Source organism: Cyclobacterium xiamenense (genome assembly GCF_009467825.1).
In the GTDB taxonomy this organism is placed as follows: domain Bacteria; phylum Bacteroidota; class Bacteroidia; order Cytophagales; family Cyclobacteriaceae; genus Cyclobacterium; species Cyclobacterium xiamenense.
Genome location: NZ_WIOK01000033.1, coordinates 1 through 54,496, shown reverse-complemented (window position 1 = coordinate 54,496; position 54,496 = coordinate 1). Strand labels below are relative to the sequence as shown.

The following is a 54,496-nucleotide window of genomic DNA, read 5'->3' as shown; positions in this document are numbered from 1 at the left end:
GGATCTTGATGACCTGCTCTTCGCTAAATTTGCTCTTTTTCATAATCACTAAGTTAAAAATTCTAGTTTTAACCTGTTCAAAAAAAGCAGCCTGGTACCATATCAAAAAGCCTGGTCAGTAGCTTTGATACGATTACGATTAATATAAGATCAGGGAACAAATTAAAGATAGTAAGCAGTTTTGCCGAGTACAATAATTTGAGTTACCCATGTAGGTACAAACATATGGGCTTTGAAGAATTGAGAGAGCTGATAAAGAATCAAAACTTGTTCGATTCTATTCAAATTACTTGGAAAACGCAACTAAATACAGTTACTTTGAGTTTATGTCTAAGAAGGAAAAACTGGTCGCCAGGTTTTTGGGCATGCCATCCGACTTTCATTATGAGGAGATGGTGAAACTGCTTGGATACTTTGGTTTTGAGGAAGTAAAGAAAGGTAAGACCTCCGGTTCGAGGGTGAAATTCGAGAACGGTGAAGGGGTTCCTGTCATGCTCCACAAGCCCCATCCAAGCGGGATTATGAAGCAATACCAAATGAAACAGGTCAGAGAATTATTGGAGTTATGAAATTGAGCCTGCACGGGGCAGTCGGGCATGACGCAAACAGCCTACGGAGGGATGATTATAATGGTGAGATTCCTCGTCCGACTGGTGTCATCCGGGCGGGCATATGTCCTTTAAAAAGCAAATTAAAATCATATGAAATATCTGGAATACAAAGGTTATACGGGCAGCATTGAGTATAGTCCCCAGGATAGTCTGCTCTATGGAAAAGTGTTGGGAATCAGGGGTCTGATCTCCTACGAAGGAGAGACAGGAAAACATCTGGAAGAGGATTTTAGAGAAGCCGTTGATGCTTATCTGGCTGATTGTAAGGAAGGGGGAAAACCCCCTGAGAAGCCGTTTAAAGGAAGTTTCAATGTGAGGATACCGCCATCGTTGCACCAACGGGCTGCATTGCTGGCCATGGAGGCCAAGACCTCCCTGAACAACTTTGTGGCCGAAGCGATTCGGTATAGGGTCGACAAAGAACCTGCCTGATTATTTTTTTACAGGAAAGGGATCCGTTCCGAAAAGACACTCGACGTAAGGGAAACTGTCACAGGTTAAGCGGCGTTCCTCATCGTCATCCGGCAAAAAGCCACGCCAGCCCTCAGGTAAGCTTCGTAGCTCAGCCCACCTGCCGTCCTTCGGGTCTTCGCTGTGCTCCGAGGCTGTCATGTCTTTTGTGCTCCCTCTTCTTTCTCATGGCTGTCCCCGTGTCTCCGTGCAGATGCTTTCCGCCACGGCGGATCGCTTCGCCAGTCACTGCCGGGATCTACCCACCGCTTAAACCGCCCCACTCCCTTGCTTTTTGCCCATACCCGCCTAATTCAAGGCTTTCTTTTTTCGACTGAAATTTTTCAACCGAAAAAAACTATCTTTATGGTTGTCCAATGGGGCGAAACGTTCTTTTTAAATGTTGTGAGGAGGTTGGAAAAGCTCAGGAAATTGTTGTGCAGGGGTGTACCGATACCTCTACAACGGGAACGAGATCATAAGGGATCTTAATCTGGAAATATACGACTTCAAATCAAGGTTTTACGATCCTGCAATTGGGCGGTTTATAAGCATAGACGTGCTGGCCGACCACCCAAGGCAGATAGGGATGTCCCCATACCAGTTCAGTTGGAACAATCCTATCAGGTACAATGATCCAGATGGTAAATGTCCCAGCTGCTGGCCTATGCTTTACGCCGCATATCAAGGGATGAAAGCAAAATATTCAGGTATTTTAAGTCAAGCCAACACTCCATCACAAAGATTGATTTCGGGAACGTCTGGTAATACCCCTTTAAATATCGGGATGAATGAAACCACGAGGTCAGCCATTAAGATTGCAGGGGTTGCTTCCGATATCAATGCAGTGACCGAAGTCGGAAAAACCTTTGCAAAGGAAGCAACAATGGATGTGGGAAATGTTCTTGATAAAGGTGGAGAGGCAGTATCAGATCTAGGAATCTTGCTTGCGATACCGACAGAAGGGGCTTCTATGGTTCTTGTACCTATTGGTGAAGGAGCTTCCATACTTGGTAAATCCATGAAGGCGGGAGTTCATTTGAGCAACAGAAATGTCCCAGGGGCAGTCCAAGAAGGTGTTAACCTCGCTGTAGGTGCAATTACTAATTCGGCTGCAGGTGTATAATACTCCCCAAAAACTAGACCGGAGGTTAAGTTAAAAAAAACGATTAAATTTAACCTTATGAGCAAGCAAACAAGACGTAAATTTTCATCTGAATTCAAGGCCAAAGTGGCACTTGAAGCGGTCAAAGGTCAGCATACATTGGCAGAACTGTCTAAGAAGTTCGATATCAGTCCCGTGGTTATTTCTAAGTGGAAAGGGGAGTTTTTGGACAATATGTCCACGGTATTCGACAAAGACCACCCAAAGAAAAAGGACGATGATCCTGTATTGGACCAGCTCTATGCGAAGATAGGGGAATTGAAGGTAGAGAATGACTTTCTAAAAAAAAGTTGCAAGAAACTGGGGATATGAAAGCGCGGTGTAGCCTTGTTTTGCCCGATTCCAAGTCACTGTCTGTTAGACAGCAATGTAAACTACTGGAAGTGCCTCGTAGCAGCCTGTATTACAAACCAAAGGGAGAAAACGAACTGAACCTGAAACTAATGGGTATAATGGACCGACACCTTACCGACCACCCCACCGAAGGAGTAGTGTCGATGGTGTACCTGTTGACCGGACTGGGCTTTGTTGTCGGTCCGAAGCGCATCCGTAGGCTTTTCAGGCTGATGGGAAGAGAGACGCTCTATCGGAGGAAGAACCTCACCAGATCGGGCCTGAGAGAATATATCAGGCCTTATCTTCTCAGGAATCTGGAAATAGAGCGTCCCAATCAGGTATGGGTGACCGACATCACCTATATCCCCATGCGGAAAGGATTCATGTATCTGACGGCAGTCATGGATGTGTACAGCAGAAAGATACTCTCCTGGGGCCTATCCAACAGCCAGGATGCCAAATGGTGTAAAGAGGTACTCGAAGAGGCAATAACAGCTTACGGCAAACCTGAGATAATCAATTCCGACCAGGGAGGCCAGTACAGCTCAGGCCTCTGGATCAATTATGTTGAACGCCTGGGCATCAGGGTCTCCATGGACGGCAAAGGAAGGGCTCTGGACAATATCTACATTGAAAGGTTCTGGAAGTCTATCAAGTATGATTACATCTACCTGAACCCCTGTGACGATGGTTTTGAACTGGCAGAGGGAATCGGTAAGCACATGGTGTATTATAATCATAAGATCCATCATACTACCAAAAAGAGACCCGAACAAATGTACGGGGACACGATAGGTGTCGCCGCATAAAATTAAAATTAGTTGTCTTTATTCCCAAGGGTACCCTTGGGAATAAAGACAACTAAAGATACATTAATAATCAAATAAATTAACTTAGCAACTGATACCTTTGGTCCAATAAATAGGGAGTATTATAGTGCAGCAATTCTGCAATCTAAAAAAGTAGGATTGATAAATAACCCCATTCAGGAATATACTCAAAAATCTGCCTTAGGTGTTGTTGAAAGTGGGGTTAATAAAACTAGCGGGTTAATCAATGAAAATGTTCAAAGAAGAGATGAAGAAGAAAAAAGACGATAATGAATTTTTATTAGCAGGCAGGATGAATTTTATTGGCCTACTTATAGTATTACTAATGATATTATTATACTATCTTTTTGGCTAGTTTTCTTTAAGAACAATTTAAACTCTTTAGTAAGTTATATTAAAAAAGCCCCGATTAAGGGGCTTTTTCTATTTAGCGAAAGCCTGTTTGGTTTTAAAATTTTGGATGTAAGTATCAATGACGTTTAATAAAACGCTTTTGGTATCTGCATCCATTTTTTGTATGTCGTTTATACGATCCACCGTTTCTTTGTCGTAAGAAGCGTTTTCACCTTCCCCGAAAAAAACTCCACCGTTACGCCAAAAGCCCTGGCCATCTTAGCTACCATCTCGATAGAGGGTAAGTTTTCGTTACGCCCATACTTGCCGATCATCTCCCTGGAAGCGGCGATCCGCTGCGCTAATGAAATGCAGCTGCCGTCACTCAGGGATCAGGACGACGGTGTGGAAATGCCATCTTTTCGTACAGCAGAAACTTAACTGAACAAAAAAACCAATAACTTTAAAGAACAGATAAAACTGATCAAAATGGATATCCAAACCATCAAAGTCGACCTTATCCACTGGCTCACGGAGCTACAGGATCCGAAAATACTGGAACAGCTTCAGGCTCTCAAACACCTTCAGGAGGGAGGGTTAAGCGATGCCCACAAGGCGTTGTTGGATGAGCGTATAGCTTCCTATGAAAAAGATCCCGGCAATGCGTTGGACTGGGATGAAATAATGAAAGAGATTGAAAAGGATTTATGACCTACAGGATTAAGCTGCTCCCGGAAGTTCGTTTCGACATTAAGGAAATAATGGAATGGTACAATGAAGAAAGGCCTGGATTAGGTAAAGCGTTTTATTTGGTATTGAAATCAAGGCTTGATTATATCCGGAGGTATCCAATGCATTGTCAGGTTATCTATAGGGATCTGAGAAGCATTTTGTTGGACAGGTTCCCCTCTACCAGGTACATTACAAAATAGAGGAAACGGACGGATTGATTGTTGTTTTTGCGATCACGCATACCAGCAGGGATCCCGAGGTCTGGAAAAGCAAGAGGTGATACCATACGGATTGGTATGAAAACCTCAAGATCCAACTGCATTCTTTTGTGATAGCCACTTCGAAAAGTAAATTCAGCATATCGATAAAGTTGACAGGTTAGCGGCGTTCCTCATCGTCATCCGGCAAAAAGCCACGCCAGCCCTCAGGTAAGCTTCGTAGCTCAGCTGTAATAGCTCCGATATTATCTGACAGTTGGCTAAATTTAGTCCGCGTTTTCTTAAGGGATATCACTCCCAAAATGATTGTAAGGTAAGATAAATATCCTTTCTGTGGCCCAGATCGATCACATCCACCAGCGGGACACTGTCCTGTATCTCGTAGATGATTCGGTAGTTGGCCATACGGACACGGTAGCCGTCCCTGTCTTTTAACTTCTTGCAGCCTTTTGGGCGAGGGTCATTTCCCAGATCCAGTACTATGGATTTGAGGGTGAATCAATGCGGTTTGGCTTGACTGGCGTATTTCCGGCACCTGCTGCCTCGTCGAACGGTGTTTCTCTTCACCCAGGGCCGCATCTTCGATCCCGCGAAAAGCCTGTTCGACCTGGTTATGCGCCGATTCGTCCTGTTAGCCTCCGGACCGGATCGTTCCCGATCTTACCCACCTCCCGCATCCTATTTCGGTCCGTATGCCTGCCCATGCTGTTTGGAGTACCCGGTGCTAGCGATGGTGTATACGAATAAGTTCTCAGGAAAAGCACTTTCAGTTTTTTTCCTTGCCATGGAGGCAAGGGTCCGGGATGCGGGAAGAAGCGTCAGGAAGGGTACAGGCGATTCAGCAGACCGGATAGTATTTTACGCATCGCGGGTTCGGCGCTTGCAGCAGCTCGCAGCACATCGGCAATGCTGATTTTTTGGATATTTCCCGGCGTACCGAGATCGGTAATGGCCGAAAGGGCTGCCACTTTCATGCCGCAATGAACCGCTACCTGCACCTCTGGCACGGTGCTCATTCCGACCGCGTCTGCACCGAGGATTCGGAGGTAGCGGTACTCGGCCGGGGTCTCCAGATTGGGTCCCTGCACGCCTGCATAGGTACCCCGGTGCAGCCGGATTCCATCCGCTTGTGCGATCTCCAGGGCCCATTCAATGAATCGGGGACAGTAGGGAGCACTCATGTCCGGAAACCGGTCTCCAAATTCGTCCAGGTTGGGCCCACGAAGCGGGTTTTCCGGAAAGAGGTCAATGTGGTCGTCAATGAGGAGCAGGTCGCCCACGTTTTGCGCCGGATGTAATCCCCCGGAAGCATTGGAAATCAGCAGGTTTTTCACGCCCAATTTGTTCATGACCCGAATCGGAAAGGTCACCTCTTTCATGGAATAGCCCTCGTAATAGTGAAACCGTCCTTTCATCGCAAGGACCGGGTGTTTGCCCCATTTTCCCAGGACCAGTTTTCCGAGATGGGATTCCACCGTAGAAACGGGAAAAAAGGGAATGTCGCCATAGGGGATTTCCCGCACCGGCTCGATGTCCCGTAGGAGGCTGCCCAGTCCGGTACCCAGAATGATTCCGGTTTCGGGAGGAGTTTTTAGAAAAGGCGCGAGGTAATTCACCGCATGGGTGATTTTTTCAGCATAGGGAATGGAGGGTTCGTTGCGCATGGGGAAGAAAGGGTACAGTGAGGCCGGAAGGCAATGGATTCCGGTTAAAACCAAATATATGGAAAGGGAAACTTTATGGGGTACTTGTTTGTATTTATGTAGTTAAAAATTATTCTTCATGATCAAGATCATCGTAAGCACGAATCGTAAAAATGCAGTATCGGCCAAAATGGCCGGGTTGTATCAGCAGATATTGGATCAAAACGGAGCAGAAAGTGAAATCATTCACCTGACTGACCTTCCGGATGACTTTGTGTTTACTGCCCTGTACGAAAATAACGGGAAAAATAGCGCCTACAACGCCATCCACAACCGCGTAAAAAGCGGGCACAAGTTTGTATTTATTGTGCCGGAATACAACGGGTCTTTCCCCGGTATTTTAAAGTCCTTTATTGACGGAATGACCTATCCAAATAGTTTTCGTTCAAAGAAATGTGCCCTGGTTGGCATTTCCTCAGGTATCGGCGGTGCCAGCATAGCGCTGAGTCACCTGACCGATATATTTAATTACCTGGGGATGCATGTACTGGCCAATAAGATTAAACTCGCCAAGATCGAGGAAAACATGGTTGACGGGCACCTTTCCAATAAGCTATACATCAGCCTCTTGCACGAGCAGGCGAGGGCGCTGATCGATTTTTAGGCTCAGTCCACGTTATCGTGAAGAAACCGGTTGTTGCTGATGATCTCGTTGTCATCGTTTAGGTTAAATTTGGAAAGATTCCGCTCCGAACTGTGCTGTACTTCGTGGAGTTTGATGTTTTTCCGTTGGTACGCCGGTATTTCCAGTTTTTCTTTAAACTCCTCCGGCGTCTGGTTCACCGAGCGCATTTGGCGCAGTTTTTCGAAACGGTCGTGCGCCCGCTTCATTGCCTTTTCCTTTATTTGCTCGAAGTAGTCGTTTTGATACATGTTGGGCTCTTCCTTTTCCCTGGGAGTTTCCCTGGGCGCGGCTTCCTCCGGCCGGTCGAATAAGGTCAGTACTTTTTTTGCTTCCGGAGCAGGGGCTCGTGCGACGAATTCGAAATCGTGCCTCTCCTCCTCTTTCTGACTGGTTGCGCTTGGCGTCACCGGGTTGTTTTTCCTTTCCGCAGGGGCTTCCTGAGGAGTGCCGGACGCATTTCTGGAGGCATCCGGGGAAGGTTGTGGAGGTTGTTTGACAGAAAAGGTCACGGTTTGTCCCGGATTGCTTTCGTCTTCCTCCACCTTTGAGGTTTTTCCCGACTCCAAATGGATCACTTTTTTGCTTTCCTCCGCTTCTTTTTTCCTGGTTTCGGCAAAGGTTTTGTCTGCAAGGGAATCGGTTTGAAAGCCGGTGGCAATGACCGTTACCCGGATGGCCTTTTTCAGATCGGGATCGATGCCCTGACCGAAGATGACGTCTGCCATGTCTCCCGCCCGGTCTTGAATGAATTCGGTGATCTCCACCAACTCGTCCATGGATAGCTCTTCGTCTTCTCCCGACATGATGGAAAGGAGTATTTTTTCGGCTCCTTTGATGTCCACGTTGTTGAGCAGGGGAGAAGAAATGGCTTTCTCGGCAGCTTTGATGGCACGGCCTTCCCCTTCTTCCATAGCCGAACCCATGACGGCTGCTCCCGCGTCCTTCATGACGGTTTTGACGTCCTCGAAGTCCACGTTGACATCCTGGGTTTCGGTAATGATCTCGGCGATGGACTTGGCAGCGGTACTCAGGATATTGTCAGCCTTGCCAAATGCCTGGCGTATGGGTAGGTTGCCGTAGATATCCCGAAGTTTATCGTTGAGGATGACCAATACGGTATCGCAGTTTTCCCGCAGGGCTTCGATTCCGGCCTGTGCGGAAAAGGTTTTTTTCCTTCCCTCAAATACGAAAGGTGCGGTGACAATGCCCACGGTAAGGATGTCCATGTCTTTCGCGATTTTTGCAATGACGGGAGCTGCCCCGGTGCCGGTGCCTCCGCCCATTCCGGCGGTGATAAATACCATTTTGGTAGTGTCTTCCAGGAGTTTTCGGATTTCCTCTTTGCTCTCAAGGGCGGCATTTTTTCCTTTTTCGGGGTTGGCACCCGCACCCAGCCCTTCGGTGAGGTGCGCTCCGATCTGCAATTTCAGCGGTACCGGGCTGCTTTTCAACGCCTGTGAGTCGGTGTTGACCACCACAAACTCTACGTCTTTGATCCCTTGGTTGAACATGTGGTTCACGGCATTGGAACCTCCGCCTCCGACACCGATGACCTTTATGATCGATCGGTGATTTTTTTGAATATCGAATTCATAATCTCTCATGATCTATGCTATTTTTTTGGCTATGTGTGATGCTGGGCGAAACCGCTCAGTAGTTTTCGTTGTCGTCGCCGATATCATCGGTGATGAAATTTTTCAGTTTTTTGGTAATGGATCCAAATATGTCCCGGCCTACCTGCTCGGATCGGTAGGCTTTTCTGGCCGCCGGATTGCGTACGGTTTCCTTGAGGCGGTAGGTATCCTCGCGGTCATCCAACGCCTTGAATCCGGCCAGTACCAGGCCCACGGTCGTAGCGTACATGGGACTCTTTACATCGTCAATTTTAGATTTACCCAGGTGCTCGTTGGGATAGCCGATGCGGGTATCCAGCCCGGTAAGGTATTCAAACAAGGGTCCCACTCCATGCAGCAGGGAGCCGCCACCCGTCAGTACAATTCCGCCGGCCAGCTTTTTGTACACCCCACTGGTGGCGATTTCGGATTGGACCATTTCGATGATTTCTTCCATGCGGGCCTGAATGATGGAGGCCAGGTTTTTTACGGAAATCTCTTTGGGCGGCCGGTTGCGCAGGCCCGGAATCGAAACAATCTCGTTTGGATTGGCTTCTTCGGCGATGGCCTTGCCAAACTTGGTTTTCAACAACTCCGCCTGATGGTGCATGACCATGCACCCTTCCTTGATATCGGCCGTGATGATATTGCCTCCAAACGGAATTACCGCGGTATGCCTAATGATGTTTTCGTAAAAAATGGCCACATCCGTGGTGCCTCCACCGATGTCTACCAGGCAGACGCCTGCTTCCTTGTCCAGGTCGCTCAGCACCGAAAGGGAGCTGGCCAGGGGTTCCAGGATGAGGGCTTTGGATTGAAGACTGGCCCGCTTCACGCAGCGGTCGATGTTGTTGATCGCCGCCGACTGGGCGGTAATGATGTGAAAATCTGCTTCCAGACGTGCGCCGGACATGCCCACCGGATCCCGAATGCCCTCTTCGTAGTCTACGGTGTAGTCCTGCGGCATGACGTGAATGATGCTGTTGCCGGGTGGAACCACGATGTTTTCCATGTCATTGGCCAGACGGCGAACGTCTTCCACGGTGATTTCGTCGTCCTTGGGGTTGCGGATGATCACGCCATGATGAATCGCACTTCGGATGTGCTGTCCGGCGATGCCGACGATCACCTCTCCGATGTCTACGTTGGACATTTCAGAGGCCTCGTTGACCGCTTTGGTGATCGCGTTGACGGTTTTATCGATATTGGTGACGATGCCACGGATTACTCCGTCGGATACGGCTTTGCCCATACCCAATACCTCTAGCTTTCCGTATTCGTTCTTCCGACCGATAATCGCACAGATTTTCGTGGTACCTATATCCAGTCCTACAATGAGTTTTTCGTTTTCCATAGCGCTAACAGTTATTCACAAATGATTTGATCCTTGTATTTTACATTTACCCGTTCGTACCTATTCCATCCTTTTTCCGGAAGGATTTTCTTGTAGTAGGTTTTGATTTTTCTAAACTTGATGTCGATGTTTTCGGGTTTCCCAAACTCAATGACCTGCTTCCCCACCTGTTGGTACAGATCGATGTCTCCATTGTCCCGCAGCTCCAGCGAGCTGATTTGTGCCGCCCAGAAGGGGTCTTCGTTGATAAATAGGATCAGGTCCAGCAATGCGGGTTCCGATGCGGACAAATCTTCCAGCTTCAGTAAAGCTTCTGCCCGTCTTCCGGTCATTATCAGCACCCGACTGGTGTAATTGGACGAGGTGGGTAGGATTTTCCCCGTGCTGCTGATGTAGCCATCCGCTGCCATGGGACGGACAATCCGTGCCATTGGGACATGCTGGCTTACACGAATCCGTATCGTTCCTTTCAAATCACGATAAACCTCGGCCTTCTTCACGAAGGGGTGCGCTTCTACCTTTTTTTCCAGCGCATTGATGGAAATATCCTCTAGCGTTCCCTGCTTTTCCAATTCGGGAAAGGCATTGGTCAGGAGGCCGACGAGCTCTTTTTCTTCCACAAAGTAGACGTCGCTGACCCCCTCTACGTGGATTTCCAGGCCGGATAGCGTTCGTGATGCCGCCTTCTTCTCGACAAAAGCAATGAATCCCGATACTACCAGGCCAGCCAATACCAGAAGGACGATTTTTTTAACCTGTCTCATGTTAACTCCTTTCATCCGCTATCCATTTTGCTATAGGTTCCACCAAACGATCAATATCGCCCGCCCCGATGGTCACCAGTACTTCCGGTGGCCGTTGCTGCAGGTAGGGCAGGAGGGCTTCTTTTTCCAATACTCTTTTCACCGGGCTGCTGATTGCCGGCAGCAACATGGCCGCTGTCACCCCCGCTATGGGTAATTCCCTGGCGGGATAGATGTCCAAAAGCAATACCTCGTCCGCAAGGGACAGGCTTTCCGAAAACCCGGCAGCGAAATCCCGGGTTCGGGTAAATAGGTGGGGCTGAAAGACAGCCGTCAGTTTTTTAGTAGGGTACATAGCCTTTACCGAACGCAAAAAGGAACGGATCTCTTCCGGATGATGGGCGTAATCATCGATATAGGTGATCCTTTCTCCGGAATGAATGAACTCAAACCTTCTTTTAACTCCCCGATAGCTGGCAATTCCTTCTCTAATTGCGTTTTCGGAAAGGCCAAAATACCGGGCAGCTGCGATGGCTGCCAGGGCGTTTTCGATGTTATGAAAACCGGGTACGTGAAGGTTTAGGTCGTCGATTCGTTCGGTTTCGGCACAGTAATCAAAGGAGAATGTGACGGTACCTGCCTGAATGTTCGCTGCCCGTATGTTACCGGAGTCCAGGCCATAGGTACGGACCGGAACGCTTCCGTAGGCCTTGTCCTTGATTTTCTCGTAGGCCCGGTGCTGAATAAATAGTTGGCCGCTGGGATTGGTCAGGCGAATGAAGGCAAGGAATCCCTCCAGAAAGTGGTCGGGGTCGCCGTAGATATCCAGGTGGTCGGGGTCGATGCTGGTGACGATGCTTACATTCGGATGCAGTTGCAGGAAGGAACGGTCGAATTCATCCGCCTCCACTACCACCAGGGGAGCTTCCTTGCTTCCTTCGTCGTGAAGGATCAGGTTGCTTTGGTAATTCTGGGTAAGGCCGCCCAAGAAGGCTGCCGTATTGTGTCCGGCGTTTTTCAGCAAATGGGCGATCATCGAGGAAGTCGTCGTTTTGCCGTGGGTGCCTGCGACGGCCAGGGTTTCCATGGACTTGGTAATCAAGCCCAACACCGCGGAACGTTTCATCAGGGTGTACCCCTGATCGGTGAAATAGCGAAAAAGCGCGCTGCTTTGGGGAACAGCGGGCGTCCAGATCACCAGGGTTTGTTTCCTGTCCGTTTGCAGGAAGGCAGCGGGTATCTGATCGGGGTCATCCCGATAGCTGATGTCCATCCCTTCGCTTTCCAGGGTAGCTGTAAGGGGAGAAGGGGTTTTGTCGTAGCCAAAAACAGGTACCCCGATGTGTGCAAACCAGCGGGCAATGGCACTCATGCCAATACCTCCAATACCGAGAAAATAGACGCTATGTAGGTTTTTTACGTTCATTGTATCAGATTTTCCATGACGCCGACGATTTCCACCGCAGCGTTTGGTTTCGATAGTTTTTTGATGGCCTGCGAAAGAGATCGCTGTTTGTCGGGGTCCTGAAGCAAGGCATGTACCATGGACTCCAGCTCCCGAACCGCCATCGAATCCTCCAGCAGCAATGCACCTCCCTGAGTTACTACGGCTCTGGCATTTTTGGTCTGGTGGTCTTCCGCCACGTTTGGCGAAGGAACAAAAATCACCGGTTTGCCAACCAGGCTCAGTTCCGAAACCGAAAGTGCCCCCGATCTGGAAATGACCAGGTCAGCGGCCGCATAAGCCAGGTCCATCTCCTTGATGAATTCCTGGGCATGAATGTGAGTCAACCCGGAGTCCTGAACCTGCTGTTGGATCTTCTGGAAATAGTACGAGCCGGTTTGCCACAAAACCTGGTATCCCTTCGCTTCGAATCCCTGCATGCTTTCCAGCATTGCTTCGTTGAGTGTGCGCGCGCCCAAACTTCCCCCAATAGACAAGATCACGGGCTTGTCTGGCTGTAGGCCAAAGTGTTTTCCTGCGGCTTCTTTTTTGCCGGTTACATCCAAGATGTCTTTGCGTACCGGGTTGCCGGTATAGTGTATTTTTTGTTTGGGAAAATAGCGCTCCATTTGCGGATAGGCCACGCAGATTGCCCGGGCGTTTTTTGCCAGCAAGCGATTCGTCAGACCGGCATAGCTGTTTTGCTCCTGTATCAGCGTAGGAAGTCCCTTTCGTTGGGCGGCAAAAAGTACCGGGCCACTGGCATAGCCACCCACGCCCACCACCAAGTGAGGCTGGAAATTTTTGATTAGTTTTCGGGCTTTTTGGAGGCTGTCCAATACCTTAAACGGAAAGCTGAGGTTCTCCAGCGTAAACCGGCGTTGCAGGCCGGCGATCCGCAATCCCTCGATCGGGTACCCGGCTTCCGGAACTTTCTGCATTTCCATCTTTCCTTCGGCACCGACAAACAACACTTCGCTTTCCGGAAACCGCTCGTTCCAGGCCTTCGCAATGGCTATGGCCGGATAGATATGGCCTCCGGTGCCCCCTCCACTGATAATGATTCGATATGTCTCTCCGTTCTTTTTCAACCGATTATGCAACGTTTACCAGGTTTTTGACCGATTTTTCTTCTCCCACGAAGGCATCTTCGTGGTCTCCCCTGCTCACACTCAGGATGATACCCAGGGAAATTCCCGTAAAAATCAGCGATGTTCCGCCCATGCTGACCATGGGCAAGGGCAAGCCGGTAATCGGGACCAATCCCACGGCTACTCCCATATTGATCATGGCCTGTATCACCAGGGAAAAACTCAGGCCTGCCGATAGCAAGCCGCCGAAAGGCCGGGTAGAAATGGCGACTACCCGCATGCCGCGGTACAGCAGCGCCAGGTACAGAAACAGTACAAAACCTCCGCCTACCATGCCGTATTCTTCCACGATGATGGCGTAAATGAAATCCGAATAAGGATGTGGTAAAATGTTTCGTTGCTCGCTTTTCCCAGGTCCTTTGCCGGTGATTCCACCGGTGGCAATGGCTATGTAGGAGTGTTTGGCCTGAAAGGGTACTTCGCCGGGATCCTCGTTCATGAATTTTTCGATCCGGGAAAAGAAAACACCGCCTCGTTGTCCCATCAGTATGGCCGTGGACAACACGAGCGCCCCCACCATGCCGACGACCAGGAGGTATTTAAGGGGCACCCTGCCGATAAACATCAGCAACAGGCAGGTAGACAAAAGCATGACGGCGGTGGACATATTGGCCAGGGCAATGAGCAGGCAAATGATCCCGATCCAGATAATGATCGGGATAAAGGTGCCTTTTATATCTGCAATTTTTCGTTGCCTCTTTGCCAGCATCCCCGCTACGGCAGCAATCAGTGCCAATTTGGCCAGATCGGAAGGCTGGAAAGCCTGGTTGATGATGGGAATGGTCAGCCACCGGTTGGCCTCGTTGATGGTCGCACCAAAAGCATAGGTGATCAATAACAACGGCACACTGATCCACAAGGCAAAGAGACTCAGTTTGGAAAAATACTTGTAGGGAATGGTGTGCACTCCCCACATAACCACCAGGCTGCTCAGGATCAGCGCACTGTGCTTGAACAGGTAGATCTCCGTATTGCCTCCCATTTTTCGGTAGGCGAGGGAGCCGGTAGCCGAATAGACGGCCAGAATGCTGATCATGGACAGCAACAGCACGATACCCCAGATAATGGGGTCTCCTTTAAGGTTCTCTTCCAGCCAAACTTTAACTTTCGCCATTTTCAATTGCTGTTTTTAGTTGCTTCACGGCCTCCTTGAATTGGTTGCCACGGTCCTCGTAGTTTTTGAACAAATCAAAGCTTGCACAAGCCGGAGACAGTAGGACCAGGGCCCCGGGACTTCCCTTTTCCAGTGCCCAGCGAAGGGCCTGATGGATGTCCTGGGTTTCCAAAATCTCCGGTATTTTTCCGCCAAAGGCCGATTTGAGCTTTTCGTTGTCCCGGCCCAGGCAGATCAGTACCTGTACCCGTCCTTGCACCAGCGTATCGAGCTGGGAATAATCATTTCCTTTATCCACTCCGCCCGCAATCCAAATGAGCGGGGAATCGTAGGCTTCCAGCGCAAATGCCGTTGCATCCACGTTGGTGCCTTTGCTATCGTTTACAAATTGAATGCCGTTGATTGCTGCCACCCACTCCATTCGGTGTGCCGCATTCACAAAAGTCCGGAGAGCCGGGCCCAGCGTAGTTGCCGGCACCCCCGCTGTGGTGGCCGCCAGAACGGCCGCCAGGGAATTGGCCAGATTGTGTGTTCCCTTTAGGGCCATGTCTTCAATCGGCCAGGACCATTCTCCCGCATCGGTTGTTACCCGCAGGTTTCCTGCAGCCACATAGGCCCTGCGTGCAGGACTGGCCTCCAAACCGTAGGGCAGTGCTGCGGGCTGACTTTTCTTGTGGGCCAGCGCCAAGCGAATGTTTGCGTCGGAATCGTAGTATATGAAATGGTCTTCCGGTTGCATGGCATTCGTCAGCTGTACTTTGGTGGCCGCATAGAGCGAAAGGTCGTTGTGATACCGATCCAGGTGATCCGGGGTTATGTTGAGCAACACGGCGATGCGTGGGCGGAATTTCACCAGGCCCTCAATCTGAAAACTACTTACTTCCAGTACCCACCAGTCCCGGTCGCCTTCGCAGAGCTGTAGCGCCCAGCTTTGGCCCACGTTGCCCGCCAACCCTACCTCCAGCCCTGCCGCTTGTAGCAGGTGATGGATCAGCAGGGTGGTGGTGGTTTTTCCATTGGTCCCGGTAATGGCTATAACCTTTCCCTGCGAATAGCCGAAGGCGAATTCCAGTTCGTCTACCACCGGAATGCCGGCGGCTTTGAGCTTCACAACGATGGGGTGGACATAGGGGATTCCCGGGCTTTTGACCACCGTATCGGCAGCCAAAAGCTCCGCAATGGTATGGGTTCCTTCTTCAAACCCAATACCTCGCTTCTTGAAAACGGCTTTCTTCTCCGCAGCGATTGCTCCGGCATCGGACACAAAAACCCGATGTCCCTGCTTTTGGGCAAGAAGCGCGGCTCCAAAACCGCTTTCTCCGGATCCTATCACGACCGTCTTCTTCATTTATCGCAGTTTAAGTGTAGCCAATGCCAGTATGGCAAACAAGATTCCAAGTATCCAGAATCGCACCGTAATTTTTGCTTCGGGGATGTTCTTTTTCTGGTAATGGTGATGCAGCGGGGACATGAGAAAGACGCGCTTTCCCTCCCCGTATTTCCGCCGGGTATATTTGAAATAGCTCACCTGAATGATCACGGAGAGCAATTCGATCAGGAAAATGCCGCAGAGCACGGGCAGCAGGAGCTCCTTTCGAAGGGTGAGGGACAATACCGCAATGACTCCCCCGATCATCAGACTGCCGGTGTCGCCCATAAACACCTGGGCGGGGTAGGAATTGTACCAAAGGAATCCCACGCAGGCACCGACAAAGGCAGCGCAGAAGATTACCAATTCGCCGGAATTTGGGATAAAGAGGACGTTTAGGTATTGGGAAAAGATCGCATTGCCGCTGATGTAGGCGTAAATAGCAATCGTAAGCCCGATGATGGCCGAGGTGCCGGCCGCCAACCCGTCTATGCCGTCGGTGATGTTCGCGCCGTTGGAAACAGCCGTCACCACAAAGATCACGAGTAGTACGTACAACACGGGGGTGAAATTTTCCCCCAGGAACCCAAAAATCACGTCGTAGTTCAATTCGTTGTTTTTCAGGAACGGAATGGTGGTTTTCATGGATTTCACATCCTGGAAGGCCGGTGTTGCGACCACACCTTCGGCGATGGAGACCGTATCTTGAAACTCACGAATGACCACGTCCTCGTGAAAGTACAGGGTCACGCCCACGATAATCCCGATCGTTACCTGCCCGATGATCTTAAACCAGCCGGCCAGTCCTTCTTTGTTTTTCCGGAATACCTTGATGTAGTCGTCCAAAAAGCCAATGCCCCCCAGCCAAAGGGTTGTTACCAGTAGCAGAATGATGTAGATGTTGTAGATATTGGCAAACAGGAGCGTGGGCAGCACGATGGCTGCCATGATCATCAATCCACCCATGGTCGGGGTTCCTTTTTTTTCCAATTGGCCCTGTAGACCCAATTCCCGGACGGTTTCCCCGATTGACTTTTTTCGGATCCAATCAATGATTCCTTTACCCAGGGTAATGGTAATCAGTAGAGAAAACAAGGCTGCCATACCTGCACGGAAAGAAATGTAGCGAAACACCCCTGCACCGGGGAAATCATACGTTTGGTCGATATAGTCAAAAATATGGTACAGCATTCGGTTATTCTTTGTGTAACATTTCTAAAAATTCCTTTACCACTTTTTTATCGTCAAAGGGGTGTTTGACTCCTTGTATTTCCTGATAGGTTTCGTGCCCTTTGCCCGCAATCAGCAAGATGTCGCCTTTTTTTGCCAGGCTGCAGGCGGTTTTGATGGCCGACCGTCGGTCAGTCAGGCTGAGCGTCTTTTTCTGGTCGACCGGATTTATACCGGCTTCCATCTCCCGAATGATTTCCATTGGGTCTTCGTCCCGGGGGTTGTCTGAGGTAAAAATGACCCGATCGCTCAGGTTGCAGGCAATTTTGGCCATCAGGGGCCGCTTGCTCCGGTCCCGGTTTCCTCCGCAGCCTACCAGGGTGACCAGGGTTTCCCCGCCGGTTCGTAGTTTTTGTATGGTTTTGAGTACATTCTCCAGGGCATCCGGGGTATGTGCGTAATCGATAATGGCAGTGATACCTCCGTACACGACCTGATCAAAGCGGCCAATGGCTCCCTTTAATTTCGATAGTTGGCGCAGCACTTCCTCCTCTTCTTCGTCCAGCAAGAGAGCGACCCCGAGCACTCCCAGCAGGTTGTAGGCGTTAAATTCACCAATCAGCCGGAACCAAACCTGTTTGCCCTCGAAATCGAGTTCGAGTCCGTGCAGGGAGTTGGCCAGTATTTTTGCTTTAAAATCCGCGGGGTATTTCAAGCCGAAGGTAAAGGGCCTGGCCCGGCAGTTTTGGAGCATGACGCGACCTCGTTTGTCGTCCGCATTGATCAGCGCAAAGCCGTCTTTCGGAAGTTCGTCAAATAGCTTTTTCTTTGCTTTGATGTACGAATCAAAGGTGCCGTGATAGTCCAGGTGGTCGTGCGAAATGTTTGTAAACAAGGCGCCCGCAAATTTCAGTCCGGCCGTGCGTTCCTGAACGATGGCATGCGAACTGGCTTCCATGAAACAATGGGTACAACCATTTTCCAGCATTTTCACGAGCAACTCGTTGATCGCCACTACGTCGGGCGTGGTGTGGCTGGCAGCAAGCACCTGATCTTTGATTCGATTTTCTACCGTGGATAGCAGTCCGGTGGCATACCCCAATTCGGAAAACAACTGGTGCAACAGCGTAACGGTTGTAGTTTTTCCATTCGTGCCGGTCACGGCCACCAGCGTGATTTTTTCGGAGGGATTCCCGTAAAAATTTGCCGCCATGAGTCCGAGAGACCTGGCGGCGTTGATTACCTGCACGTAAGTAATCCCCTCCCTGAGCTTTTCGGGGAGATGTTCGCAGACGATGGCCGATGCCCCTTTGTCCAGCGCATTGTCGATAAAGGCATGCCCGTCCACCTGGGTGCCCGGTATGGCTACGAATACAGCTCCCTCCCGAACCGCTCTGCTGTCAAATGCGATGCTGGCAATTGGTACATCCATGGAGCCTTTCGTAGATACCAAAGAAACCTTGTAGACGATATCTTTTAATGGTTTGCTCAACGTAAATTTAATTTAATGATCTGGTCCTTGTTGATCCGGCTGCCCGCGGGCAGGGATTGGGAGCTAACCCGTCCCTTGCCTGCATGCTGTACCCGAAGTCCCTTGTTTTCAAGGACATACAGCGCATCCCGAAGAGTCATGCCGGTCACGTTCGGAACGACCGGTTTTTCCACCGCATTGCTGATCCATTGGATCGACCGATTCGAAACCTTGGAAGTCACCCAGGTTTCGTTCCCGGAATAATGATTGGAGATACCCATGCTGTTGCATATCATCTGCAATTCCTCCACTTTTCCTGCCCGGATATAGGGAAATTCACTTCGGTCTATTTCGGGTATTTTCCGGGGTGTTTCGCTGCTTACCTGTACGCTCATGTCCTGAGCGTACAATTTGTCTGCGATTTCCCGGAATACCGGGGCCGATATATCTCCGCCGTAGGCATTGAATCCCTTGGGACTATCGATCACCACAATGGCGCTGTATTTAGGACGTTCCGCAGGAAAATAGCCGACGAAGGAAGTGTAGTATTTTTGGGTGTACCTTCCGTTTTCTAATTTTTGCGCAGTGCCGGTCTTCCCGGCAATCCCGTAGGTCGCCGTTTTGATGTTTTTTGCCGTTCCGTTATCCACCACACCTTTCAGGAGGCTTTGGAGTTGTGCAATGGTTTTTTGGGAGGCGATGTTTTTTTGAACGATCTTTGTTCGAAAGCGGGCTTCTATTGCGTTGCCTTTGGATATTTGCTGCACGATCAAGGGTTGCACCAGGGAGCCTCCATTGGCCACTGCATTGTACAGGGTAAGGGTCTGCAAGGGAGTAATTTTCAGTTCGTACCCAATGGACATCCAGGGGAGGGTGGTTCCGTACCAGTTTTTATCCTCCGGGTTTTTAAAATAGGGCAATCCTTCCCCTTTGATTTGAAAGCCCAGGGGCTGGTCCAGCCTGACCCGGGAGATGTATTCCATAAATCGGTGGGGCTGGTGACCAAAATGGTCGTTGACCATTTTCGATATGCCCACATTGGAGGATTTTTCAAAGACTTCCCGAACGGTTAGCTTCCCATATCCTCCGTTTTTCGCATCCCGCATAAAGCGGTCGTAAAACTTAAAACGACCATTGCCGGTGTCAATGCTGTCGGTCAAATTGATTTTGCCTTCTTCCAAAAGAGCCATCATGGACAGCAGCTTAAAGGTAGATCCCGGTTCGGTAAGTCCCTGTTCGCCTACCGCGTAATTGTAATATTCGCCGTATCCGTACCCGTTTTTGTTTTTTTGCAGGTTAGCGATTGCCTTTATGTGGCCCGTGGCCACTTCCATCACAATCACGGAACCGTAGGCGGCGTCCTTGTTCATGAGTTGCCGGAGCAGGGCCGATTCAGCCAGGTCTTGTATGTTTACATCCAGGGTCGTGACGATGTCGTAGCCGTCCGTGGGTTTGATGTCTTCGGCGTCGTGCAGGGGTTTCCAACTCCCGCCGGCAATTTTCTGAAACATCGCTTCTCCATTTCTTCCCTCCAGGTAGTCGTTAAAACTGTATTCCAGGCCTACTCCGTACTGGTCTTCGTTTAGAAATCCGACGGTTCTTCCAGCCAGGTTTTTGAACGGCCGGTAGCGCTTGTCGATTTTTTCGAACAAAACACCTCCACCCATTCTGCCTTCCCGGAAAATGGGCCAGGTCATCATCTTCAGTTTGTCCTGATAGCCGATTTGCTTTCGGTTGAGAATCAGGTATTTCTTGCCATCGTTTCGGGCATCCAGGATCATGCGCTTGTAGCTCGCTGCCGATCGATCCCGGTAAAAGTCCGAAAGCAACGTTGCCAATGAATCCACCTTTGCTTTGAGTTGGGCTCCGGAGACGATGGAGGGATCCATCGCTACCCGGTAAAAGGGCAGGCTGGTCGCAAGGAGACTTCCATCCGCGCTGTAGATATTGCCACGGGTGGCCTTTACCGGCCGGTATTGCAAATGAATGTCCTCGGAGAGCTGGCGCCATTTGTCGCCCTCGACCAGCTGGATGGTACCTATTCTGTAAAAAATAGCACCGGCGATTACAGTGACTGCCAGAAAGGCCAGCCGAACCCGGAGCAATATGGATTTTTTGATGTTCACTTCTCTAACACGATTCGTTGTGGCGGTTCTTCTATTTCAACCAATCCCAGCGGTTGGATTTTTTTGGCAACTTCGGATTGCTTGCTGGAAAACATGTATTCCGCTTCCAATGTGGTGACGTCCGCACGGAGGTCTTCCACTTCCTGCTGGGTCCGTTCAATTTTTCGAATGGTATTCTCCGCCTGGTGATTGCTCCAGATGTAGAGCATGGCCAGAAAGGCTGCATATAAAAAAGGGGGCACCAATTTTACCGGTACTTGCTCACCCAGCAGTCCGCTGATATCCAACTTTTGCTCGATAAACGCAAATGGATTCAGCCAGGACTTTTTTGTCTTGCCAAGGGGCTTGATTGGTTTTCTGAAACTGTTTTTACTCATGGCTGTATTTTTTCGGCGATGCGTAATCGGGCGCTTCGAGCCCGTTTGTTTCTTTCGATTTCTTCCGGATCAGCAACGATGGCTTTTCTACTTACCGGCTCCAGGGGTCGAATCGGGTTTCCATAGAAGTCTTTTTCAAGTTCCCCATACAGTTTTCCCTTGGTCATGATGTTTTTTACCAAGCGATCTTCCAGGGAATGGTAACTCATGATTACCAAACGCCCGCCGGGTTTTAACAGGTCAATGCTTTGGAGCAGCATCTCCTCCAGGGCCACCATTTCCTGGTTTACTTCGATTCGGAGCGCCTGGTACACCTGCGCGGCATATTTTGCGTATTTTCCGCGGGGAGCGTGGTGGTCGAGCAAGCGTTTGAATTCGGCACTTCCCTCGAAAGGACTGTTTGCCCGGAAGGACACGATTGCCCGGGCCAATGTTTTCGCGTTTTTTACTTCTCCATAGGTTCCGAGTAGTCGCTGCAGCTCAATTTCCGTGTAGGAGTTCAGGACCCCTGCTGCCGTGAGCTCCCCGGATCGGCTCATTCGCATGTCGAGCGGGCCTTCGAAGCGCGTCGAAAAACCTCGCGAGGGTTCGTCGATCTGGTGGGAGGAAATCCCCAAATCGGCCAATATGCCGTCTACTTGTTCCACCCCGTAGAGCTTCAAATAGCGCCGTACGTCCCGGAAGTTTGCCGGTATAAAAGTGAAGCGTGGATCCTCGGGTGCATTTTTTTCGGCGTCGGGATCCTGGTCAAAGGCATACAAATGCCCGTTTTCCAACCGGTTGAGGAGCTCCTTGGCATGGCCACCTCCTCCATAGGTCAGGTCTACATAAATCCCATTGGGATCGATAGCCAATCCGGAAAGGCAGGCCTCACGCATAACGGGGATATGGTATACCGGATCAGACATGCTTTCCTAAAAATTTTCTGTTCAATGCTTTATACACTTGCTCTTCTTTGGCAGCGAATTCCTCGTGAAGGTCAGGATTCCAGATTTCTATCTTGGTCCCGATCCCGATGAGCACGGCATCTTTCTCCAGCTGCGCATGGCGAAGCATGTTTTTGGGAAGCAGAAACCTTCCCGCACTATCCAGTTCCACCGGCGATTCCCGCCGGAAAAAAGACCGTTTGAAAATCCGTACCTCCTCGTCGGTATCGTCCAGACTGGCCAGTTTGCTGTGGTCTTTACGGACCTCCATCATGGGAATCAACTCAAGGCAGGGTTCCAGACCTTTGCGCAGCATCATCTCCTGACCCAAGGATTCAGGAAGGGATGCCTTCATCTTAGAAGGTAAAACCAACCTGCCCTTGGCATCCAGTTTACACTCAAATTCACCGGTGAAAGATGCCATGTCTGTACTTCCTGATTCGTGAATACAAAAGTAGTAAATAGCCAAACACTTTATACCACTTTGCCCCACTTTTTACCACATCGCTATAAAAGTATCCAAAACAAACTACAAAGACAATATTTTTAGTAAAAAATTATACGGGTATCCCTGAGGTACAAACGGTTATAAATCAGTAGTTAAAAGGGTTCAAAGGGGGATGATTTCCCGTTCAGAGCCTTTTTTTTGCTGATGGGATAAAGGTAATTGCGATTCGGGAAAGGGCGTATAAAACGAAGGTGGGAGAAAATCCCAAAGGATGTACAAAAAAATAGAAAGCTGCTTATTTTTTTCGTGCGATGGTGTAAGTCACCAGGGATGAAAGGGAGGATTTGTAGGGAGATTCGGGAAAATCTGCCAAAATGGCCAGCGCTTCCTGGTAAAAGTCGTTCATGATTTTTTGGGAGTACTCCAATCCTCCCGAGGCTTTAACAAAATCAATGACCTCCGTGACTATTTTTTTGTTTTCGCTGCCATTACGGATTTTGTAAATGATCTTTTTCCGTTCCACCCAGGAGGATTGATTGAGGGCATAGATCAGTGGAAGGGTCATCTTCTTTTCCTTGATGTCTATACCGACCGGTTTGCCGACCACGTCTTCGCCGTAGTCAAACAGGTCGTCTTTGATTTGGAAGGCCATCCCCACTTTTTCACCAAATAGCCTCATTTTTTCAATGGTTTCCGCCGTGGCATTGGCCGTTGCGGCTCCGACGGCACAGCAGGAAGAGATCAGGCTGGCGGTCTTTTGGCGGATGATGGTATAGTAGACCTCTTCGGTAATGTTGAGCGTACGGGCTTTTGAGATTTGCAATAGCTCTCCTTCGCTCATTTCCCGAACGGCATTGGAAACGATTTTTAGCAGGTCAAAATCATCGTTTTCCACGCTAAGCAGCAAGCCTCTGGATAGCAGGTAATCCCCCACCAAAACGGCAATTTTGTTTTTCCAGAGGGCATTGATCGAAAAAAATCCCCTGCGGTAGTTGGCATCATCGACCACGTCATCGTGCACCAGGGTGGCGGTATGAAGCAGCTCAATCAATGCTGCGCCCCGATAGGAAGCTTCGGTGATGCCACCGCTCAGGCCTGAACTCAGAAAGACAAACATCGGACGCATTTGTTTGCCTTTTCTCCGAACGATGTATTGGGTGATGTGGTCAAGCAATTTGACCTTACTCTGCATGAAGGAGCGGAATTTTTTCTCAAAGTCAGCCATTTCGCTGGCTATGGGGGCTTGTATCTGCTGTAAATCCTGCTTCATTTGTGTTTTGGATGGTGCAATATTACAACCTATTCCACCATTGACAAAACCGCCCAAATGATTATTCTGTTTAATGAATTTTATTTTTGGTTATCTTTGAGCAAACAAAAGACATTCCCTTGGCCGACGACTACATCAAGCATCAATACGACCCTATTTTGCCGGAAAAAGACGAATGGCCCGTGGTGAGGCTGAGTAAGGGGAGAAAAGCGTTCATTCAACAAGTAGTAGCGTCCAGCAGTGAAAAAATCAAAAGCCTGACCGGAAATCAGGTGCCTGCACTCAAGGAAGAACTGGAACTTACCCTGTACCGGGAGCGAATGCGGATCAAGCAGAATCCCTGGCTGGTGGATCCCGATGACGAGGCTTCCTTTTGGTCCGGTGTGAAATCCTCCCTTTTATCCGTGGGTGTGGACCAGAAACTTACCGAGGACGAAAAAAAGGAGCGGTACCTGGCGATTTTAACGGGCATTACACAGCGGTATTCAGAGGAGATTGCCAGTAATTTTAAGCACAGCCATTACAAGATGACCCGTAGGATTGTCACCTTTGGTTTTTCGCGATTGTTGAATACCGCGCGGGTAAAAGGGTTTAAATCGATTTTTAGTAACCAATACAGCCTGCAAGACAAAATACAGATTATTGGAGAGACCGATCAGTTGCGGGACCTTGCATCGAAAGGTACCATTGTGATGGTGCCAACCCATTTTAGCAACCTGGACAGCATTTTGATCGGCTGGACCATCAGTACCCTTGGCCTTCCCCCCTTTATCTACGGAGCAGGCCTCAATTTATTCAACATCCAGATTTTTGCCTACTTTATGAATGCCCTAGGCGCTTACAAAGTGGATCGGCGAAAGAAAAATCAGATCTACCTGGAAACGTTAAAGACCTATTCCAGGGAAGCCATCCAGTTTGGCTGTCACAGTTTGTTTTTCCCGGGCGGTACACGCTCCAGAAGTGGAAACATCGAATCGAAATTAAAACTGGGTTTGCTGAGCACCGCCATCGAAGCCCAGCGGGCAAATTTTCAAAACAACACTGAAAACCCAGGAAAGGTCTTTATCGTGCCGGTGACCATTAACTACCATTTTGTTCTGGAGGCGCCGGGATTGATACGGGATTACCTGAACCATACCGGTCAGGAGCGGTATTACAGCGAATCGGATGAGTTTTCTACCTCGTATCGAATATCAAAGTTTCTGGTTAAGTTCTTTACCAAGGGCTCGGACATCTCCGTTTCGATCGGGCGGGCCATGGATATTCTTGGCAACTACGTGGACGAAAACGGCAACAGCCGGGATCAGCACGGCAGGCCGATCGACTGTAGGGATTATTTTGTAAGCAATGGCAAGGTGACCGTAGACCTGCAGCGCGAGGAGGAATACACCAAGAAATTGGGCACCCGTATCGTGGAGGAATTTCATAAAATCAACCGGGTGTTTAGCAGTCACCTGGTAGCATTTACCGCATTTCGACTAATCAAACGGGCCAATAGCAAGTTGGATTTGTTTAGCCTGCTGCGGGTTCCGGAGGAAGACATTCACCTGTCGTATGAAACGTTCAAAGACGCCTGTGGAGAAGTTCTGGATGGGATCCGGCAACTGCGGGCGGAGGGAAAATTACACATGGCTCCTCACCTGGAAATGCCGCTGGAAGAGATCATCCGGCACGGACTGGAAAATGTGGGGATGTACCACGCAAAAAGGCCCCTGATCCGGACCGAGCAGGGGCATGTCGTGACCGAGGATATCAGTTTATTGTACTATTACCATAACCGACTGGATGGATATGAATTGGACAAAATCATTTAAAACCCGACCCATAGGTGTAATTGGTATAGGAAGTTTTGGGGCAGCCATTGCGAATCTGCTGGCAGAGAAAAACGAGGTTTTGGTGTATGCCCGGGACGAGGCGGTAGTGGAGGCCATTAACAAAACCCACCGGGTCAAAAACCGGCAATTGGCGAGTAAAATACGTGCCACTACAGACCCGGAATTGCTTTGCGAGGCCTGCGAGGTAATGTTTCCGATGATACCCTCCTCGGCTTTTCGGGAGGTAATGGTGCAGTTTGCACCTTTTCTTCATCCCTACCATTTTTTAATCCACGGCACCAAGGGCTTGTCGCTGAATCTGCCCGAAGGCAAAAACCTGGAAAACATCTCTCAACTAAAGCGGGAAAATATTTGCACCATGAGTGAGGTGATTCTACAGGAAACCGTCGTGGAACGAATCGGCTGCCTGGCCGGTCCCAACCTGGCAACGGAACTGCTAGAGCACCAGCCGGGCGCCACCGTGGTGGCTAGCCGGTACGAAGAGGTGGTTCTGGAAGGGCAGCGCCTGCTTCGCTCGGATAATTTTCAAGTGTACGGAAATTCCGATATCGTAGGGGTAGAGCTTTCCGGGGTGTTGAAAAACATCATCGCCATTGCGGCGGGTGCCTTGTCCGGGTTGGGTTTGGGGGACAATGCCAAAGGCTTGCTGGTCTCACGCGGCATGGTCGAACTGATCCATTTGGGCACTGCCATGGGTGGCTGTACCAAGTCGTTTTTGGGGCTGGCTGGGATCGGCGACCTGGTTACTACCTGTAATTCCACCTTATCCCGAAACTACACGCTGGGTTACCGTCTCGCAGCAGGGGAGAAGCTACCCGATATTGTTGCCGATATGGAAGAAGTAGCCGAAGGCATCAATACCGTCAAGTTGGTCAAGCGCTACCTGGAGTCTACCGGCATGCGGGCGCCCATCACCGAAAATTTGTACAAAGTGCTTTTTGAAAATTTCAAAGTAGAAACCGCACTGCAATACCTGATGAAGTACCCGAGCTATACCGACATTGATTTTTTATGAGTGTTCCGAAATTCCGAGCAGCTGCAGCGCCGCCGGGCTGATTCGGTTTCGGGTGGCTTCCCGGAAGTACTGAGCTTGGTTGATTTGCTGCACCTGGTCCCTTCGACAAAAATAGCTGTGGATCGCTCGCCGAGGTGCGGAAGTACGGTTGGTGGTGCCGCCATGCCAGGTATGGGAATTGAATACCACCACCGAACCCGCAGGCGCTTGGATAACTATTTCGTCCGGGTGTGTATCCATGGGGTTTTCCATTTCGTCCTGAGGCAATTTGGATTTCAGGTGCGTTCCTGGCACCACCCGCGTGGCACCATTTTCTGCATGGAAATCATCCAGTAGCCAGATGGAGTTACAGACTTTAAAATCGGCACTTTTCACGGCTTCTGGCCAGTCGGCGTGCAGTTTTTGCAAGCCGGCGCCTGGGAGGGCGGCCCGGAAATTAAGGGAAGACAGTTTGAAGGAATTTCCCAAAACAAAGGAAATCGTAGCAAGTACTTTGGGCTGGGTGTAGAAGCAATCAAATTCGGGCCCTTTGTTCACCAGGTCACCCAGACGAACGGAACCGGGATCTTTGGGATGCCGGATATTCGGAGATTCTTCCAGTTCTATCCCGGCCCGATCGCCTTCCTGCTGCAGCAATTCCTCGATTTTATTCCGTAGGATTTCCACGGTTTCATCGGAAAGGAGTTTGCCCAGGTTGAGGTATCCCTGAGTACGAAGAAAGTCTTTTTCGGAGTCGGTGAGTAAATCTGCGTGTACGCCTAATTGTGAAAGGGGGTCTTGTATCATTGTGTTTTGGCTGTTTTCGTCGTATTCTCTCTGATCATTTACCCTGCTTTACCCCATGCGGTAGTCGATTTACGCTGGGAAAAGAGGGAGAAATGGCGTATCAGTCGGCCTTTTTCAGGGGGTTGTTTCACAAATTAAAGATACGGGCTAGAGGTAAAAAAACAAGCCGGTTACTCCAATCTTTTTAATCGGCTGAGTAAGGGAGGGTGGGAGTAATTCACAAAAACATAGAGCGGATGGGGGTTGATATCCGAAAGGTTTTTTACGGAAAGGGTCTTCAATGCCTCCGCGAGTGGTTTGCCGGAATAGGTGCTTTTGGCAAAGGCATCGGCTTCAAATTCGTGTTTACGGCTAAAATAGTTGGTGACCATCCCCAGAATCAGCGAAATGGGGGAGAAAAGCATGGTAAAACCAATGATATTCAGGTGTATGGACAATTGATCGCCACCCAAGGCTAAGCTGATCTGTTTGTTAAAGACAAAAAGCGAAAGGATGTAAAGAATAATTCCTGTTTGCAGGATCCCTGTCATTACGCCCAGGGTTATGTGTCCTTTTTTGTAGTGGCCGATTTCGTGTGCCAAAACGGCTACAACCTCATCCGGGGTATGCTGTTCCAGCAAGGTATCGTATAGGACCACCTTTTTGCGTTTCCCAAAGCCCGAAAAGAAGGCGTTGGCTTTCGTGGAACGTTTACTACCGTCCATGATAAACACATTTTCCAGGGAAAAGCCCACCGATTGGGCATAGCCCAAAATGGTATGTTTCAGTTCTCCCGCTTCGAGCGGAGTCAGTTTGTTGAACAAGGGAAGGATCAGTCCGGAATAAAATTGATTGACCAAAACGATAAACAGGGCCGAAATCATCCAGAATATCCACCAGAAATCGCTTCCGATTTCCAGGATCAACCAGAGTAGCACCAGAAGCAAGCCCCCGCCAACCGGTATGGACAGGAGGTAACCCTTGATTTTATCGGCAAAAAAGGTCCGGACTGTGGAATTATTGAACCCATAGTCTGCTTCGATTTTGAACGTGTGGTAGTAGTCGAACGGAAGGGAGAGCAAATCCGACCCAATAAACAAAACGCCAAAATAAACCACGGACAAGGCCAGGGGAGCGAACCCAAATTGACGCAGCCATTCATCCAGCCATCCGAAAAAACCGAAACCAATAAAGAGCAGGGTAATGACAAAGGTGAAACTGCCGGAAATCAGGCCGAAGTAATAGTTTGTTTGCTGGTAGCGTTTACTTTCCTGTAACTTACCTTCTTCCAGGTATTGATCAAGTGTAGCCGGAATGCGGCCGGTTTTTCGGGTGGCGTTAAGAAAATTGACCGATTTTTCGAAAATAAAGGAGAGGCTTACGACCCCCAAAAGGAAGTACTTGATGAGTTCCTGATCCATGCTACGCGCGTATCAAAATTTGGGACAAGGTAAAATGGTGTCTCGCTTTCGTGGAGCTCCGGGATTGCTGGGAGGGAAAATATAGGAAATACTGATTTCGTGCGCTCCTCCGGACTGAATTCCTAACTGAGAAACGGTATAGTCAAAACTATAGCCGATGTTTAACCCAGAAGGCAGGTTAAAACCCGCCATGAGCACCAGGGCGTCCCGATTGCTTTGGTTTTCTACCGGTTTGTAGGGAAGTCCCCGGTACCAGAGTCCGAATACGATGGGTTCGAGGTATACGTAAGCGCCTACATCCAATTGTTCAAAAGGTCCCTGTCGTTTGTAATTGATGGTAGGCGTAAAATACCGTTGGCGGTAGGTATGGGTAAAATCCCGTTTTGGAGCACCTCTTCCCAGAGAAATCCGGTAGCCCGTATGAATCGAATATTTGATGGGAAGCCTGCTGATTCCCTCTTCAATAAAACTTTGATTGGGTTGGTTTACGTGATGGGTGGATAAGCCAAACCAAAAGTCTTCCGTGAAAACCAGCCCGCCAAAAGACAGAGAAAGCAGGTTTACGGGCTCGCCAAATCCCTGCAGGTCGTTGCCCGGCAACAAGGGTCCAAAGGGATCCGTGGGGTTGATTTGGTTCGCAAAAACCAGGTTTTCGTAAAACCCAATATCCCGGCGCATGTAACTTGCCTGGAACCCGGGCCGTACGTAGAGGTTATCGGCGAGTTTGAGTTCGTAGGAAAGCATTCCGGAAACGTGGGTGGACTGCAGGCCTGCCGCCCCTTCGGTGTCGTTGGTTACCAAAAAGCCAACGCCGGTATTGTATTCTTCTAAAAAGGTGTCCCCATAGGCAGAAAACGTCGAAAATGTGGCATCCAATCCGGGCCATTGATTTCGGTAGTTTACACCTACCCGGGTTGCCAGTTCAGACCCTGCAAAGGCAGGGTTCAAATAAAGCGGTGCCGCGTAATATTGACTGTATTGCGGATCCTGACCGAAGCAAGTGCTCGCAAGGCACATGGCGGACAGGGTTAAAAAAACTGAATTTATTTGTGACTGAAACAAAGATTTATTCGTTTATTGGATACCAGACAGTTTATAAACGTTTTGCTGCTTTCCAGTGTATATAAAGCAGCGTGTAAATTATGAAATCTAACTATTTAAACACCATAAATGATTTTATTTTTAAAGCAATATTTTTATTTATTGGTCTTTACACGCCTTTTTTGGGGTATTCTCAAGGTTTCAACGAAAATGAATGGATATTTGGTTATTGTGAAGGAGGGGAAAATAACTACCTCTCTTTCGGAAAGGACCAACGGGCACAGGTAGCTACCCTTCCCGGATCGATCACCCTGGGCAGCGCCAATTCAGCCATGGCCATTGATCCGATTACCGGGGAGATACTCTTTTATACGGATGGCGCGCTGGTTTATAATTACCTTAATGAGGCCATGCAGGGGGTAGTTGGGGAGTTGGGAGGCGTGGAAACAGGCAGGCAATCGGTAGCCATCGCTTCCCTGGACTACGATCCCCAGCCCGGTGGTTCCAGGGAGTTTTATATTTTCTACATCAGCCCGGCAGGGGAATTGGAGTACAGCCGGGTAGATATGAACGATCCGGGCGGAGCCCCGGCGAATCAGCCGCCAGCCGGTGCAGTAGCTGCCGGCGGGAGCATTGGTGCCGCTGAGGGGCCGATTTTGGTGGTGAAATCCGGCGTGTCATCCAACTTTCTCCTAAGTATCGAAAACGGACAAGTGGTTTCCAGAAGGCTGGAAGCGATGGCCGGGCAGTTTACCGAAACGGGAGCGGTTGCTTTGGATGAGGACCCGCATACCATCGTTTATGACGAATCGTCTGGAATCCTGTACCTGATTCCCGAAACGGCAGGCGCGGATATTATTACTGTACCCTTCGATACCTCGACCGGGCTATTCGGAACCCCCGCTACGGTACCGGATACCGGAGGAGCGGAAACCATCGAAGGCCTCACGGTATCCCCCGATGGGAATTTTTTATACGTTTCCCGGGGCGATGAATTGATTCGGTACTTTCTGGGCGATCCGGAAGATGCAGATCCGGAATTGGACCCCTCTCAGATACCCGGCGACGAACCGGTGAGTCTTTCGCTCACCAATGAAATACATCGGATTTATTCCCTGAAAAACGGTCCGGACGGGCAGCTCTATTACATTTACGAAGAGGTGGAAGGCGGCCCTCAATATGTGGGCAGGGTGACCAATCCGGACGAATGGTCCCAGGCAGCGGTGGTCATTGAAGAATTGCCTTTTGGCGGAACGGATTTTTGCGGGACTGAATTTCCCCAGTTTGCGCCAAACGTGGACCTTGATCCCACGGCGTATTTCACCTGGGAACCGGAAATGCCCTGCATGAACAATCCGCTTCAACTCACCAGTACCATTACGCCGCAGAACTACCAGCCGGTGAGTTTTGAGTGGGAAATACTCCCGCCACTGACCGATGAAGAAGGGAACGAGATCGAAATGGATCTGAGTGCGGAGCACCTACTACTGCCCCAGGATGCTACCTCTGAGCAGCAGGTGACGGTAAACCTCACCGTGACCTATCCCAATGGCGAAACCAGCAAAGTAAAAAGGAGTATCACATTTACGGAGAATAATTTGACGGTCCAGTTCAGCCCGTCTGATACCACGCTTTGTGATCCCTCCTGCCTGGATCTGATGCCGCTGGTGCAGGCCCAAAGCGGAGAAGAGGGCGGCCAGGGCGGCGGGCAGCCGGGAGGGCAGCCCGGTTTTGGGCAGCAGCCCGGCGGCGGTCTGGGCGGCATACCGGGATTGGGCCAACAACCCGGTGGTGGCATACCAGGTCTGGGCCAACAGCCGGGAGGCGGTCAGGGACAGGGGCAGCAAAACCTAGAGTATTTTTGGTCCAATAAGCGGGAAGAACGCTGGGGTCCAGAGGCGCCAAACGAAATTTGTCGCCCTGGGTTTTATTGGGTCTTGGTCCGTGAACAGGGTTCCTCCTGCTATGCCTATGCCAGCATACGGGTCAACATGTGGGACGTGCAGGATCAGACCAATAACATCTGGTATTTTGGCGATGGAGCAGGGCTGGACTTTAACCCCGACCCGGACGATCCGGACGCGCCTACCCCGAGACCCATTGAATCCCCCCATCCGCAAAACATTCCAGCGGGGGTGACGACGGTTTCCGATCAGGCCGGTCAGGTGTTGTTTTATACCGATGGACAAACCGTCTGGGACCTGAATGGCAATCCCATGCAGAACGGGGAAAATATTGGCGGAGACAACCTTTCGACGGGAAGTGTTTTGGCCATCCCGGTAGCGTCCGACGAAACCTTGTACTACCTGTTTACCACCCAGCAGGGTGCCGGAGGTGAAAACGAAGTGAAATTTTCTCTCGTAGATATCAAAGGAGACAATCCGGATGGGATTGGTAATGTCATCAGCAAGGATAATTTTTTGTTTAGCCCGGGCACCGAGCATTCCGCGGCGTTTAACTCCGGAGACACCACCTGGGTTGCTTTTCACGAACGAGGCACCGATGCATTCCGTTTGTATCCCGTTTCCTCAGAAGGGATCGGGCAGCCGGTATTCAACTCGGTTGGAGGAGAACATGATTTCGGTGATGGCATTGGTACCTTGAAGTTTTCTTCGGATGGGAGTAAAGTGGCCGTTGCCTATACCGAAGGCGGTACGAATTGGGTGGAACTATTCGATTTTGATCAAAGCACGGGGGAGATGACATCCTACGCTACGCTTGATTTGGGCAGTGAAGGGGAGGTGTACGGGTTGGAATTATCCTCAGACGCTACCCGCCTGTTTGTTTCCTACCGAAACGGAGGTCCCGGAGTGGAGGAATTTTTTATTCAGGCAGCAGAAGAAACGGATGAAACCGACCCGGAAAATCCGGTAACAACCACCTGTCCCGAATGTTTTGAATCCGCCACGGAGCAGGAAGCTATCGAACAATGCATCCTGGACAGCCGGGCCGCGGTTTCCGGGACGGCAGGATTGGACCTGGGAGCGGTACAAATCGGCCCCGATGGGCAGGTGTACGTGGCCGTGGTGGGATCCAATCAAATTGGGCAGATTCAAATCGGGTCGGGCTGCAACCCCTCCACGTTTAATCAGGATGCTGTAGAACCCATGCCAGGGACCACCAATCTCGGGCTGCCTGCATTCGTACAAAATTCCGGCAGCAGTATTCCCGAGCCAAGTCTGAATGGTCCGGATCGGCTTTGCCTGTCCGACGAAGAGGGGGCCGTGGGTTTGTTTGAGGGTGGAGGAGAACCCGATATTGACACCTATAATTGGACGATTTTCAACGAAGAGGGAGAAGTGGTCGATGAATTTCTCAATGGTGGCGAGGATTTCCAGGATCTGGAATACGCGTTTGATACGGTGGGCGTATTTACGGTACAGTTGGAAGTGGATCGATGCGGAACCCCCTGGGAAGAAGTATTTTCCATGGAGGTAGAAGTCATCGCCTCGCCCGAAATCATCCTGCCTTCAGATGTTTCTTTGTGCGGTGCCTCCGTGACGCTGGTTGCCGTAGACCCGGAAGATCCCCGACTCGGTGAGTACGAATTTGTATGGGAGAATGCTGCTGGAGAGATCGTCGGAAACACCAATGAATTGGAGGTGACGGAGGAGAGTATCTATACGGTAACGGTGGCCTATGCGCTTCCGGAGGGGGGCGACGAAGCATTGTTTGAAAGTTGTCCGGTGAGTCAGGATGTATTTGTGGGACCTCCCTTTGAATTCGAATTGGAGCAGTCGGCCGACGAGGTCTGTTTTGGAGAGATGGTAAGCTTTAACCCGGACACCCCGGTTTCCGGCCTGTGGTCGATCCGTGCCAGCCCCGACGGGACCTACGCCATTCTGGGCGAAACCCAGGTGTTGGAGTTAAACACCGGTGAATTGGATGGGCCGGGCGTATTTGAGTTGTTGTTTCAAACCCAGGATCCCCTGGATAGTACCTGTACGGTGGAGCGAACCATTCCCTTGACGGTAAACGCTCTCCCGGATTTTACCCTTCTGGCGGTATCTCCTTCGCAAAGTTGTGAAATCGGCGATGGATCCATTCAGTTGGATGCCGGTTCCGGACTGGACAGTCTGTTGGTCGAACCCACCGGCGCGGTTTTTTTCGATTTGCAGCCCGGAGAAGAAGTGGTTCTCGACGGGCTGGCTCCGGGGAGGTACACCTTTACGGGGTATTCCGGATCCTGTCCACAGTCGCAGGTGGCGGTGGTTGAAAATGCCACACCTCCGGCCGATGTGTTGTATTCCATACGCGTGGAGCCAGAAACCTGCGTTGGGGAGGGTTTCGAAGAGGGGGCTATCGTCATTTCCTTTTCTCAAGGAGCAGCTTCGGGTAGGTATAGCTTGTTAAATTTGGGTAGTGGCGAATTGGTTGAGGCTGACTTCAGCAATCAGGACAGTATTGTGGTAAATCTACCTCAGGGAGAATACCTGGTAGAAATATCGGACATTGGAGGATGTGTGGTGCCGGACCCGGAGGTGTACCGCATCGAAACGGGAACGGATGTAGAAGTCAGCTTGAGTAGCCCGGGTCTTTGTGGCGGCGTTACGGAAACCGAAATCTTAGCCGAGGCAGATTTTTCCCAGGTTGAAACGATCGAATGGTATCACCTGGTGGGCGCTGGAAGCAACCTGCTTGCAGGGGCTTCCGATTCGGTATTGCAGGTAGATCAACCTGGAACGTATGAAATTAGGTTGTTAAATGCCGCGGGATGTATTTTGGGATCCGAAACCATCGATATCCCTTTTTCCGATGCCAGCCCGCCGCAGTTGGAAGATATTTACGAGATCTGTCGGGCTACCAACGAGCTGGTTTCACTGAATGCGGGCAATTGGGCGAGCTACGAATGGTACCGGGAAGGCGTAGTGGTAAGCGAGGACGCGACGTTTGTGCCGGAGACAGAGGGAGCCTATGAATTACGGGTTCAGGACGAGGCAGGCTGTGCGTTTGAGGTCGCCTTTATCGTCAACGAAATATGTGAGGTCGATATCCGCTTTCCGAATGCCATGCGACCAGGGGATCCGTCGCGCGACTTTTTGATCTATACGCAGGGGGAAATTGACACACTAATGGTGTATATTTACAATCGATGGGGTGAATTGGTGTATTTTTGCGAGGAAGCAAATGTATCCGAAAATGTTTCGGTGTGCAGGTGGGATGGGATTGTGAACGGAACAAAAGTGCCCGTAGGAACATATCCTGTCGTTGTGAAGTTTACCAATGAGGAGCAACAAATTCAAAAAACAATACGAAACGCAATAGTAGTAATTGATTGACACATGATAGTAGTAATTTCACCGGCCAAGACATTGGACTACAGTACGACGGAGGTGCCGCTGGCATCGCAGCCCCAGTTTCAGAAGGAGACGAAAGAACTGGTAGGGATTATGAAGAAAAAATCCAGCAAGTCCCTGCAGCAACTCATGGGAATCAGTGAAAACCTTGCCGAGCTCAACGAAGCGCGTTACCGGCAGTTTGCGGACGCCTACACCCGGGAAAATGCCAAACAGGCCTTGCTTGCCTTTAAGGGTGATGTCTACATGCATATTGATGTGGAATCGTTTTCAGCCGCCGATTTTGCATTTGCTCAGGACCATTTACGCATACTTTCGGGGCTGTATGGATTGCTGCGTCCCATGGACCTTATCCAGCCGTATCGCCTGGAGATGGGTATCAGCCTGAAAAATAAGAAAATCAAAAACCTGTACGGGTTTTGGGGAGAAAAAATTGCAGCGGCATTGAATGAAGCAGCAGGGGGAGCGCCCATCATCAATCTGGCGTCAAAAGAATATTTCAAAGCCGTGGCGGTAAAGGCCTTGCAATCGACCGTCATCCATCCGATATTTCACGAATACAAAAACGGAGCGTATAAAAACATCGGGATTTTCTCGAAGCAAGCAAGGGGAATGATGACGGATTTTATCATCAGAAATAAGCTAACCGATCCTGAGCAACTAAAAACCTTTACTCAGGGAGGATATGAATATGCTGAAAACAAAAGTACCGCTGAGGAATGGGTTTTTATTCGGTGACCTCCCGGAATAAATTCCCGGCCGTTCAGGTTGATTCCTACCGGTGCATGACTTGGTATCCTTTTTGCCAGGGTCTTTGGTAATGTAACGAAACGTATTAATTCATCATGTATACTAATTGCAGGTGTCGGCTCGTCAAGTAGTTTCTGTTTTGCCATTTCTGCTCGTGTTGCTCACCGCTTTTTCGGCCGACAGCCACCGGGTAGAAGACTTTTTCAATGAACCCCAATTACAAGGTCCGGAGGGGGTTTGTTTAAATGGAGGATTTGCGTACGCAGACTTTTCCGCAGGAGGGGACCCGGGCACGGACCGGTATATCTGGAGCATTACCGATGCCAGCGGTTTTGAGATTTTTTATGAATCCGGGGGAGCTGCTGCGCAGGACATTTCGTTTCCCTTCACTGCAACCGGCGTGTTTACGGTCAGTTTACGCGTGATTCGGGGAGCGGACCAGAACTATTACCAGGCATCGCAAAGCGTGACCGTAGAGCGGGGCCCATCTTTTGTCTTGCCCACCGATGTGGTGTTTTGTGGAAGTGATCCGGTCACCTTGCAGGCATTGGATCCCGTGGATGCCGGCAGTGGGCGGTATACGATCGAATGGCTCAATCCCGCAAATACGGTTTTGGGAACCGGAAATACCTACGTTGCGACAGAGCCTGGAAGGTACTATGCAAAAGTAAGTTCAGTTGCCTGTGAAGCGGTGGCCACTACCTTTGTCGGACCGTCCATATCGGTTTCGGTGCAGGCGTCGTCCACGGTGGCCTGCCTGGGTAGCACCGTGACTTACCGCCCGGATGCTCCCTACCTGGCATCCTGGTTTTACCAAAAAGACGGGGCTACCGAACGAACATTTATTGAAAATGCATTCGAACTGGCCCTGGACACCGATGCGCTCGAGGGATTGGGCGGCTATACCGTTTTTTTTACCGTGGAGGATCCGGATAGACCCGGGTGCAATGTGGAGCAATCGTTTGACCTGGAGGTTCGCGAAGCGCCGGAGTTTACCCTTACCAAACGGAGCGACGCCGAAAGTTGCGCGTCGGCGACCGGTATGTTTGAGATTCAGGCAATTACCCTGCTGAATTCCGTGCGAATTTCAGGCAAGCAGGAAATCACGATCAATCAGATCGCCCAGGGAGAGATCCGTACCATTACAGGCCTGGAGCCGGGTGTATACACGGTGACCGGCAGGGTGGGCGACTGCGAGATTAGCCGGTCCGTCAGCATCGAAAACGAAAACCCGGACGAGGGGATCGACTTTGAGGTAAGGTCTACGCCCTCCGTTTGTACCGCTTCCGGCGTGCAACGAGGCGTGTTGACGCTGGATTTTAAGGGATTATCGGTGTCGGGATCCTATCGAATAGCTGGGGCGAATGGCCAACTTTTTCAGGGGAATTTTCAGAACCAGGCCCAGGTGGAGGTAGACGTGCCCACGGGAACGTATACGGTGAGTGTAAGCGATGAAAGCGATTGTAGCTCGACCCAATCACAAACCTACCAAATGACCGGTGCGCAGCAAGTTAATTTTTCCGTTCCGGCCAGCCTCACCGTTTGCCAGGAATACACCCTGGTTCCCGAATCCGGCCAATCCCTGCAATTCCGCATGGTGGCTCCCGATGGTACCGAAATTGCTCCGGCAGGGGGTGGGTTTTTGCTTGATCAGACGGGTACGTACCGCCTTACAGGGAGCCCCGCAGATCCCGGTGTGGTCTTGTGTCCCAGGACCCGGAGCATTGAGGTATTGGTAAACGAACCCGTGGAATACGACTATACGCAGCGGACCATCAACTGCTTTGGAAATCAGATTTTTGGCGTTGAACTTTTTGGTGAAAACCCCAATCAATACATCATCCGGTGGATGCGGGAAGACCGGACCATACTGGGGAGAGAAGTAGAGTTTTTTCCTCCTTCTACGGGGAATTTCCTGCTGGAGGTGCAGCCAAGAGGAAGCAGTGCCTGCCCGGTTACGCCGGTGCAATTCGAGGTCACCATTCCGGAAAACGATGCGCAGGCATCTGTAACGGGTACACCGATTTGTGGAGCGGGGTCGATTGCGATCGTACAGGCCGAGGTAAGCGGTTCAGCGGTTGCGAAAGTCGAGTGGTACAAAGTCGAGGAAGCTGGGGACAATACCTGGCTTTTTGATTTCGACGACCAATTGGAAATCGAAGTGGAAGAGCCCGGGACGTATGAAGTGGTATTGCGCAACGAAATTAACTGCAGGCTATTTGGGGCGGTATACGAGGTAGTGGAAAATGTACCCGCAGCGATTGATTTGGTCGACTCCTACTCCATCTGCAGTGCAGAAAACAGGCGACCGACGTTAAACCCAGGTACGTTTGAGAGCTACCAATGGTACCTGGAAGACAGTTTGCTGAGCGAATCGAACAGCTATGTGCCACAGGCGCCCGGAGCGTACACGCTGGAAGTGGTAGATGAAGCCGGATGCCCTCAGGAGTATGAATTTCGGGTAGAGGAAGACTGTGTGATCCTTATCCGCTATCCAAATGCCCTGGTGCCGGGCGATTCGGAGCGGCAATTCAAAGTTTTTGCTGCTCCGGAAATCGATTACATGGAAGTATTTATCTACACGCGTACCGGAGAGTTGATTTTTTATTGCGAAGAAAACAGCGGCGGACAGGCAAGTCCCGGCTGTACCTGGGACGGTTTGGTGAATGGCAGGGAGGCGATGGATGGGACCTATTCGGTCATCGTGAATTACAAAAGCAGCGAATTGGGTTTGGACAAATCGGAAAAGCGATCCCTTACCGTCATTGGAAATTGATGTAGTTTGGCGGCGCGATGTGATGCAGCCTGAGATAAACGATCAGTTGGGCGCGGTGGTGGGTGACGTGATCGGCAAGCAGCAAAAGAAATTGCCGTCTGGTTCGGCTAAATGCGGCATAGGAAGTTGTTTCATCCAATTTGTCCGGATCGAACTCCTTGATTAGCTCTTTCGCCCGATCAAATTCCCGAGCCGTTTCCTGAATCAGTTGTGCCTTGTTTTTACCCGTTACCTGAAAATCCTCCCAGCGGATTGGCGCTTCGCTGCCGCCAAATTTGCTGAAAGCATGCCAGTCCATGACGACGGCCATGTGCATGAGTTGCTCGGCAAAACTTTTCCCCTCGTCAAAAGGGGCCTGAAAATAATGCGCTTCGGGCATCGCTTCCGCCACAGCAAGCAGGTAGGCTTTGGATTGGTCCCAGCGCACCAAAAAATCACGAAGAAAGGGATCTTCCTGACCCGTACCCTTAGGGCAGATCGAAAGTAGGAGGAATAGGACAAGAATCACATACTTTTCCATTTTTATTGGTAACTTTTGAGTTTTAAGGATAGTTATCGAAGGCAATTACCACCGCACACTCGAAGTTATGAAATTGAAGCCAACAAGAAAGGAACCATGAAAGCATTTTGGAACGAAAGGTACAAATCTGCCGATTACGTCTACGGGGAGAAACCCAATGCATTTTTTGCATCGAAAATTACTTCTCTTAGCCCAGGAAAGCTGCTGCTGCCGGCAGAAGGGGAGGGCAGGAATGCCGTCTTTGCGGCTAGTCTCGGCTGGGAGGTTTGGGCCTTTGACTATAGCGAAGAGGGAAAAAAGAAAGCGGATCGGCTGGCAAAAAAAAATCGGGTAGCTATTCACTATGAGGTCTGTGATACAAATGACGTTCGGTACGAGGCGGATTCCTTTGATCTAATGGGATTGTTTTTTGCCCATTTCCCGGAAGCTGTACGTGCTACTTACCACCGCAAACTCGCAGCTTTTGTAAAGCCGGGCGGGAAATTGCTGATAGAGGGCTTTCGAAAGGAGCACCTGGAGTTGAGCCGCGCGAATCCCCAAGCCGGTGGTCCCAAAGACGAAAGTATGCTTTTCTCGCTGGATATCCTGCGCAGCGACTTCCCTGATTTTGAATGGGAACAATTGGAAGCGCTGACTGAAAACCTGGAGGAAGGAAGCTTTCACCAAGGCAAATCGGCCTTGATTCGCGCCCTGGGCACCAAACGTAAACAAGCAAACCATTAACGCCATGCGCATACCGATACCAGGCACTACCCTACGAAATTTCATGCTGCTGTGGGTTCTTTTCCCAGGCACATCTTGCGATGTTTCCGATAACCCCGACAATTCAGTCGGCGCGTTTCCCTACGAAGAGTGGCAAATTGACGATTTCCGGGAGGCCTATGCAGCTGAAACGGTGACGGTAAGAGAAGTAGTGGAAGCGTACCTGGACAGAATTGAAGCCCTGGACCAATCCGGTCCGGAATTGAATGCAGTGTTGCAGGTCAATCCGGATGCCCTGAAACTGGCAGACTCCCTGGACCTGCTGCGGGCATCGGGAAGTCCGGTAGGCCCCATGTTTGGGATCCCGGTACTGCTGAAAGACAACCTGGACACCCACGATGCCATGGCGACCACGGCTGGTTCCCGGGCACTGGCCGGCTCCAGGCCAACGAAAGACAGTTTTGTGGCTAAAAAGCTACGGGAATCGGGGGCGGTGATTTTGGGAAAGGCCAATTTAAGCGAATGGGCTAATTTTCGGGGAGAACTATCCAGCAGCGGGTGGAGCGGAATGGGTGGGCAGACCAAAAACCCCTACCAGCTGGATAGAAACCCCTGTGGGTCCAGTTCCGGATCGGCGGTCGCCGTATCTGCCAATTTGAGTGTACTGGCCATCGGTACGGAAACCAACGGATCCATCGTTTGTCCTGCCCATGCAAATGGAATTGTGGGTATCAAACCCACAGTAGGATTGGTGAGCCGATCGGGTGTCATACCCATTTCCGATACCCAGGATACCCCTGGCCCCATGGCAAGAACGGTAAAGGATGCAGCGATAGCGCTGGAAAGCCTGGTAGGCGTTGATCCGGAAGACGCAAAAACCCTGGCCAGTGCGGGAAATTACCAGGTCGATTATGTTCAATTTCTGAAAAAGGACGGGTTGAAGGGGAAGCGGATTGGTTGGTTCAAAGGACCTTCCGGAAGAAATTTCAAGGTGGACCGCTTGATGGAGGCGGCAATCGCCTACATGGAAAGTCAAGGTGCGGAAATTATACCCATCGATCAGGTTGAACCTGCGGGTACCGGCGCTCATTCCCTGCAGGTAATGCTGTACGAATACAAGCAAGGCTTGAATGCCTATTTTGAATCGCTGGGTGCGGATGCCCCCATTAGGAACCTGGAGGAGTTGATTGCCTTTAACGAGCGAGATAGCATTGAACTGCGGCATTACAACCAGTTTTATCTGGAACAGGCGCAGCAAAAAGGCGGGCTGGAGGAAACGGCGTACCAGGAAGCGTTGGCTTCCATGCTTCGAATGAGCCGGGCAGAGGGCATCGATAAGGTCCTGGAGGAAAACCAGCTACATGCCATCGTCGCGCCCACCGGAAGCCCTGCCTGGAAGACCGACCCCGTCAATGGCGATTCGTTTCAATTGGGGAGCTCCTCCCCGGCAGCACACGCCGGCTACCCCAACATTTCCCTACCCATGGGATTTGTGGAGGGCTTGCCGGTTGGCATTTCCATTTTCGGAACCGCCTGGTCGGAACCTGCTTTACTGGAGATCGCCTACGCTTTCGAACAAGGTACCAACCACCGCAAGGTCCCGGAATTTAGGTAGGGGGTACACAAAAACCGAATAATTTCAAACCTTTCTCCACTTAGTATTCCCCAAGTATCCATTTAATTTGGTAAACTTGGCAAATTAAATTTTTGATTCATGATATACATAGATTTGATTGCGGGCGCAAGGCCCAATTTTATGAAAATTTCCCCAATTATTGACGCAATTCTGGCGGCGTCCAATGCGGGTAACCCCATTGCTTTTCGGCTGATTCATACCGGTCAGCATTACGATAAAAACATGTCGGGTAGTTTTTTTGAGCAGCTTGGTATTCCGGAACCGGATGTGAATCTGGGAGCCGGTGGCGGTAGCCAGGCCGAACAAACAGCAGCCATTATGATCGGCTACGAAAAATTGTTGCTGGAAACCAACAAGCCGGATCTTTGTTTAGTGGTGGGCGACGTGACATCTACCATGGCCTGTGCCATCACGGCGCAGAAACTCCATGTAAAAGTGGCCCATGTGGAAGCTGGCATTCGCTCCGATGACTGGTCCATGCCGGAAGAGATCAACCGCATGGTTACGGATAGCATTACTAACTACTTTTTCACCACTTCTGAGGTAGCGAACACGAATTTAAAAAATGCCGGAGTGGGAGAAGACCGGATATTTTACGTAGGGAACACCATGATAGATACCTTGCTAAAACACCGGTCACGGTTTCAGAAACCCGAGGTATGGGACAGGCTCAACTTGGAAAAAGGCAAATTTTTGGTGATGACCCTGCACCGGCCGGCAAATGTAGATCAGGAGGAAAAGTTAAAAGAACTGATTCAAAAAATTGTAGACCATACGTTGGATCTACCCTTGGTATTTCCAGTCCATCCCAGGACGAAGAAAATGCTTCAAAATATAGGAATAAGTCACGACAGGCTACACATGGTCGATCCCTTGGGGTACCTGGAATTCAATTATTTGGTAGAAAAAGCCAAAGCCGTGGTAACCGATTCCGGAGGGATCACCGAGGAAACCACCGTCATGGGAATACCCTGTATGACCCTGAGGGATAATACCGAAAGACCCGAGACCATCACCCAGGGAACAAACGAATTGTTGGGTACGGACCCCAAAGCGATCCCTCCGGCTATGGAAAAGTTGTTTTCCGGAAACTGGAAAGTGGGACAAATACCTGAGATGTGGGATGGAAAAACGGCTAGCCGGATTGTAGCGATTTTATTGGAAAAACTGGCGTAGGAAGCCTCTCGGTCGGGAGCCCCGGGCGTTACTGCCGTGCGGGTCCCGATTCGTTTTTTTGACAAAAATAAATGGGTTCCTTTTCTGGAAGTGCGTGCTTTTTAATAAGGGAAGGAGCCAATCCATGAACAAACGGGATTTCCGTTACTCTTAGTCCCGATCTGCTTAGTCGTTTGGCGTAGTCGGTGCCGTATTTCCGCACATGGTCTCGTTGGCCGAAAATCCGCTCTCGTTCTACAGGGTCTTGAATGGAAGGGTCTTCGATGGTCTGTTCCATGTTGTAGACGGGCGACTGTACAATTCCCCATCCGCCTGGTTTTAGCACCCGATTAATTTCTTTACACGCTTCGATATCGTTTTCGACGTGCTCCAGCACGTGGTTGGAAAACACCACGTCGAAGGTATCGTCGGGGAAAGGGATCTGGTGGATGTCCATTTTTATTTTTGCAAGGGGAGATTCCAGATCCCCGGTGATGTACTCCAGGTTATCCATCGCTTCAAATCGATCTAAAAAGCACAATTCCGGGGCGATATGCAGCACTTTTAGGGGTCTCTTGAAAAAATCGGTTTTCTGTTTGAGAAACAGCCACATGAGCCGGTGCCGCTCCAGGCCCAGGCAGTTTGGACAGAGCGCATTGTCTCTACCTACTCTTCCGTAGGGCAAAAATTTCCGAAAACTCCGTTCGCATATGGTGCATTGGACGGTATTTCCGCGGTAAAACACCGCAGCCAATCGTAAGAAAAAATGGCTGAAAAGCTGTAGGTATTTCCGTGGAATGTATCGGATCGTCCAACTTATCACTGCTTTCATGCGACAAATATAGCGAATCACTGCAAATGGCATACGTTTCGCTGAAATTTAAGGAAACGGCTTTTCCCGATATACCGGCGGTTAAAAAAAAAACGAAATAATTAGATTTGAAATTACGTTTTTATGTCAATGGACAAATAAAATGCTCATTGGGAAGGACTTAATTGACGAAAAAGTTACCTTTGAACCAGTAAATAACAGGAAAATGAAAAAGAATTTAATTTACGTAGCCATTGGAAGTGTAATTGTTATCGGTGCGCTGTATTACTTTTTTGCCTCTGGAAGTGCGGGTGTGGAGAACGATATACTGGCTACCGTCAGGAAGGGGGAGTTTCGGGTAGAAATTACTACCTCTGGGGAGTTGGAGGCGTTGCGATCGGTACAAGTCTTTGGTCCCGCGGAAGCGCGTCGATTTAGAATTGGCAATTTTACCATTGACAAAATGGTGGACGAAGGCACGGTCGTAAAGAAGGGAGATTTTATTTGTTCCATCGACAAGACAGAATTGTTTGGCCGTCTGGAGGACAGAAGGCTGGATCTGGAGCAAACCCGGGCACAATACGAACAGATTCAATTGGATACCTCCTTGAATCTTCGGGTCGAGCGAGACAATATCCTCAATCAGGAGTACATTGTACAGGAACAGGAATTGATATTGGAGCAGTCTCAGTTTGAGCCGCCTGCGATTATTAAACAAAACGAGTACAACGTAGAAAAAGCCAAAAGAGAGCTTGATCAAGCCAGGGAACGCTACCGAATCAAGAGTCTTCAGGAAAAAGCCAGAATGATGGAAATCGCCGCCAAACTCCGGGAGGATGAGTTGGAAGTAAATCAAATGGTGGAGGTTTTGGATAAATTTGTCGTAACGGCTCCCCAGGATGGGATGGTGATTTATGTCGATTATCGGGGTAGTAAAGTGAAAGAAGGTTCTCAGATAAGTTCCTGGAATCCCGTTGTCGCCACACTCCCGGACCTGACGACCATGCAGAGCATTACCTACGTCAATGAAGTAGACATCCGCAGGGTAAAAGTGGGGCAAAAAGTGGAACTGGGAATGGACGCCTTTCCAGATAAAAAATATACCGGAGAAGTGACCAAAGTGGCCAATGTGGGGCAACAACGGCCAAATTCAGATGCAAAAGTTTTTGAAGTAATGGTAATCGTCAACGAGAGTGATCCCATGCTCAGACCGTCCATGACTTCCAGTAATACCATCATCGCCGACCAGCTAAATGAGGTTCTGTACGTACCATTAGAGGCCGTCAATGTAGAAAACGATAGCATAAATTACGTATACCTTCGGAACGGTGTCAAGCAGGAAGTACTCCTGGGAATGACGAATGCCAACGATGTGGTCATTGAAAAGGGACTGAATGACGGAGACTATGTCTACTTAAATACACCGAATTGGGGAAGCAACTTGACGGTGAATTTACTCGAAGAACTGAACGGTAAACGAAACCTGGACAATAAGGATGAGGAGCCTGTGGCGGAAGTCCCGTCCTTCGGTCAACGAAGGTCCACGCCAGCTCCCTGAACAGACACCGCTAAAAAGTACCATTCCTTATCTTAATCAAACCTATGTTTAACGAGAGGCTTTTAGCCAATTTTTATATCGCTTTTGAGGCAGTACTGGCCAATAAGGTACGTTCTCTTTTGACCGCTTTGGGGATTATTTTTGGGGTAGCAGCCGTCATTGCCATGCTGGCCATCGGTACCGGAGCACAGCAAGAAATCATGGAACAGATCAAGCTGGTAGGTGTAAACAACATCGTGGTCGTACCGGTAGTGGAGCAACTAGAGGAGCAGCTGGATGAAAATAGCAGTTTGGAAAAGGAGCGCAATAAATTTTCTCCGGGTCTGAAGTTACAAGATGCCGAGGCCATTCGTGACATCATCCCTGGAATCAGCAAGATCAGCCCGGAAATCGTATTGGACACCTATATTGTAAAAAGTGGCGTCCGAAGATCTGCCAAGCTGGTGGGTGTAACCCCGGCGTATTTTGACGTGCTCGATTTTAAGTTGAGAGCCGGCAGAATGTTTAGTGAAAAGAATCTGGTAAAGGGAGACCCCGTTTGTATCATTGGGAGAAACGTGGCGGCACGCTTTTTCCCAAACGAAAGTCCGATTGGCAAAAAGATAAAAAGCGGTAATCAATGGCTAGAGGTCGTTGGTATTTTGGAAGAGCGGATCGTTTCGGAATCAAGTATATCCAAGCTAGGCATCCGGGACTTCAATATGGATGTCTACGTACCGATTCAAACCATGCTCATCCGCTATAAAAATAGGGACCTGGTCACCGAATCGAGATTAAACGATAGCAATAGCGGATCCAGTAATTACCACCAACTGGATAAGATGGTCATTCAGGTATCGGAAAGCGAATTGCTGAACCCCACTGCGGAGGTATTGGCCAAAATGCTGGAAAGAAGGCATTTCAATGTAGTGGATTTCGAAATCACAATTCCCGAGCTACTTCTTAAACAACAACAACGCACTCAAAATATATTTAACATCGTATTGGGGGCGATTGCAGGCATTTCGCTGCTGGTGGGAGGTATCGGTATCATGAACATCATGTTGGCATCGGTGATGGAAAGAATAAAAGAAATTGGCCTAAGGCTTTCGTTGGGAGCAAAAAAGAACGATATTGTGAATCAGTTTCTATTTGAATCCATTATGATCAGTGTTTCTGGCGGCTTGATAGGTGTGATTTTGGGTATCGTATTGGCCCATTTGGTATCCACTTTTGCCGATTTCCCTACTGTAATTACGCTGAGTTCCATCGTATTGTCCTTTGGGGTGGCAGCCACAGTAGGCTTGGTTTTTGGGATTACCCCAGCCAAGAGAGCCGCCAGCCAGGATCCGATAACCTCTTTACGCTATGAATAAACTATTTCTACCAAACCTGATCGTTATGTTTTTAGCGATCATTTTTTCTGTCCATTCCCAGCAGGTCGTTTCGTATACCCTGGAAGAGATCATTTTACGGGCTAAACAACAATCTCCGGCTGCCCTGAATGCGGATACCCGAAGAGAAAACCGGTACTGGAGCTATCGCCTGTACCAATCCAATTTTAACCCCCAGTTGCGCCTGGAAGGCACCCTGCCGCAGTATTCGCAGGCCTTCAATAACGTCACCCAACCGGACGGGACCATTGAGTTCCGGGAAGTGAGGCAAAATTTGGTGGATTTGGAATTGGGACTCCGCCAGGTAATTGGGCCCACGGGTGGCATCATCTCCGTCAACAGTTCGACCAACCGTTTTGACAATTTTCTGGCCTCGGATTCCGAAAGTCAGACGCGGTGGAGTGGCGTTCCGGTAAACATTCGCCTGTCCCAACCCATTTTTGCCTTTAACCCCTTTAAGTGGGATCGAAAAATTGAACCCATTCGTTATGAAGAGAGTAAGCGAGAATTTGTAGAGGAGATGGAACAGATCAGCGAATGGGTAACCCAGATGTTTTTTGATTTTTTGGTGGCCCAGGTAAACCTGGATATTGCCACAAAGAACCTGCAAAACTCCGAAGCGATTTTAAGGATCGAACAGGGGCGATACAATATCGGCACCACCTACGAAGATAAATTGTTGCAGGTGGAATTGCAGGTGTTGGAAGCGCGGCAAGATGTGGCACAGGCTCGGTTGGATATGGAAGCATCTTCCCTTCGCTTGAAATCCTACATAGGGCTGAACGAAAGCACGACCCTAAATCTGAAGTTACCTGATGAAATCCCGGATTTTGAGGTCAATGTGGAACAAGCAATCGAATATGCGTTTCAGAACCGATCCGATGCTATTAGTTTCGAAAGGCAGCGAATGGAGGCGCAGGCAGACGTAGCCCAGGCCAGGGGGCAACGTTTTCAGATGAATTTGAACGCCAGCTATGGGTACAACAAGGCGGCCTTGATGTGGGGAGATATCTATTCCAATCCCAATACCCAGGCCTTGGTAAATCTGAGCATTGGAGTGCCCATTTTGGATTGGGGACGGAACAAAGCCAGAATGAGTATGGCAAAGGCCAATCAAAAGCTCACGGAATTTGAAATTGAGCAGGAAATCATCAATTTCGAGCAGGAAATTTTTACCCGGGTTCGGAATTTTATCATGCTCAAAGATCGGCTGGAGATCACGAAGACTTCCGATGAGGTTGCCGACAAACGGTACGAAATATCTTTCCGCAGGTACCAGAGTGGAAATGTATCCATTACCGATTTGGGAATAGCCCAGCGCGAAAAGGATGAAAACAGGAGGAGTTACGTTGAATCCCTAAGAGACTATTGGACGGCGTATTTTGAGCTCAGAAGGCTGACACTTTACGATTTTGAGAATAAGGAGTTGCTTTACAGCCCTGAAATGAGTTTCCAGGAAGAGTAAACCGAGTTTAATGAGGCCAAGGGCGGGTAATCCGCTCAGCAACGTATGCTTTAAAGGAATTGCCCAGGCAGTAAATGGCGGCGCCAAAAAGCAGGGCGATGTGAAAGAGCCCGTTGTTATAGATGCCAAAAATGGAGTTAAGCGCCGAAAGAAAGGAATCCGTTTGGAGGATATGACCGCGCACCCATTCGATGGAGAAGACCACCCGAATAAAGATGGACAATAGGGCGAGTATGCCCCCAACCATCCCGATCAGCGGCTTTTTGTAATGGATCAGTAATCCAAACGCCGCGAAGGTTTCGATTCCTGCAAGTAAAATGGCCCAAAAAAGACTATACTCCAGGGCACCAATGAGCTTTAACTTGGTAAATCCGCCAAACAAAAGAAGGCAGGCCAGAGAAATACGGACGACATGACCACCAACTCCTTCAATTTTTAGGTATTTAAGAAATTTTTCCACTTACTAATATACGAATTAAACCCAACTATTTCCTATTGTACCGCAATTAAACTGGAACCGGATTGGTACAAATTGCGGACTTGATGTATCGGGGTTTTTTATCTGCAGCCGTTTATTTTGTCGTCGGACTGACTTCGATAGCTACCAGAGCAGACTGGTACAACAGCCTTCCATCGTGGGCGTATACCACCACTCGTAGGTCGTAAGGTCCTGCTGCCTCCGGTCTCCGAACCACCTTTTTTTGGTGATTTTCTAGGGGCATTTCCTAATTGGAAAGGCAGTTGGCGGTATTCCGAACGGCTTCACTAATGGCTTGTTTGTTTTCCAAAGTGAAATCATCGTCCCGCTGCCGTTGGTAGAAACAGGACAGCATAAGAAATGCTCCCTTTTGATCCGCTGCAACGATTACTTTCTCCACCCCTTGCATGTACTTCTTTCTCAACGCGCCATTCGGTTCAAAAGCGGTATTGAGGCCCCCTCATAGCCGGGCAATACCCCTGAAGCGAACTATCAAACCCATTCACTCCGAGGCTCAGGTATTCGGGGATGCGATGGATACAGGTTTGGGTGTTTTCCCACGGGTCAACGGCATCCACTTGTTTTTCGATTCCCCCCCCTTGTCCTCAAAAACGGTAGTGACCATCCCCACATTCAGTAGCAGGCGCTCCTCAGGAGAACCGGGATTGGTAATATCTCTATTGATGTACCAGTTATCTTCTTCTATGTTGATCTGCGTTCGATTTCCATGGGGGAGGTATACTTCCGGACAAAAATACGCCTACCTCCAAGGCAGCTGTTTTAATCTGCGAGCGTCTTCTGATGGCTAAATTGAATTTTTGTTCGCACCGTTATACCTAGGCGTTGCCGATTTATTCTTATGGTCTGCATACGTGATGGGTTTTGGTTGCTATTCAATCAACCTCTCGCGTAGACGCGTAGAGTAGATAAACCCTGACAGCTTGTTGGGTGCTATTTTTACCCGGAGATTATAGGATTATGTGGCAAATTTAAGGCAATTCGTCCGAATCAAGCCAGAGAGGGGTTCCTAGCCTTTGCGCAGGTTACCGGCTCCGGGCTACGATCTCCGTCAAAATTCGGCGTTGCCGGGTGTTCTGGGGAAGGGAATTACGTCCCGTATATTGCTCATTCCGGTGACAAATTGGACCAATCGCTCAAAGCCCAGTCCAAAGCCGGCGTGGGGTGCCGTGCCAAAGCGTCGGGTATCCAGGTACCACCACATTTCCTCCTGACTAATGCCCAATTCCTGCATTCGTTCGGTCAGCTTGTCCAATCTTTCTTCCCGTTGAGAACCGCCGATGATTTCCCCGATACCCGGAAACAGAATGTCCATGGCAGCCACTGTTTTTCCATCCTCGGTTTGCCTCATGTAAAACGATTTGATGGCTTTGGGATAGTCGGTGATGATCACCGGCTTTTTAAAATGTTTTTCGACCAGGTACCTTTCGTGCTCGGATTGCAGGTCTGTACCCCATTCGTCGATGGGGTAGGTGAATTTTTTCTTTTTATTCGGTTTGGAGTTTCGCAGGATATCCAATGCCTCGGTGTAGCTGACGCGTTCGAAGGTATTTTTGGTCACAAATTCAAGGCGTTCGAGCAGGCCAAGTTCACTGCGTTGTTCGGCCTTTTTGTTTTTTTCTTCTTCGGCCGCGCGTTGGTCAAGAAAGGCAAGGTCTTCCTGGCAATTTTCCAGCGCGAAGCCGATGATGTACTGTAGGAAATCTTCCGCCAGGTCCTGGTTGTCTTCCGCATCGTAAAATGCCATCTCCGGCTCAATCATCCAGAATTCGGCCAGGTGCCGCGTTGTATTAGAGTTTTCCGCCCGGAAGGTAGGCCCGAAGGTATAGATTTCCGAGAGGGCCAGTGCTGCGAGTTCCCCCTCCAATTGACCAGAAACGGTAAGGTTGGTTGCGCGTTCGAAGAAATCTTCTTTGAAATTGATGGCGTTGTTTTCGTCCCTGGGTGGATTTTTTAGATCCAGCGTGGTGACCTGGAAGGTTTCTCCGGCCCCTTCGGCATCCGACGCAGTGATAATGGGCGAATGCAGGTAGAAAAATCCCTTTTGGTGGAAATACTGGTGTACGGCAAAAGCCAAATGGTGGCGAATACGAAAAATGGCGCCAAACGTATTGGTTCGGACCCGCAAATGGGCGTTTTCTCGCAAAAACTCCAGGGAGTGTTTTTTGGGTTGAATGGGGTATTTGTCCGGGTCCGCTTCTCCCAGGATTTTTATCCGATCCGCCTGAATTTCCGATTGTTGGCCGCTACCCTGAGAGGCGACCACCGTACCGGTAATTTTAAGACAGGCACCCGTATTTGCTTTTTTGAGTAGTTCTTCGTTGATTTTTTCCGGGTCTGCAACAATCTGGTAATTTTGAATGCTGGAACCATCATTCAAGGCGATGAAGGTTACGTGCTTGTTGCTGCGTCGGGTTCGTACCCAGCCCATTACCGTTACAGTCTCGCCTGTGTAGGTGTTTTCGATTAAACGTTTAATTTTTATTCGTTTGTTAAATGACATGATTCGTTTTTCTATTGAAGTGAATACCTATGCGGACTGTGTGTAAAGTGAATGCAAAAAAACGATATAATACGCTTTTTATCAAAATTTTGATCTTATTTCCTAAATTTGAAGAATGAAAGCGGGACGTCCGTTCGATAGCCCCTGATTTACACGTACCTAACCCATACCAGGTCAAAGAATATATGCAAAAACTGAATTTAAATCAGATCTTATCCCAAAAGTTATCTCCTCAGCAGATACAGTTTATTAAGCTTTTACAGGTGCCAACGGCCGAGCTGGAAGCGCGGATTGAGGAGGAATTGGAGATCAATCCTGCATTAGAGGAGGGAAAGGAGTCCGATTCGGACATTCAGGCAGAGGAATTTGCGGAGGGAACGGAGGTTCCGGATGTAAAGGAAGACAAAGACATCAATATTGACGAATATTTAAATGAAGAGTACGGTGGGTACAAAATGCAGGGGGATGGGAACTATTCCGGAGACGAAGAAGATCGGGAAATGCCGATTTCCAGCCATTCTACCCTTCACGAGCAGCTACTTTCTCAATTGAATTTTTTAAAACTAGACGAGCAGCAGCGGTTGATTGGAAGGCAGCTCATCGGTAGCATCGAAAACGACGGCTACATCCGCAGGAGTCTGGAAGCAATCATCAACGATTTGGCTTTCAGTCAGAACGTGGAGACGGACCTGGATGAGGTAGAAGAGATCCTGCTTAAAATTCAGGGGTTTGATCCCCCGGGTATCGCAGCCAGAAACCTTCAGGAATGCCTGATTATTCAATTGGAACGAAGGGATGATACAAACGAGCCCCTGGTACAAAAAGCCATTTTTGTTGTGCAACATTGCTTTGAGGAATTTACCAAGAAGCATTACGATAAGATTCTGAAAAAGGCAGGAATAGAAGAAGAGGAACTTAAGGAGGTGATTCATAGTATCACCCGGTTGAATCCAAAACCGGGAGGAATTTCGGACGGTATGGTACGAAATCATTACGTAATTCCCGACTTTATCCTGAATAATACCAACGGGAAGTTTGAAATAGTTCTGAATTCAAAGAATGCGCCAGAACTTAAAGTGTCCAGGTCCTACTCCGAGATGTTTAACGCCTATGACAAGAGCGACAAGAAAGATAAAAAGCTCAAAGAGACCGTAACCTTTGTTAAACAAAAGCTGGATTCTGCAAAATGGTTCATCGACGCGATCAAACAGCGGCAGCAAACATTGATGAAAACCATGCAGGCCATACTCGATTACCAGCAAGAGTTTTTTGTGGATGGGGACGAGACAAAACTTCGTCCCATGATACTAAAGGACATTGCTGAAAAAATCGACATGGATATATCGACTGTATCTCGGGTAGCAAACAGCAAAGCCATACAGACCGAATTTGGGGTGTTTCCACTAAAATACTTTTTCTCGGAAGGAATCGCTACCGACGGAGGGGAGGATGTTAGTAATCGGGAGGTCAAAAGCGTACTCAACAAATTGGTGGAAGAGGAAGACAAAAAGAAACCGCTCTCTGACGACAAACTGGTGAAATTACTCAATCAGAAAGGATACAACATAGCCCGAAGGACTGTAGCCAAATACAGGGAACAACTGCAGATCCCGGTGGCCAGGTTAAGAAAGGAGTTATAGGTGTGTAGGAAATTTGCATTGGGAGTTTCGGTGGTCTTCCAACCGCTTTTAATTCCCTCCATGATGGTACTTACCTTATTTTACATTGTTCCGGAGGCGACGGTTGTGCCCGGGGAAGCGAAATGGTCAATCGCTCTGCTAGTCGGGTTTACGACGTTTCTGGTTCCGCTACTGGGATTGGTGGGGATGCGTTTTTCTGATCTCATACATAGCTTTCACCTACCCGAAAAACGAGAACGGTTGGTTCCGTTTCTACTGGTCAGCGTATTCTATTGCATGACTTCGGGTTTCTTTTACTGGAAATTAAATGTCGATGAGCTGCTAATCGCGACCCTTGGGTTGGCCACGTTTAGTCTCATGGCCTTGACAGCGGTTACCTATTTTTGGAAAATTAGTGCGCACCAAACGGCTTTAGGGGGCTGGGTTGCTCTGGTGGCAGTCTTATCGGTAAAGTTTTATTCCCCACCGATGTTTTATTATTTACTAGTGATTATCGTCATCAGTGGTCTGGTAGGAACGGCCAGGTTGTACCTAAATGCGCACAAGCCCTTGGAGGTGTATGCGGGTTTTGCCCTGGGATTTGGAATTAATTTTTCTGTGCTGTATTCCCTGTTGGTAGCTTAAAATGTACGTCGGTAAGGTTGCATTCGGGGATTTCCGGAATGGCATTAGAACAGGGCAACGGAAATTCCGAAGTTAAACTGGGTGGCCTCTGTGCCAAAAGGTCCTTGTTCGCCATCAAATAGACCGTTTAATCCATAGTATCCCCACACATTAAATCCAGGGAAACCCAAACGCGTGTAAACCCCGTACCGAATGGGGCTCAAGCCATAATCCTGGCTGTTTTTCACTTTTTGGGTCAATCCCTCGCTATCGGTTACAGTGATTTTAGAGTGCGCATTGTATAGTACGCCAATCTTTCCGCCGACAGCCACGCGAAAGCCGGAATTGTAGTCATTTTTGTTGGCATGGTACCGTATTTCAAGTGGGATATCCAGGTAATTAAGGGCCATGGTGTTCGTTTCCACGCGGATATTTTCCCCATAGATATCCGATATGGGGACCAGTTGACTGGAGTTGCCACCTTTTGCTGGGTCCGGAATCAGCGTTTGGTTGCCTTGAAATGCCAATTTCTCCAAGCCGAATCCCAGGCCGGGGTTAAAAGTAAACCCAGAGTTTTCGCCCAAAGGCAGCTGCGTTTGGTAGTAAACATTCACCACTCGGGATGGAATAAATCGGGTGTTAAGATCTTCCGGTCGGTTATTAAGCAGGTTAAAACCAAAATCCAGAAACAGATCTCCTTTTATATTGGGCCGGCCGCCTATGGGTGTTTTTTCTTTTTCCTGAGCGTGTAGGTGAAAAGTAGCTGCGAGTAAAAGGCAAATTAGGGTAAGTCTTTTCATGAAAACAATCGTTAATTTTTCAATTGATCGGCTAAATTATGAAATCTTGCTTGATTTGGCGTGTTATTCATCTTAATAATTCTTAAATTAAAATTGGTCGAACGGCATTCTTTCCTGGGTGATGGGCTTTGTATTTTTGTTTGCATTCATTACCTTTGCATTCCATTTAGAAGAAATGGCCTCGTAGCTCAATTGAATAGAGCACTTGATTACGGCTCAAGAGGTTCCAGGTTTGAATCCTGGCGAGGTCACATATTTCGCTTCATTACAGGTTTTGTGCGAAAAAAATCTTAAAAAAAACGCAAAATTGCATTGCCTACCAAAAAAAAGCGTTCATCTTTGTGATCCCAAACGGGGGGAAACGGAATGAGTTAGCGAATGCATCCGGAGGTCGTTGAAAAAAGATTAAAATAAGTTTGTTTGGGGTTAAATTTTTTCTACCTTTGCAAACCCAAACGGAAAAGACATCAGAGAAAGGGTGTTTTGGAGCGTTTTGGACAAGCCGGTTGACTGCTCCGAAAGGGGGTATAAGAGGTCGGATTAAGTTCTTTGAAGTATTGTCAGACAAAAAAGTAAAAACAGAAGTAATTTCTTCGAGCCACAGAGACAACAGGCGATCTTGGTATAGTTTACGTGAGTAGGTATATCAGAGACGCCAAACAAACTTTACAATGGAGAGTTTGATCCTGGCTCAGGATGAACGCTAGCGGCAGGCCTAATACATGCAAGTCGAACGGGATTGTTGACTTCGGTTG

The 54,496-nt window shown here is 49.3% G+C and carries 48 protein-coding genes, 1 tRNA gene and 1 rRNA gene; 23 read left to right on the top strand and 27 right to left on the bottom strand.

What is annotated here, in order from left to right; translation table 11 throughout:
* The first annotated feature begins 326 nt into the window (after positions 1 to 326).
* The 6 genes from GCU44_RS19465 (at position 327) to GCU44_RS23415 (ending at position 3,662) form a co-directional block, all read left to right on the top strand.
* Positions 327 to 569: a type II toxin-antitoxin system HicA family toxin gene (locus GCU44_RS19465; protein ID WP_154858846.1), complete on the top strand. Its 243-nt coding sequence runs from the start codon at positions 327 to 329 to the stop codon at positions 567 to 569.
* Positions 570 to 701: 132 nt separating this feature from the next.
* Positions 702 to 1,043 (top strand): type II toxin-antitoxin system HicB family antitoxin, encoded by a 342-nt coding sequence (locus GCU44_RS19460; protein ID WP_154858843.1) that lies wholly within the window; start codon positions 702 to 704, stop codon positions 1,041 to 1,043.
* 463 nt (positions 1,044 to 1,506) lie between these two features.
* Positions 1,507 to 2,187 carry an RHS repeat domain-containing protein gene (locus tag GCU44_RS19455; RefSeq protein WP_154858841.1) on the top strand — a complete coding sequence of 227 codons (681 nt, stop codon included), beginning with the start codon at positions 1,507 to 1,509 and terminating at the stop codon, positions 2,185 to 2,187.
* A 57-nt stretch (positions 2,188 to 2,244) separates the two neighbouring features.
* Positions 2,245 to 2,538, top strand: coding sequence for a transposase (locus GCU44_RS19450; RefSeq protein ID WP_154858839.1), 294 nt, complete (start codon positions 2,245 to 2,247; stop codon positions 2,536 to 2,538).
* Positions 2,535 to 3,371 (top strand): IS3 family transposase, encoded by an 837-nt coding sequence (locus GCU44_RS19445; RefSeq protein WP_154858837.1) that lies wholly within the window; start codon positions 2,535 to 2,537, stop codon positions 3,369 to 3,371. The genes GCU44_RS19450 and GCU44_RS19445 overlap by 4 nt, the downstream gene beginning before the upstream one ends.
* 159 nt (positions 3,372 to 3,530) lie before the next feature.
* Positions 3,531 to 3,662 (top strand): hypothetical protein, encoded by a 132-nt coding sequence (locus GCU44_RS23415; RefSeq protein ID WP_262885335.1) that lies wholly within the window; start codon positions 3,531 to 3,533, stop codon positions 3,660 to 3,662.
* 254 nt (positions 3,663 to 3,916) lie between these two features.
* Here the strand turns inward: GCU44_RS23415 and GCU44_RS23515 are convergent, their stop codons facing one another.
* A complete protein-coding gene (locus tag GCU44_RS23515; RefSeq protein ID WP_394366502.1) occupies positions 3,917 to 4,078 on the bottom strand; it encodes a hypothetical protein in 162 nt (53 codons plus the stop codon).
* A gap of 136 nt (positions 4,079 to 4,214) precedes the next feature.
* On the opposite strand from GCU44_RS23515, the gene GCU44_RS19435 reads away from it, so the two are divergent.
* Positions 4,215 to 4,436, top strand: coding sequence for an addiction module protein (locus GCU44_RS19435; RefSeq protein ID WP_154858835.1), 222 nt, complete (start codon positions 4,215 to 4,217; stop codon positions 4,434 to 4,436).
* Between the two features lie 530 nt (positions 4,437 to 4,966).
* On the opposite strand, the gene GCU44_RS19430 is transcribed toward GCU44_RS19435, so the two are convergent.
* Together GCU44_RS19430 and GCU44_RS19425 are read right to left on the bottom strand one after the other, a co-directional pair.
* On the bottom strand, positions 4,967 to 5,152 hold the full coding sequence (locus GCU44_RS19430; protein ID WP_262885336.1) for a type II toxin-antitoxin system RelE family toxin: 186 nt from the start codon (positions 5,150 to 5,152) through the stop codon (positions 4,967 to 4,969).
* A 341-nt stretch (positions 5,153 to 5,493) separates the two neighbouring features.
* Complete coding sequence (locus tag GCU44_RS19425) at positions 5,494 to 6,339, bottom strand: purine-nucleoside phosphorylase (protein ID WP_154858832.1); 846 nt, start codon at positions 6,337 to 6,339, stop codon at positions 5,494 to 5,496.
* Positions 6,340 to 6,457: 118 nt separating this feature from the next.
* Here GCU44_RS19425 and GCU44_RS19420 point away from each other — a divergent pair, with 118 nt between their 5' ends.
* Positions 6,458 to 6,982 carry an NADPH-dependent FMN reductase gene (locus GCU44_RS19420; protein WP_154858830.1) on the top strand — a complete coding sequence of 175 codons (525 nt, stop codon included), beginning with the start codon at positions 6,458 to 6,460 and terminating at the stop codon, positions 6,980 to 6,982.
* A 2-nt stretch (positions 6,983 to 6,984) separates the two neighbouring features.
* Here GCU44_RS19420 and ftsZ read toward each other — a convergent pair whose 3' ends face one another.
* The 14 genes from ftsZ to GCU44_RS19350 all read right to left on the bottom strand — a co-directional run bounded on the left by ftsZ (position 6,985) and on the right by GCU44_RS19350 (position 23,579).
* Complete coding sequence (ftsZ, locus tag GCU44_RS19415) at positions 6,985 to 8,607, bottom strand: cell division protein FtsZ (RefSeq protein ID WP_154858828.1); 1,623 nt, start codon at positions 8,605 to 8,607, stop codon at positions 6,985 to 6,987.
* 46 nt (positions 8,608 to 8,653) lie between these two features.
* Positions 8,654 to 9,970 (bottom strand): cell division protein FtsA, encoded by a 1,317-nt coding sequence (ftsA, locus tag GCU44_RS19410; RefSeq protein ID WP_154858826.1) that lies wholly within the window; start codon positions 9,968 to 9,970, stop codon positions 8,654 to 8,656.
* An 11-nt stretch (positions 9,971 to 9,981) separates the two neighbouring features.
* Complete coding sequence (locus GCU44_RS19405; protein ID WP_154858824.1) at positions 9,982 to 10,734, bottom strand: cell division protein FtsQ/DivIB; 753 nt, start codon at positions 10,732 to 10,734, stop codon at positions 9,982 to 9,984.
* Between the two features lies 1 nt (position 10,735).
* Positions 10,736 to 12,139 carry a UDP-N-acetylmuramate--L-alanine ligase gene (murC, locus tag GCU44_RS19400; protein ID WP_154858822.1) on the bottom strand — a complete coding sequence of 468 codons (1,404 nt, stop codon included), beginning with the start codon at positions 12,137 to 12,139 and terminating at the stop codon, positions 10,736 to 10,738.
* Positions 12,136 to 13,248: an undecaprenyldiphospho-muramoylpentapeptide beta-N-acetylglucosaminyltransferase gene (murG, locus tag GCU44_RS19395; RefSeq protein WP_241685033.1), complete on the bottom strand. Its 1,113-nt coding sequence runs from the start codon at positions 13,246 to 13,248 to the stop codon at positions 12,136 to 12,138. The genes murC and murG overlap by 4 nt, the downstream gene beginning before the upstream one ends.
* A 4-nt stretch (positions 13,249 to 13,252) precedes the next feature.
* A complete protein-coding gene (locus GCU44_RS19390; RefSeq protein ID WP_154858820.1) occupies positions 13,253 to 14,422 on the bottom strand; it encodes an FtsW/RodA/SpoVE family cell cycle protein in 1,170 nt (389 codons plus the stop codon).
* Complete coding sequence (gene murD / locus GCU44_RS19385) at positions 14,409 to 15,770, bottom strand: UDP-N-acetylmuramoyl-L-alanine--D-glutamate ligase (protein WP_154858818.1); 1,362 nt, start codon at positions 15,768 to 15,770, stop codon at positions 14,409 to 14,411. The genes GCU44_RS19390 and murD overlap by 14 nt, the downstream gene beginning before the upstream one ends.
* Positions 15,771 to 16,982: a phospho-N-acetylmuramoyl-pentapeptide-transferase gene (mraY, locus tag GCU44_RS19380; protein WP_154858816.1), complete on the bottom strand. Its 1,212-nt coding sequence runs from the start codon at positions 16,980 to 16,982 to the stop codon at positions 15,771 to 15,773.
* A gap of 4 nt (positions 16,983 to 16,986) precedes the next feature.
* Entirely contained in the window at positions 16,987 to 18,453 is a 1,467-nt protein-coding gene (locus tag GCU44_RS19375) for a UDP-N-acetylmuramoyl-L-alanyl-D-glutamate--2,6-diaminopimelate ligase (RefSeq protein ID WP_154858813.1), read from the bottom strand.
* Entirely contained in the window at positions 18,450 to 20,558 is a 2,109-nt protein-coding gene (locus GCU44_RS19370; protein WP_154858811.1) for a penicillin-binding protein, read from the bottom strand. The genes GCU44_RS19375 and GCU44_RS19370 overlap by 4 nt, the downstream gene beginning before the upstream one ends.
* Entirely contained in the window at positions 20,555 to 20,935 is a 381-nt protein-coding gene (locus tag GCU44_RS19365; RefSeq protein ID WP_154858809.1) for an FtsL-like putative cell division protein, read from the bottom strand. The genes GCU44_RS19370 and GCU44_RS19365 overlap by 4 nt, the downstream gene beginning before the upstream one ends.
* The gene (rsmH, locus tag GCU44_RS19360; protein ID WP_154858807.1) at positions 20,932 to 21,843 is read right to left on the bottom strand and encodes a 16S rRNA (cytosine(1402)-N(4))-methyltransferase RsmH; all 912 of its coding nucleotides are present in this window, start codon (positions 21,841 to 21,843) and stop codon (positions 20,932 to 20,934) included. The genes GCU44_RS19365 and rsmH overlap by 4 nt, the downstream gene beginning before the upstream one ends.
* Positions 21,836 to 22,285: a division/cell wall cluster transcriptional repressor MraZ gene (gene mraZ / locus GCU44_RS19355; protein WP_154858805.1), complete on the bottom strand. Its 450-nt coding sequence runs from the start codon at positions 22,283 to 22,285 to the stop codon at positions 21,836 to 21,838. Before mraZ ends, rsmH begins: the two co-directional genes overlap by 8 nt.
* Positions 22,286 to 22,604: 319 nt before the next feature.
* Positions 22,605 to 23,579, bottom strand: coding sequence for a polyprenyl synthetase family protein (locus GCU44_RS19350; RefSeq protein WP_154858803.1), 975 nt, complete (start codon positions 23,577 to 23,579; stop codon positions 22,605 to 22,607).
* 119 nt (positions 23,580 to 23,698) lie between these two features.
* Here GCU44_RS19350 and GCU44_RS19345 point away from each other — a divergent pair, with 119 nt between their 5' ends.
* Positions 23,699 to 25,393 carry a 1-acyl-sn-glycerol-3-phosphate acyltransferase gene (locus GCU44_RS19345; protein WP_154858801.1) on the top strand — a complete coding sequence of 565 codons (1,695 nt, stop codon included), beginning with the start codon at positions 23,699 to 23,701 and terminating at the stop codon, positions 25,391 to 25,393.
* On the top strand, positions 25,371 to 26,429 hold the full coding sequence (locus GCU44_RS19340) for an NAD(P)H-dependent glycerol-3-phosphate dehydrogenase (protein WP_394366501.1): 1,059 nt from the start codon (positions 25,371 to 25,373) through the stop codon (positions 26,427 to 26,429). Before GCU44_RS19345 ends, GCU44_RS19340 begins: the two co-directional genes overlap by 23 nt.
* On the opposite strand, the gene GCU44_RS19335 is transcribed toward GCU44_RS19340, so the two are convergent.
* The 3 genes from GCU44_RS19335 to GCU44_RS19325 form a co-directional block, all read right to left on the bottom strand.
* Positions 26,424 to 27,215, bottom strand: a complete 792-nt coding sequence (locus GCU44_RS19335; RefSeq protein WP_154858796.1) for a phytanoyl-CoA dioxygenase family protein — start codon at positions 27,213 to 27,215, stop codon at positions 26,424 to 26,426. The genes GCU44_RS19340 and GCU44_RS19335 overlap by 6 nt on opposite strands.
* Positions 27,216 to 27,385: 170 nt before the next feature.
* A complete protein-coding gene (locus GCU44_RS19330) occupies positions 27,386 to 28,615 on the bottom strand; it encodes a M48 family metallopeptidase (RefSeq protein ID WP_154858794.1) in 1,230 nt (409 codons plus the stop codon).
* A 12-nt stretch (positions 28,616 to 28,627) separates the two neighbouring features.
* Entirely contained in the window at positions 28,628 to 29,662 is a 1,035-nt protein-coding gene (locus GCU44_RS19325) for a PorP/SprF family type IX secretion system membrane protein (RefSeq protein ID WP_262485684.1), read from the bottom strand.
* Positions 29,663 to 29,757: 95 nt separating this feature from the next.
* Between GCU44_RS19325 and GCU44_RS19320 the strand changes: the two genes are divergently transcribed.
* From GCU44_RS19320 to GCU44_RS19310, 3 genes are all read left to right on the top strand, one after another.
* Positions 29,758 to 34,935, top strand: coding sequence for a T9SS type B sorting domain-containing protein (locus GCU44_RS19320; protein WP_154858792.1), 5,178 nt, complete (start codon positions 29,758 to 29,760; stop codon positions 34,933 to 34,935).
* Between the two features lie 3 nt (positions 34,936 to 34,938).
* A complete protein-coding gene (yaaA, locus tag GCU44_RS19315; RefSeq protein ID WP_154858790.1) occupies positions 34,939 to 35,691 on the top strand; it encodes a peroxide stress protein YaaA in 753 nt (250 codons plus the stop codon).
* Between the two features lie 124 nt (positions 35,692 to 35,815).
* A complete protein-coding gene (locus GCU44_RS19310; protein WP_154858787.1) occupies positions 35,816 to 38,479 on the top strand; it encodes a hypothetical protein in 2,664 nt (887 codons plus the stop codon).
* On the opposite strand, the gene GCU44_RS19305 is transcribed toward GCU44_RS19310, so the two are convergent.
* A complete protein-coding gene (locus GCU44_RS19305) occupies positions 38,466 to 38,999 on the bottom strand; it encodes a DinB family protein (RefSeq protein ID WP_092178801.1) in 534 nt (177 codons plus the stop codon). The genes GCU44_RS19310 and GCU44_RS19305 overlap by 14 nt on opposite strands.
* Positions 39,000 to 39,095: 96 nt before the next feature.
* On the opposite strand from GCU44_RS19305, the gene GCU44_RS19300 reads away from it, so the two are divergent.
* The 3 genes from GCU44_RS19300 to wecB all read left to right on the top strand — a co-directional run bounded on the left by GCU44_RS19300 (position 39,096) and on the right by wecB (position 42,513).
* A complete protein-coding gene (locus GCU44_RS19300) occupies positions 39,096 to 39,722 on the top strand; it encodes a class I SAM-dependent methyltransferase (protein ID WP_154858785.1) in 627 nt (208 codons plus the stop codon).
* Between the two features lie 4 nt (positions 39,723 to 39,726).
* Positions 39,727 to 41,316 (top strand): amidase, encoded by a 1,590-nt coding sequence (locus tag GCU44_RS19295; protein ID WP_206670861.1) that lies wholly within the window; start codon positions 39,727 to 39,729, stop codon positions 41,314 to 41,316.
* A 99-nt stretch (positions 41,317 to 41,415) separates the two neighbouring features.
* Positions 41,416 to 42,513: a non-hydrolyzing UDP-N-acetylglucosamine 2-epimerase gene (wecB, locus tag GCU44_RS19290; RefSeq protein ID WP_154858783.1), complete on the top strand. Its 1,098-nt coding sequence runs from the start codon at positions 41,416 to 41,418 to the stop codon at positions 42,511 to 42,513.
* A gap of 28 nt (positions 42,514 to 42,541) precedes the next feature.
* Here wecB and GCU44_RS19285 read toward each other — a convergent pair whose 3' ends face one another.
* A complete protein-coding gene (locus GCU44_RS19285) occupies positions 42,542 to 43,324 on the bottom strand; it encodes a class I SAM-dependent methyltransferase (RefSeq protein WP_154858781.1) in 783 nt (260 codons plus the stop codon).
* Positions 43,325 to 43,529: 205 nt separating this feature from the next.
* On the opposite strand from GCU44_RS19285, the gene GCU44_RS19280 reads away from it, so the two are divergent.
* Genes GCU44_RS19280 through GCU44_RS19270 form a run of 3 tightly spaced genes read left to right on the top strand, consistent with a single transcriptional unit; the run spans position 43,530 to position 47,699 of the window.
* The gene (locus GCU44_RS19280) at positions 43,530 to 44,861 is read left to right on the top strand and encodes an efflux RND transporter periplasmic adaptor subunit (RefSeq protein ID WP_154858779.1); all 1,332 of its coding nucleotides are present in this window, start codon (positions 43,530 to 43,532) and stop codon (positions 44,859 to 44,861) included.
* Positions 44,862 to 44,905: 44 nt separating this feature from the next.
* Positions 44,906 to 46,216: an ABC transporter permease gene (locus tag GCU44_RS19275; RefSeq protein ID WP_154858777.1), complete on the top strand. Its 1,311-nt coding sequence runs from the start codon at positions 44,906 to 44,908 to the stop codon at positions 46,214 to 46,216.
* Positions 46,209 to 47,699, top strand: a complete 1,491-nt coding sequence (locus GCU44_RS19270; protein ID WP_154858775.1) for a TolC family protein — start codon at positions 46,209 to 46,211, stop codon at positions 47,697 to 47,699. Before GCU44_RS19275 ends, GCU44_RS19270 begins: the two co-directional genes overlap by 8 nt.
* A gap of 7 nt (positions 47,700 to 47,706) precedes the next feature.
* Here the strand turns inward: GCU44_RS19270 and GCU44_RS19265 are convergent, their stop codons facing one another.
* The 4 genes from GCU44_RS19265 to asnS form a co-directional block, all read right to left on the bottom strand.
* Positions 47,707 to 48,159, bottom strand: a complete 453-nt coding sequence (locus GCU44_RS19265) for a hypothetical protein (RefSeq protein WP_154858773.1) — start codon at positions 48,157 to 48,159, stop codon at positions 47,707 to 47,709.
* Positions 48,160 to 48,271: 112 nt separating this feature from the next.
* Positions 48,272 to 48,421: a hypothetical protein gene (locus tag GCU44_RS19260; RefSeq protein ID WP_154858771.1), complete on the bottom strand. Its 150-nt coding sequence runs from the start codon at positions 48,419 to 48,421 to the stop codon at positions 48,272 to 48,274.
* 3 nt (positions 48,422 to 48,424) lie between these two features.
* Positions 48,425 to 48,601, bottom strand: coding sequence for a hypothetical protein (locus tag GCU44_RS19255; RefSeq protein ID WP_154858768.1), 177 nt, complete (start codon positions 48,599 to 48,601; stop codon positions 48,425 to 48,427).
* A gap of 645 nt (positions 48,602 to 49,246) precedes the next feature.
* The gene (gene asnS, locus GCU44_RS19250; protein WP_154858766.1) at positions 49,247 to 50,698 is read right to left on the bottom strand and encodes an asparagine--tRNA ligase; all 1,452 of its coding nucleotides are present in this window, start codon (positions 50,696 to 50,698) and stop codon (positions 49,247 to 49,249) included.
* A 185-nt stretch (positions 50,699 to 50,883) separates the two neighbouring features.
* Between asnS and rpoN the strand changes: the two genes are divergently transcribed.
* Both rpoN and GCU44_RS19240 read left to right on the top strand, forming a co-directional pair.
* Positions 50,884 to 52,338, top strand: coding sequence for an RNA polymerase factor sigma-54 (gene rpoN / locus GCU44_RS19245; RefSeq protein WP_092178782.1), 1,455 nt, complete (start codon positions 50,884 to 50,886; stop codon positions 52,336 to 52,338).
* Positions 52,339 to 52,962 (top strand): PA-phosphatase, encoded by a 624-nt coding sequence (locus GCU44_RS19240; RefSeq protein WP_241685031.1) that lies wholly within the window; start codon positions 52,339 to 52,341, stop codon positions 52,960 to 52,962. It abuts the gene before it with no gap.
* A 44-nt stretch (positions 52,963 to 53,006) separates the two neighbouring features.
* Here the strand turns inward: GCU44_RS19240 and GCU44_RS19235 are convergent, their stop codons facing one another.
* Positions 53,007 to 53,741, bottom strand: coding sequence for a porin family protein (locus GCU44_RS19235; RefSeq protein ID WP_154858764.1), 735 nt, complete (start codon positions 53,739 to 53,741; stop codon positions 53,007 to 53,009).
* Positions 53,742 to 53,918: 177 nt separating this feature from the next.
* Between GCU44_RS19235 and GCU44_RS19230 the strand changes: the two genes are divergently transcribed.
* Positions 53,919 to 53,992: transfer RNA gene (locus tag GCU44_RS19230), tRNA-Arg, on the top strand.
* A 417-nt stretch (positions 53,993 to 54,409) separates the two neighbouring features.
* A 16S ribosomal RNA gene (locus GCU44_RS19225) occupies positions 54,410 to 54,496 on the top strand; the annotation flags it as partial.

Excerpts from the sequence above, each read along its gene's own strand:
- GCU44_RS19275 (WP_154858777.1), top strand. The coding sequence starts at position 44,906 with ATGTTTAACGAGAGGCTTTTAGCCAATTTTTATATCGCTTTTGAGGCA.
- rsmH (WP_154858807.1), bottom strand. The coding sequence starts at position 21,843 with ATGTCTGATCCGGTATACCATATCCCCGTTATGCGTGAGGCCTGCCTT.
- ftsA (WP_154858826.1), bottom strand. The coding sequence starts at position 9,970 with ATGGAAAACGAAAAACTCATTGTAGGACTGGATATAGGTACCACGAAA.
- GCU44_RS19285 (WP_154858781.1), bottom strand. The coding sequence starts at position 43,324 with ATGAAAGCAGTGATAAGTTGGACGATCCGATACATTCCACGGAAATAC.
- GCU44_RS19330 (WP_154858794.1), bottom strand. The coding sequence starts at position 28,615 with ATGGATCAGGAACTCATCAAGTACTTCCTTTTGGGGGTCGTAAGCCTC.
- mraY (WP_154858816.1), bottom strand. The coding sequence starts at position 16,982 with ATGCTGTACCATATTTTTGACTATATCGACCAAACGTATGATTTCCCC.
- GCU44_RS19335 (WP_154858796.1), bottom strand. The coding sequence starts at position 27,215 with ATGATACAAGACCCCCTTTCACAATTAGGCGTACACGCAGATTTACTC.
- GCU44_RS19350 (WP_154858803.1), bottom strand. The coding sequence starts at position 23,579 with ATGAAGCAGGATTTACAGCAGATACAAGCCCCCATAGCCAGCGAAATG.
- GCU44_RS19425 (WP_154858832.1), bottom strand. The coding sequence starts at position 6,339 with ATGCGCAACGAACCCTCCATTCCCTATGCTGAAAAAATCACCCATGCG.
- asnS (WP_154858766.1), bottom strand. The coding sequence starts at position 50,698 with ATGTCATTTAACAAACGAATAAAAATTAAACGTTTAATCGAAAACACC.
- GCU44_RS19460 (WP_154858843.1), top strand. The coding sequence starts at position 702 with ATGAAATATCTGGAATACAAAGGTTATACGGGCAGCATTGAGTATAGT.
- GCU44_RS19320 (WP_154858792.1), top strand. The coding sequence starts at position 29,758 with ATGAAATCTAACTATTTAAACACCATAAATGATTTTATTTTTAAAGCA.
- mraZ (WP_154858805.1), bottom strand. The coding sequence starts at position 22,285 with ATGGCATCTTTCACCGGTGAATTTGAGTGTAAACTGGATGCCAAGGGC.
- GCU44_RS19260 (WP_154858771.1), bottom strand. The coding sequence starts at position 48,421 with ATGCCCCTAGAAAATCACCAAAAAAAGGTGGTTCGGAGACCGGAGGCA.
- yaaA (WP_154858790.1), top strand. The coding sequence starts at position 34,939 with ATGATAGTAGTAATTTCACCGGCCAAGACATTGGACTACAGTACGACG.
- GCU44_RS19295 (WP_206670861.1), top strand. The coding sequence starts at position 39,727 with ATGCGCATACCGATACCAGGCACTACCCTACGAAATTTCATGCTGCTG.
- GCU44_RS19280 (WP_154858779.1), top strand. The coding sequence starts at position 43,530 with ATGAAAAAGAATTTAATTTACGTAGCCATTGGAAGTGTAATTGTTATC.
- GCU44_RS19435 (WP_154858835.1), top strand. The coding sequence starts at position 4,215 with ATGGATATCCAAACCATCAAAGTCGACCTTATCCACTGGCTCACGGAG.
- GCU44_RS19300 (WP_154858785.1), top strand. The coding sequence starts at position 39,096 with ATGAAAGCATTTTGGAACGAAAGGTACAAATCTGCCGATTACGTCTAC.
- murC (WP_154858822.1), bottom strand. The coding sequence starts at position 12,139 with ATGAACGTAAAAAACCTACATAGCGTCTATTTTCTCGGTATTGGAGGT.
- GCU44_RS19405 (WP_154858824.1), bottom strand. The coding sequence starts at position 10,734 with ATGAGACAGGTTAAAAAAATCGTCCTTCTGGTATTGGCTGGCCTGGTA.
- GCU44_RS19465 (WP_154858846.1), top strand. The coding sequence starts at position 327 with ATGTCTAAGAAGGAAAAACTGGTCGCCAGGTTTTTGGGCATGCCATCC.
- murD (WP_154858818.1), bottom strand. The coding sequence starts at position 15,770 with ATGAAGAAGACGGTCGTGATAGGATCCGGAGAAAGCGGTTTTGGAGCC.
- GCU44_RS19270 (WP_154858775.1), top strand. The coding sequence starts at position 46,209 with ATGAATAAACTATTTCTACCAAACCTGATCGTTATGTTTTTAGCGATC.
- GCU44_RS19235 (WP_154858764.1), bottom strand. The coding sequence starts at position 53,741 with ATGAAAAGACTTACCCTAATTTGCCTTTTACTCGCAGCTACTTTTCAC.
- GCU44_RS19365 (WP_154858809.1), bottom strand. The coding sequence starts at position 20,935 with ATGAGTAAAAACAGTTTCAGAAAACCAATCAAGCCCCTTGGCAAGACA.
- GCU44_RS19305 (WP_092178801.1), bottom strand. The coding sequence starts at position 38,999 with ATGGAAAAGTATGTGATTCTTGTCCTATTCCTCCTACTTTCGATCTGC.
- rpoN (WP_092178782.1), top strand. The coding sequence starts at position 50,884 with ATGCAAAAACTGAATTTAAATCAGATCTTATCCCAAAAGTTATCTCCT.
- wecB (WP_154858783.1), top strand. The coding sequence starts at position 41,416 with ATGATATACATAGATTTGATTGCGGGCGCAAGGCCCAATTTTATGAAA.
- GCU44_RS19390 (WP_154858820.1), bottom strand. The coding sequence starts at position 14,422 with ATGGCGAAAGTTAAAGTTTGGCTGGAAGAGAACCTTAAAGGAGACCCC.
- GCU44_RS19445 (WP_154858837.1), top strand. The coding sequence starts at position 2,535 with ATGAAAGCGCGGTGTAGCCTTGTTTTGCCCGATTCCAAGTCACTGTCT.
- GCU44_RS19450 (WP_154858839.1), top strand. The coding sequence starts at position 2,245 with ATGAGCAAGCAAACAAGACGTAAATTTTCATCTGAATTCAAGGCCAAA.
- GCU44_RS19420 (WP_154858830.1), top strand. The coding sequence starts at position 6,458 with ATGATCAAGATCATCGTAAGCACGAATCGTAAAAATGCAGTATCGGCC.
- GCU44_RS19340 (WP_394366501.1), top strand. The coding sequence starts at position 25,371 with ATGAATTGGACAAAATCATTTAAAACCCGACCCATAGGTGTAATTGGT.
- ftsZ (WP_154858828.1), bottom strand. The coding sequence starts at position 8,607 with ATGAGAGATTATGAATTCGATATTCAAAAAAATCACCGATCGATCATA.